Origin of the sequence: Demequina sp. NBRC 110056 (assembly GCF_002090155.1) — a bacterium.
Taxonomy (GTDB): domain Bacteria; phylum Actinomycetota; class Actinomycetes; order Actinomycetales; family Demequinaceae; genus Demequina.
Window position 1 is genome coordinate 225,916 of sequence record NZ_BBRM01000006.1, and the last position, 57,671, is coordinate 283,586.

Below are 57,671 nucleotides of genomic sequence, written 5' to 3' on the forward strand. Positions count from 1 at the left end.
GACTGGCTCTCGGGCGCTGGCGTCACGGTCACCGCGACCGGGAGCGCCCGCGCGAGCTGAGCGGCGCACACCTCTCCGCCTCGTCGCCGCGCTGCCTGCGGGGACCCTCACTGCCAGACCTCCGACACTGCCGAACATGCGCGCTGACGCCACCCCGCGCATCGGCGCTGCTGGAGCCGCGGACGCGGCGTGTCGCCCGCAGGCTGTTCGGAACTGTCGGCGGGAGGAATGCCCGAGCCCGTACCGGTCAACACACGGGCGGTGCCCAAGGGGCTGGTGGTGCGCGGGCGGATGCGCAGCAGCCTCACCCGTCTCTCGCGTCCCAGGTGTGTGTTGAGCGGTACGCACACGCAGCTTCCGCGCCGGCGCGCGCCCCTCCTCCTGACAGTGCGAACCAGAAAGCTGCGCGACACGCCGGCGAGCGCACGCCAGGGGCTGAGCGACCGGCGCGTCGCCCACGATTCTGGTTCGTACTGTCAGCGGGAATCGGCGGCGGGAGCGCTGCGGCGTGCGAGCGTCGCCCCCAGAGACGACCACGGCCGGCCCACCCGTAGGTGGACCGGCCGCGCCTGTCGAACGTGGACTCGATCAGGTCTTGACTGCGCCCTCCATGATGCCGCGCACGATCTGGCGGCCGGCGACGGCCAGCAGCGCGATGAGCGGCAGGGTGGCGAGGAAGGATCCCGTCAGAACGATGGAGTTCTTGGGGGTGTTGCCCACGCGGAGGTTGTGGAGCGCGGGGCCGATGGTCTGGGCGTCGGAGCCGCCGACCGCGACCAGCGCCCACTGGTACTCGTTCCACGCGCCCACGGCGGTGATGAGGCCGAGGACGCCCATGGCGGGTCGGATGGTCGGCACCACGATCTCCCAGAACACGCGGAACGTGGTGGCGCCGTCGACGCGGGCGGACTCGATGATCTCGTCGGGGATCGCGTCCTCGATGAACTGCCGCATGTAGAACACGCCGAACGCTGACACCAGCGCCGGGACCGTCACCGCGAGCAGGGTGTCCACCCAGCCCAGGTTGTCCATGATCTGGTAGAGCCCGACGATGCCCAGCTGGGCGGGGATCGTGAGGGTCAGGACCACGAAGTAGAACAACGGGTCGCGGCCCTTGAACCGCAGCTTCGCGAAGGCGAACCCGGCGAGCGAGCAGAAGAACAGCGTCGCCGCCACGACCACCGCGACCACGATGAGCGAGTTGATGAACGAGTTGACGAACTGGACGTTGTCGTAGGCCGGGTAGCCGCGCTCGCGGATCGCGACCGTCATGATGTCCCAGTTGAACCGGAAGAACGGTCCCGGGGTCACCTGGGGGGCGCCCGCCTGGAAGATCTTGTCGTCCTTCCAGGAGGACATGATGCCCGCCCAGTAGATGGGCCATGCGCCCACCAGCAGGATGAAGATCAGCAGCAGGTAGTTGAACCAGCCGGCAGGGGTGTCCTGCGGGCTGCGGCCCAGGAGGGCCGCCTTCTGGCGCTTGGGACGCTTCTCCGGCACGGGTGCCTGGTCGGGCGTGGACTCAGCGGTCGCGGTCACTTGCGGCCTCCGATCTTGTTCGACAGGAACGCGTTGATCCCGGCGATCACGACCACGACGACGAACAGCACCCACGACATGGCGCCGGCGTAGCCGAAGTCCTTCGGGTCGCCCCAGCCCGTGTACCAGATGAGCTGCGCGACGGTGCGCCACAGGTGGCGCAGGCCGCCGCCGTCACCGGAGCTGGGATCCTCGTCGAGCAGCACCGGCTCGGCGAACAGCTGGAGGGAGCCGATGGTCGACAGCACCACCGTGAAGATCACCATGGGGCGGATCATCGGCACGGTGATCGACCACAGCTGGCGCCACGCGCCGGCGCCGTCGAGCGCGGCCGCCTCGTAGACGTCCTTGGGGATCGACTGCATGGCCGCCAAGTAGAGGAGGGCGTTGTAGCCGGTCCACTTCCAGTTGACCATGATGATGATCGCGAGCCACGAGGACCAGCGCTGCTGGCGCCAGTCGATGCCCGGCAGCGTCTGGGCGGCGTCGCCCACGCCGGTGGTGAACTCGAAGCCCAGCATGCCCATGAGCCAGTTGGCCTGGCCGTACTGCTCCGAGAAGAACGTCACGAACACGAGCGAGGACGCGACGATGGGCGTGATGTACGGCACCAGGATGCCGATGCGGAACAGCGACTGCGCGCGCAGGCGGCGGTTGAGCAGCGACGCCAGGATGAGCGCGAAGAGCAGCTGCGGCACCGCGGAGAAGACGAAGAGGCCGAGGGTGTTGATCAGGGCCTGGGGGAACTCCCAGTTGGTCAGCACCTTCTCGTAGTTCTGGAGGCCGATCCACCGCTCGGTGTACAGGTTGATCGAGCTGCCGCTCGGGTACACCGGCTGCTCGGCGCGGTACGTCTGGAAGGACACCAGCGCCGAGTACACGATCGGGAAGATCCCGAACGCGACGAACAGGATGAAGAACGGCGAGACGAGGATGTAGGGGACCACGACGTGGTCGAAGCGCGCCCAGATGGAGCTCTTGGGTCCCTTGCGCTTCACGCGCTCGGTGCCGGTTGCGCCGGCTGGTTCAGCCGTCACGCTGCTGGCGGGCATTGGTACCTCCGTTGGTCGAACAACGCTCGTGGGGTGAGTGTAGGTCCGGGCGGTGCGACGGGGGCGAGCATGAGCCCGCCCCCGTCACACCGGTTCACCGGGTGGTGCTTTACGCGGCGTCGGCAGCCTCAGCGGCGGCCACGGCCTCGTCCCACGCGTCCTCGATCGCGATGTTGCCGGCCTGAACCTCGTTCAGGACCGTCTCCACCGCGGTGCGGATGGCGGCGTTGTTCGGCGCGTAGTAGATGGCGCCGGGGATGTCCATCGCGGTCTGCGAGAAGATCTGACCGGTCGGAGCGTCGTTGAAGAACGGGTTGGTCTGGGCCTGGATGCCCTCGTTCTCGTACAGCGAGCTCTGCGACGGCAGGTTGCCCGTCTCGTCGAAGATCGCGATCTGCTGGTCAGGCTGGACCAGCCACTCGATGAAGTTGTAGGCCTCCTGAGTGGTGTACTCGTCGAACTGCGCGGGGATCGTGTAGAACGAGCCGCCCCAGTTGCCGCCGGGTCCAGGGATGTCAGCGATGTCCCACGAGCCCTCAGGCGCGCCGGAGTCGATGATGTTGGCCTGCATCCACGCGGGGCAGGGCAGGGTCGCGAAGTCACCGTTCGAGAAGCCCGTGTTCCACTCGGGGCCCCACGGGGTGATGTTGGCCGACAGGCCCTCCTCGATGACCTTGAGCGCGACGTCGAACGCGGGCTTGCTGGCGTCCATGTCGAGCTCGTTGTTGCGGTTGTAGTAGGCGTAGCCCGTGCCGAGCTGCGTCTGCGCACCGTTGAGGATCTGGGTCACGTTGTCGACGAACGGCTTGCCGGTCGCGTCCTTGTACTCGATGCCCATGTCGATGAAGGACTGCCAGTCCTCGCCCCATGCGCCCGAGACTGCCTCGCGCTCGGAGTCGAGGCCGGCGTCGGCGAACAGGTCGTGGCGGTAGCACATCGCGAGGCCACCGACGTCGGAGCCGAGGCCGATGAGGTACGAGCCGTCGGCGGAGGAGGCCTGGCCCCACTTCCAGTCGAGGTAGTTCTCCTCGTACTTGCCCGCACCGAGGTCGAGCAGGTTGGTGAAGTTCTCCTGCTGCGCGAGGAAGCCAGCCATGTAGCCCTCGTCGATCGCGGAGACCTCCGAGGCGCCGGAGCCGGCGATGAGGGCCTGGGTGAGCTTGTCGTGCTGGGCGCCGTACTCGCCGGAGTCGAGGACGATGTCGACGTGCGGGTTCTCCGACTCGTACTGCGTCTCGAGAGCCTCAAGGCCGAAGGTGCCCCAGTAGGACACGTTGAGGGTGACGGGCTCCTTCTCCTCGGGAGCCTCCGACTCCTCAGCGGTGGGAGCGTCCGTGGGCTCCTCGGTCTCGCCGTCGCCGCTCGAGCACGCGGTCAGCAGCATGGCCGAGGCCGCGCCGATGGCGAGCGCACTCGCCGTCCGGGATCGAGTCCACTTCATGTTGAATTCCCCTTTGAATCTGGCGCCCCGTCGTTGGGACGCAGTTGTCACCATAGACTGGTACGAAACCTTTCGACAGAGCCTCTGGTTACGATTTGGTGACGATCCCGAATCGTTTCGAGCGCGGCGAGCGTGGATCGTTTCGACCGGACGTGCGAAAACGGGCCCGCCGGGCGCGCCGTGAGGCGCATCCGACGGGCCCGTCGCGGCGGTGCGAGCGGTGCGGCGGTCAGCCCACCAGGGAGTTCACGGACACCAGGACGCGCTCGCCGAGGAACGCCTCCGGGTCGACCTCGGCGGCGCACGCGATGCGGAACACGTGGGACTCGCCCGCGAGCAGCGTCACCAGGGCGTCGTCCGCCTCGGCGTCGGGGTGGACCTTGTCCGCGAGCACCGTGAGGTCCCTCACCAGGGCCGATGCGGTCACGGACACCTCGTACCCGTCGCCGGTGCGCACGGCCGATGCGGTCAGGGGGGAGCGCTCGTAGGTCACGTCCTTGTCCTCGGCGAAGGCGTGCAGGGCACGCACGTGGTCGTCGTCGCCGGGGTAGCCGGCGTCGGCCACGAGGATCTCCGCGGCGGCGTCCGCCGCCTCGAGGACGTGGCCGGGCACCTCCAGCACCGCCTGACCGCGCGCTGCGACGCTCAGGTGGGCGGTCGCGACCGCGAGCTCGGTGCCGTCGAGCGCCATGCGCGTGAACGTCAGCGTCTCCGACCAGTCGGCGTCGGTGTCGTTGACGGCGATCAGGCGCAGGGTCCCGTCGGGGTCGAGGCCGCCGTCCGCGCCGCGCGGCTGGAACGTCAGGAGGCGGTCGGCGTAGGCGTGCTTGAGGGCGTACCAGAGCGGCTTGAGGCGCTCGTCGCCGTCGACGGCGGCCCACGAGGTCACCGGCCAGCAGTCGTTGAGCTGCCAGACGATGGTGCCGGCCGTGTGTGGCCACCATGACCGGTAGTGCTCGACGCCGTACTGGATGGCGCGCGCCTGGTTGAGCGATGTCACCCAGTGCCACTCCTCGAAGTCCGCGCCGTCGGGCAGGTGCGGGGCGAAGCCGCGGTTGAGCTTGCCGTTGCCGTCGTGCGCCTTCTGATGCAGCAGCCAGCCCTCGGAGTCCTGGCGGCGCTGGTCCTCGGGGATCGAGCGGGTGAGCGTCGCCCACGTCGCCGGACCCTGGAAGCCGAACTCCGACATGAACGGCGGCGCGGTGTCGCGGTAGTGGGAGTAGTCCTTGCGGTTCCACACCTCCCACTCGTGGACGGTGCCCACGGTCGGATCGTTCGGGTGGACGTCGTCCTCGTAGGGGTGGGTCGAGTACGGGCTCGACGGCGTGTACGGGCGGGAAGGGTCGAGCTCGGCGAGCACGCGCGGGAAGACCTCCTCGTAGTACATCTGACCCCAGTCGGTGATGCCGGCGGCCTGCATCGCGGGCTGCCAGCCCCACGCCCACCAGCCCCACACGTTCTCGTTGGACCCGTTCCACACGACGAGGGACGGGTGCGGGGAGAGGCGGGTGACGTTCTCGCGCGCCTCCGCCTCGATCTCCGCGGCCGTCTCGTCGTCCTCGGCGTACGCGGCGCAGGCCATGAGGAAGTCCTGCCACACCATGATCCCGAGCTCGTCGCACAGCTCGTAGAAGTCCTCGGTCTCGTAGATGCCGCCGCCCCAGATGCGCAGCAGGTTCATGTTCGCGTCGAGCGCCTGGCCCAGGCGGGTGCGCAGCCGGTCGCGGGTGATGCGGGTCATGAGGTGGTCGTCGGGGATCCAGTTCGCGCCCTTGACGAGCACGCGGGTGCCGTTGATGACGAGGGCGAAGCCGCGGCCGTCCGCGCCGCGGTCGACGTCGATGGAGCGGAACCCGATGCGCCGGGCGAAGGAGTCGAGGTGCTCGTCGCCCGCGAGCAGGTCGACGGCGAGGTCGTGGAGGGCCGCCTCGCCGTACCCCGCGGGCCACCACAGGGCGGCGTCCGGAACCTCGAGGCGGAGGGTCGCGTGCGTCTCGCCAGAGGGCACCTCAGCGGTCGCCTCGGCGCCGGCGACGCTCGCGCGCACCGTGAGCGGGGCGTCGGTGTCCCGCTCGACCTCGACGTGCACGGTGGCGACGCCCGTGGAGCCGTCGACGTCGACCAGGGGGCGCACGCTCGCGAGGCGCGCGATGCGCCACCGCTCGAGGCGCACGGCCTTCCAGATGCCGGCGGTCTGCAGGTCGGGCCCCCAGTCCCAGCCGAACGAGCACGCCATCTTGCGGATCGCGTTGAACGGGTGAGGGTAGTTGCGGGTGCCGGCGAGGATCTCGTCGGGGTCGCCCTCGGCGAGGCCTTGGCGCGCGGCCTCCGCGACGAGCTCGAGGCTCGGCTGGGGGCGCGGGCGGTCGCCGAGGACGGCCTCGCGGCCGTACGCGTAGTCGAGCGCGGAGCCGAAGTCGACGGTGAGCTCGTCCTCCCCGGTGAGGGCCTCGCGGACGTCGAAGCGGTAGGAGCGGTGCATGTTGAAGGTGCGGCCGAGCTCGGTGCCGCCCAGCGCGACGGTGGCGACGGTGTCGAGGCCGTCGAACACCAGGTCCACGCGCTCGCCCTCGGCGGCGGCGGGGGCGCGCAGCGTGGTGGCGTAGCGCCACGTGCAGCGCCACATCCATTCGAGCGCCTTCTCGTTGCGGTCGAGGTAGGGGTCCGGGATGAGGCCGGCGCGCAGCAGGTCGACGTGGGTCGACCCGGGGACCTCGGCGGGCACGGAGGCGCCCGCGACCTCGTCCGGAGCGTCGCCTCCCGTGTGCGTGAGGGTCCAGCCGTCGTGGACGGCGGTCGCGGTGAGCGTCGTTGCGGTCATGCGCACTCCAGTGTGAGGTCGAAACGTTCCGTGTTGCCCAGTCTGCCATGCCCCGCCCGACCTTTTCTACCGGATGGTAAGTGCGAGGCGGTCGGGCGCATCGGCGCTGTTCCAGGGCCGAAGGTCCCATCGGCCGCGCCCGGCGCGGGCGTACGTTCGAGAGGAACGCCGATGGTCGCCCAACCCGGGCCCCACGGCATCGTGTCCCAACCCGGGAGGAGCCCGACATGACCGCCACCGAGATTCCCGCATCGGCCGCCGACCAGGCCGCGAACGCGACCGAGTGGAGGACCTTCGAGCGCGGCCCGTGGGCCGACGCGATCGACGTCCGCGGATTCATCCAGCTCAACTACGCGCCCTACGAGGGCGACGCCGCGTTCCTCGAGGGCCCCACCGAGCGCACCACCCGCGCCTGGGAGTCCATCACCGCCAAGTTCCCGGCTGAGCGCGAGAAGGGCGTCTACGACGTCGACCCCGCCACCCCGAGCTCGATCACCTCGCACGCCCCGGGCTACGTGCTCGAGGGCGAGGACGTGGTCGTGGGCCTGCAGACGGACGCGCCGCTGAAGCGCGCCATCATGCCCAACGGCGGCTGGCGCATGGTCGCGAAGTCGCTCGAGACCTACGGCTACGACGTCGACCCGCAGCTCGAGAAGATCTTCACCGACTACCGCAAGACCCACAACGCCGGCGTCTTCGACGTCTACCCGCCCAACGTCCGTGCCGCCCGCTCGAGCCACATCGTCACCGGCCTGCCGGACGCCTACGGCCGCGGCCGCATCATCGGCGACTACCGCCGCGTCGCGCTCTACGGCGTGGACGCGCTGATCGCCGCCAAGAAGGCCGAGCGCGGCTCGCTCGACATGGACCGCTCGACCGAGGACATCATCCGCGACCGCGAGGAGAACTCGGAGCAGATCCGCTCGCTCCTCGAGCTCAAGCAGATGGCGGCGAGCTACGGCTACGACATCTCCGGTCCCGCGAAGGACTTCCGCGAGGCCGTGCAGTGGCTCTACTTCGCGTACCTGGGCGCGGTCAAGGAGCAGAACGGCGCCGCGATGTCGCTGGGTCGCACCTCGACCTTCCTCGACATCTACGCCGCCCGCGACCTCGCCGAGGGCGCGGTCACCGAGGCCGAGGTCCAGGAGATCGTCGACGACTTCGTCATCAAGCTGCGCATCGTGCGCTTCCTGCGCACCCCGGAGTACGACGCGCTGTTCTCGGGCGACCCGACGTGGGTCACCGAGTCCATCGGCGGCCTGGGCGACGACGGCCGCCCGCTCGTCACCAAGACCTCCTTCCGCTTCCTGCAGACGCTCTACAACCTCGGCCCCGCCCCCGAGCCGAACCTCACCGTGTTCTGGTCGGAGAAGCTGCCCGCCGGGTTCAAGGAGTTCTGCGCGCAGGTGTCGATCGACACCTCGTCGATCCAGTACGAGTCCGACGACCTGATCCGCTCGCAGTGCGGTGACGACGCCGCGATCGCCTGCTGCGTGTCCGCCATGGAGGTGGGCAAGCAGATGCAGTTCTTCGGCGCTCGCGTCAACCTCGCCAAGGCGCTGCTGTACGCGATCAACGGCGGCCGCGACGAGAACTCCGGCAAGCAGGTCGCCCCGGTGACCGCGCCGCTGACGGGCGAGGTGCTCGACTTCGAGGAGACCCTGGCGTCGTACGACGTGCTGCTCGACTGGCTCGCCGAGACCTACGTCGACGCGCTCAACTGCATCCACTTCATGCACGACAAGTACGCCTACGAGCGCCTCGAGATGGCCCTGCACGACAAGGACATCCTGCGCACCATGGCGTGCGGCATCGCCGGCCTCTCGGTCGCGGCGGACTCGCTGTCCGCGATCAAGTACGCCGAGGTCCGCCCGGTGCGCGACGAGACCGGCCTCGCGGTCGACTACGAGGTGACCGGCGAGTACCCGACCTACGGCAACGACGACGACCGCGTCGACGACATCGCCGTCGAGCTCGTGCGCCGCTTCATGGTCAAGGTGCGCCGCCAGCCCACCTACCGGAACGCGAAGCACACGCAGTCGGTGCTGACCATCACGTCCAACGTCGTCTACGGCAAGCACACGGGCAACACCCCCGACGGCCGCCGCTCCGGCGAGCCCTTCGCTCCCGGCGCCAACCCGATGAACGGACGCGACACCCACGGCATCGTCGCCTCGGCGCTGTCGGTCGCGAAGCTGCCCTACGACGAGGCCCAGGACGGCATCTCGCTCACCACCACCGTGGTGCCCGCGGGACTCGGCCGCGACAAGGCCGAGCAGATCCGCAACCTCGTGGGCGTGCTCGACGCGTACGACGTGTCCCACGGCTTCCACATGAACGTCAACGTGCTCAACCGCGAGACGCTCGAGGACGCCATGGAGCACCCGGAGAACTACCCGCAGCTCACCATCCGCGTCTCCGGCTACGCCGTGAACTTCGTGCGGCTCACCCGCGAGCAGCAGCTCGACGTCCTGTCCCGCACCTTCCACGGTTCGCTCTAGGAGCCCATCATGTCGGTCCCCACCGTCTCCACCTCCTCCCCGACCAGCAGCGCCGATGCGCTCGCCCAGGACGCCGCCGACGTCCCGGGCGGCGCGTGCATCGGAGAGGGTGCTGGGTCTCCCGCGCCCGTCGCCTCGGCGGCGCCCAGCGTGGCGGCGCCCTCGCTCGATCGCGCCGACGCCGACCTCCGGGAGAGCCTGCGCTCGCCCGGTGAGTCCGCATCGGTCCACTCGTGGGAGCTGGTCACGGCGGTCGACGGACCCGGCACGCGCCTGACGTTCTTCCTCGCGGGCTGCCCGCTGCGGTGCCTGTACTGCCACAACCCCGACACCTGGCAGATGCGCCGGGGCGAGCGTCAGAGCCTCGACGAGGTCGTGAGCCGCATCCGCAGGTACGCGCAGGTGCTGCGCACCACGGGCGGCGGCGTGACGATCTCCGGCGGCGAGCCGCTGCTCCAGCCGCAGTTCGTGGAGAACGTCTTCGCGGCCTGCCAGGAGATGGGCGTCCACACGGCGCTCGACACCTCGGGATTCCTCGGGGCGCGCGCCACCAACCGGCTGCTGTCGAACACGAACCTCGTGCTCCTCGACGTGAAGAGCGGCGACCCCGACACCTACAAGACGGTCACCGGTCGCTCCCTCGCCCCGACGCTCGACTTCGGGCGGCGGCTCGCGGCACAGGACATCCCGATCTGGGTGCGCTTCGTCGTGGTGCCGGACCTCACGGACGACGAGGACAACGTCGAGAAGGCCGCGGAGTACATCGCGTCGCTGCGCTCCGTGCAGCGCGTGGAGGTGCTGCCGTTCCACCAGATGGGTCGCGACAAGTGGCGCGCCCTCGGCGAGGACTACGCGCTCGAGAACACCGAGCCGCCGAGCGCCGAGCTGGTCGCCCGCGTGCGGCGTCAGTTCGCCCGCAGGGGCCTCATCGCCTTCTAGCGGCCCTGCGCGGTCCCAGTGTGGGTCTGCCCCCTCCACGGGCCGCTGCCACGGGTGATGACACGGGTGCTGCCACGTGCGCTGCCATGCCAGCCCGCGCATCGGCCCTCACGGCGCCGGGCGCGCACCGCGGGGGCCGTCGCCACGCAGACCCCTCGCCGCGCACACCCCTCGCTCAAGGTGCCCGGCCGCTGCGTGGGCCCTAGGTCCCCGGGACCTCGGCCTCAGGAACGGTGCCGCCGCCAGGCATACGGTCGAATCAGAGGCCACAGCAGTGGCCAGACCCAGAGGAGAGAACTGCCATGACCGCCACCGAGGCCGCCCCGGCCACCGTCACCGAGCCGTCCATCGCCGAGGAGATCGACCGCCTCGTCGCGAACGCGCAGAAGGCGCTCGACGCCTACTCGGCCTTCACGCAGGATGACGTCGACCTGCTCGTCAAGAAGGCCTCCGTCGCGGCCCTCAACCAGCACGGTGACCTCGCCGTCAAGGCGGTCGAGGAGACCGGCCGCGGCGTGTTCGAGGACAAGGCCGTGAAGAACATCTTCGCGTGCGAGCACGTCACCCACTCGATGGCCCCGATGAAGACCGTGGGCGTCATCAACGAGGACCCGATCCTCGGGATCACCGAGATCGCGGAGCCCGTCGGCGTCGTCTGCGGCGTCACCCCGGTCACCAACCCGACCTCGACCGCGATCTTCAAGTCGCTCGTCGCGCTCAAGACCCGCAACCCGATCATCTTCGCGTTCCACCCGAGCGCCCAGCAGTCGTCCGTCGCCGCCGCCCGCATCGTGCGCGACGCCGCGGTCGCCGCGGGCGCCCCCGAGAACTGCATCCAGTGGGTGGAGCACCCCTCGATCGAGGCGACCAACACCCTGATGAACCACGACGGCGTCGCGCTGATCCTCGCGACCGGCGGCAACGCGATGGTGAAGGCGGCCTACAGCTGCGGCAAGCCCGCGCTCGGCGTCGGCGCGGGCAACGTGCCCGCCTACGTCCACCAGTCGGCCAACCTCAAGCGCGCCGTCAACGACATCGTCATCTCGAAGGCGTTCGACAACGGCATGGTGTGCGCCTCCGAGCAGGCCGTGATCCTCGACGAGGTCATCTACGACGAGGCGCTCGCCGAGTTCGACCGCCTCCACGCCTACCGCGTGACCGCCGAGGAGAAGGCCAAGCTCGAGGAGTTCATCTTCGGCGTCACGGCCGACGGCGAGAACTGCGCCGGCGCCAAGCTCAACCCGAACGTCGTGGGCAAGTCCCCCCAGTGGATCGCCGAGCAGGCGGGCTTCGAGGTCCCCGAGGAGGTCTCGATCATCCTGGCCGAGGTCTCCGAGGTGGGCGAGTCCGAGCCGCTCACCCGCGAGAAGCTGTGCCCGGTGCTGGCCGTCCTCAAGGCCGAGTCCACCGAGCAGGGCCTGCTCATGGCCGAGCAGATGGTCGAGTTCCACGGCCTGGGCCACTCCGCCGCGATCCACGCGACCGACCAGGACCTCATCCAGGAGTTCGGCCGTCGCGTCAAGGCGATCCGCGTCATCACCAACTCGCCCTCGAGCCAGGGCGGGATCGGCGACATCTACAACGCCTTCCTGCCGTCGCTGACGCTCGGCTGCGGCTCCTACGGCCACAACTCGGTGAGCAACAACGTGACCGCAGTGAACCTCATCAACGTCAAGCGCATCGGCCGGAGGAACAACAACATGCAGTGGTTCAAGGTGCCGTCCAAGACGTACTTCGAGCCCAACGCGATCCAGTACCTGCGCGACATGGAGGGCGTCGAGCGCGTCACCATCATCACCGACGCGACCATGACCCGCATCGGCATCGTCGACAAGGTCCTCGACGTGCTGAACCGCCGCGGCAACAACGTGTCGGTGCAGATCATCGACAACGTCGAGCCCGAGCCGTCGGTCCAGACCGTCAAGAAGGGCGCCGAGGTGCTGCGCGCCTTCAAGCCCGACACCCTGATCGCGGTGGGCGGCGGCTCGCCGATGGACGCCGCGAAGGTGATGTGGCTGCTGTACGAGCACCCCGAGGTGGACTTCGCCGACCTCAAGGAGAAGTTCTTCGACGTCCGCAAGCGCGCCTTCCGCTTCCCGAAGCTGGGCGAGCTCGCCAAGTTGGTCTGCATCCCGACCACGTCGGGCACAGGCTCGGAGGTGACGCCGTTCGCGGTGATCTCCGACCCCGAGACCGGCCGCAAGTACCCGCTCGCCGACTACGCGCTCACGCCGACCGTCGCGATCACGGACCCCGTCCTGACCGCGCAGCTGCCGGCACGCGTCGCCGCCGACTCGGGCTTCGACGCCCTGACCCACGCCACCGAGGCCTACGTCTCCGTGTACGCGAACGACTTCACCGACGGCATGGCCCTGCAGGCCATCCGCCTGGTCTTCGAGAACATCGAGGAGTCGGTCACCGTGGGCGGCAAGGCGGAGAAGGCGCGCGAGAAGATGCACAACGCGGCGACCATCGCGGGCATGGCCTTCGGCAACGCCTTCCTGGGCCTGGTGCACGCGATGAGCCACGTCACCGGCTCGACGTTCCACGTCGCGCACGGTCGCACCAACGCCATCTACCTGCCGCACGTGATCCGCTACAACGGCAAGGTCCCGACCAAGCCCACCTCGTGGCCCAAGCAGGAGTCCTACGTGGCTCCCGAGCGCTACCAGGAGATCGCGAAGATGCTGGGCCTGCCCCACAGCACCCCGGACGAGGCGGTCGAGGCCTACGCGTCCGCCGTCGAGGAGCTGCGCGACAAGGTGGGCATCGAGCGGTCCTTCCAGCAGGTGGGCGTCGAGGAGGCGGACTTCATCGGCTCGCTCGACACCCTCGCCATGAACGCCTACGAGGACCAGTGCGCGCCCGCGAACCCGCGGCTGCCGATGCTGGCCGACATGAAGGTGATGATGGAGGCCGCGTACTACGGCGTCCGCTACGAGGACATCAGGAACCGTGCGGTGAAGGCGGAGGCCCCCGCGGCCAAGCCCGCCGCCAAGACCTCGCGCGCCAAGAAGGCCGCGAAGTAGGGCAGCGGCCCGGGCGACCCGCCCGGGCGCGCACCTCACCAGTCGTCGCCGGCCTTGGACACACCCGGCGCGAACGGGGCCCCGGTACTTCGGTGCCGGGGCTTTCCCGTGTCTGGTGGTCTGGCCCCTGTGCGGGACGTGGCTCGCGGTGCGCTCACGCGGGCACCGCGCTCAGCCGGGAACCGTCCTCAGGTGGTGCCGCGTGCGGCTGCGGTGCTGTCGCGCACGACGAGCTCCACCGGCACCGCGATGCGATGCTCACCGTCGGCCGCGGGGACGGGCCCGTCGTCCGACTCTCGCTGCGCGGCGATCGCGCTCACGAGCGCTTCGGCGGCGGCGCGGCCCTTCGCGCGGAAGTCCTGGCGGATGGTGGTCAGGCCGGGCGTGACGGCTCGCGCGATGGGGGCGTCGTCGAAGCCGACCACGGACAGTTCCGCGGGAACGGCGATCGACGCCTCCCGGGCGGCGCCGATGACGGCGGCGGCCATGTCGTCGGAGAAGCTCACGACACCGGTCGGCGCCGCGCCTCCGAGCAGCTCGCGTGCGCCGGGCAACGCGTGCGCCTCGTCGTTGTCTTCGATGGTCAACATGCGCGGCATGAGCCCGGCTGCGCTGATCGCCTCGACCGCGCCGGCTCGCCGCTCGTCGGCCACGGTGTTCACGAGACGAGCCGTCGGGTCATCCACCCACCCGGGTGCGCCGCTCGGGTCGATCGTGAAGATCGCGATGTCCGTGTGCCCGAGGTCGATGAGGTGCTGCGCCGCGAGGCGTCCACCCTCACGCTCATCGAGGCCGACGCGAGCGTAGCCGGGGAGCGCCTCGTTGTCGACGAATACGAGGGGCAGCCCGCGCCTGCGCAGCCACTCGACCGACTCCTGGCCCACGTCGCACGCGCACACCAGGGCACCGTCGATGGGCAGGTCGCGGGCGGCGAGGTGGTCGCCGGCGCGGGCGGCGGGGATGAGGGACACAGCGAGGCCGGTGGGGGCGAGCGTGTCGGCGACGGCGCCGAAGAAGGCCGCCGAGACGGGGTCGAGGAACGCCCCCTCGAGCGAGTCGGTGAGGACCACGCCGACGGCTCCGACGCTGCCACGGGCGAGGGCACGGGCGGCAGGATCCGGGCCGAGGTAGCCGAGCTCGGCCGCCGTCTCGAGGATCCGCTCGCGCAGGTCGGGGGAGAGCTGGTCGGGCTTGGAGAAGGCGTTGGAGACGGTCATGCGGCTCACGCCCACCGCCTCGGCGACGGTCTTGAGCGTCACGCGACCCATGCCCACGGCCTCCTCCGGCGCTCCGGCCGCGACGAGGTGCGTCACGGTCTCCATGTCGAGCCTCCTCAGGATAGGGGCGGCACGGGCGGCGACGCGCCGAGCCGCGAGCGGTGTCGCGTCGCTCGTCGCGGCGCCTGCCTCATGTCTGGAGCGCCGATGCGCACGGCGGTGGCGACGTCGGCCTCGGCGCCAGCCGTTCGAGCCGTTGGCACGAGCGCGCGGAGGGCGTCCTCGGTGCAGGGGGCAAGCCGCCAGGGTCGATCGGTGGAGTGTGATTCCGGGGTGTTGAGCCCGCTGCGCGCCAGCCTGCGGGTGGGGATGATGCCGGCGATGCCGAGCTGCACGGTGTCCATGGCGCCTCCTCGCGGCCGAGCCTGCGGCGGATCCGCGGGGCCCTCAACCGATCTATACCGGTACAGTAACTCCGCCATCTGTACCGGTCAAGAGGGGCGCCGTGGCGCCACGGGGTGGGATCGGTCGCCGCCGGTCAGCGCGCGCCCGTGCGTGCCCGCGCCTCAGCTCCCGCCGTCAGTGCCCGCCGGTGAGGGGAGCCATGGCGCGCGCGAGCAGCGAGGATCGCCGGGTGAGCCGCTCCTCGCCGTCGGCGAGCCGCATGGTCGTCAGCCCGGCGTTGACGCCGAGCCAGCGCAGCGGCTCGGGCTCCCAGGCGTGTGAGCGGTGACCGACCCACGGGAGCGCGGTGAGCTCGGTGTCCTGCCCCAGGATGAGGTCGCGCAGCGTCCGGCCGGCGAGGTTCGTGGTGGTGACGCCGTCGCCCACGTAGCCGCCCGCCCAGGCGAGGCCCGTGTCGCTGTCGAGGCCGACCGAGGCCTCCCAGTCCCGAGCGATCCCCAGGGCGCCGCCCCAGCGGTGGGTGATGCGCGCATCGGCGAGGCTGGGGAAGAGCTCGACGAGGGTGTCCTGGAGGAGCCGGAACACCGTGGCGTCGGAGTCGAACCGCGGGTGCGTCGCCGAGCCGAAGTGGTACGGCGCGCCGCGCCCGCCGAAGACCATGCGCCCGTCCGCGGTGCGCTGGCCGTAGATGATGAGGTGGCGGTAGTCGCTGAACGTCTCGCGTTCCGCGAGGCCGATGCGCTCCCAGACCTGGTCGGACAGTGGCTCGGTGGCGATCATCAGCGAGTACACCGGGGCGACGGCGCGCTCGTAGCCGGGCAGCCCGGCCGTGTAGCCCTCGGTCGCGCGCACGACGACGTCGGCGGTGACGGTTCCTCCCGGCGTCGTCACGCGGTGGGGCTCGAGGGCGGTGACCTCGGTGCCCTCGTACAGCGTGACTCCCGCGTCCTGGACGCCGCGGGCGAGGGCGCGCGCGAGGGCGGCGGGATGGATGGCGGCGCAGTCCGGCGTGTACGTGCCGCCGAGCACGTCGGTGGCGGCGAGCCGCGCCCGCGCCTGGTCGGCGTCGAGGAGCCTGACCTGCTCCTCGCCCAGCCCGAGCGCGTGCTCTCCCGCGACGTCGGCGCGTGCGCGCTCGAGCTGCACGGGCGTGCGCGCGAGCGTGACGGTCCCGCCCTTGGCGATGAGGTGGCCGACGCCCAGCTCGCGGCCGCGTGCGACCACCTCGTCGACGGAGGCCCGCATGGCGGCGTCTTGGGCGAGGGCCGCCTCGGGTCCGTGGTCGTGGGCGACGGACGCGAGCGACATGGGCAGCAGCGCGGAGGCCCAGCCGCCGTTGCGCCCCGAGGCGCCGAACCCCGCGAACTCCTTCTCGAGGACGACGATGCTCAGGTCAGGGCGTGCCTGGGCGAGATACCAGGCCGTCCACAGCCCGGTGTAGCCGGCGCCGACGATAGCGACGTCCGCGGTGACGTCCCGCGACAGGGGCGCGGCCGGCTCGAGGCCGGCGAGGGACTCGGGCAGCGTCGCGAGCCACAGTGACGGTGGCGGCGCCGTCACCTCACCCCCCACGAGTACGTCTGCTTGCGCAGCTCGAGGTAGACGAAGGTCTCGGTGGTCAGCACGCCGGGGATGGTGCGGATGGAGCCGCTGACGAGGTCGAGAAGATGGCGGTCGGACTCGCAGACGATCTCCACGAGGATGTCGAAGGTGCCGGCCGTGATGACGACGTAGTCGACAGCCTCGAGGGCCTCGAGGGCCGCCGCGACGGGCTCGGGCGGTCCGGTCACCTTGACCCCGACCATCGCCTGGCGTGCGAAACCCAGCTCCATGGGGTTGGTCACGCCGATGATCTGCAGCACCCCGGCGTCGAGGAGGCGCTGGACGCGGGCGCGCACGGCGGCCTCCGACAGGCCGACGACCTTGCCGATGGCCGCGTAGGACGTGCGGCCGTCCTGCTGCAGCTGCTCGACGATCACCTTGTTGACCTCGTCGAGGGGGACGATGCTCTTGGACGTCTCGGCGGAGCTCATGCGTGTGAGTGTGGTCTGCGAGCGCGGCCAGGTCAACTGCTGACGGGGCGGACACGCCACGGTTTCATTACGTAGATGTAACATTTCACGCTGGATTCGTGGTCTGGAGCAGGAATCACCACTCAAACCCTCGCGGCGCACACGATTTCGTGCCAGTATCACCAACACGTCCTGCAGCCGCAGGGTGACCTATCCGCGAGAGGTGGCGCGGGCCGCGAGGTTCGCCGTCGCCGACGAGAGCCACGAGGAAGCCGCCATGTCTGAGGTCACGCCGCCGGGAGAGAACACCAAGAAGGGCGTGTCGCGCCGCGGGTTCATCGTGGGAGGTGCCGCGGGACTCGCGGGCATCGCCGCCGCCTACTACCTCACGCGAGGCAACGGCGGTCCAGGCGGCACGCTCGAGGGCTGCGTCACGACGGACCTGTCCGACACCGAGGCCCGCCTTGCGGTCTCGAACTGGCCGGAGTACATCGACGAGGACGACGGCGACGTGCTGTCGACGCTCAGCCTGTTCATGCAGCAGAGCGGCATCGACGTCACGTACACGCCGGACGTCAACGACAACGTCGAGTTCTTCACGAAGGTGCGCAACCAGCTGGGAGCCTGCCAGCCCACCGGCCGCGACCTCTTCGTGCTCACCGACTGGATGGCGGCACGCATGATCGAGGCGGGCTGGATCCAGCAGCTCACCAAGGCCAACGTCCCCAACCTCGACGCGAACCTGATCTCGTCGCTCGAGGGCCCCGGCTGGGACCCGAACCGCGACTACTCGGCGCCGTGGCAGTCGGGCTTCACCGGCATCGCGTACAACAAGTCGCTCGTCGGCGAGGTGCGCACCATGGACGAGCTGCTCACCCGCGAGGACCTCAAGGGCCGCGTGACGATGCTCACCGAGATGCGCGACACCATGGGCCTGCTCATGCTCTCCAACGGCGCGGATCCGTCGAACTTCTCCGACTCCGACTGGTCGGCCGCGCTCGACAAGCTGTCGAAGGCGCGCACGGACGGCCAGATCCGCGCCTTCACGGGCAACGAGTACATCAACGATCTCGCCGCCGGCAACATCGCGGCGTGCGTCGCCTGGTCCGGGGACGTCGCCGCAGCCGAGGACGAGAACCTCGTGTTCCTCCCGCCGGAGGAGGGCATGATGATCTGGTCGGACAACATGCTCGTGCCGGTGCAGGGCACCCACAAGGCGAACGCCGAGAAGTGGATCAACCACTACTACGACCCCAAGATCGCCGCCCAGCTCGCCGCCTACGTCTGGTACGTCTGCCCCGTCGAGGGCGCGCGCGAGGAGATGGAGTCGATCGACCCGTCGCTCGTGGACAACCCGCTGATCTTCCCGACGGAGGAGTACCTCGCGTCGACCCACGGCTTCATGGCTCTCGACGAGTCCACCGCGCAGGGCTACGAGCAGGACTTCTCGGATGTCATTGGCTGACGGTCGCACTCGCGACCTCCGCCTGGCGGGGCTGCACAAGCAGTACCCGAACGGCTTCGCCGCGGTCCAGTCCCTCGACCTCGAGATTCCGCAGGGATCGTTCTTCGCGCTGCTGGGCCCCTCGGGCTGCGGCAAGACCACGACGCTGCGGATGGTCGCCGGGCTGGAGGTGCCGACCGCCGGCACGATCCACATCGGTGACCAGGACATCACCCACGAGAAGCCGTACAAGCGCCCCGTCAACACCGTGTTCCAGAACTACGCGCTGTTCCCGCACCTGACGATCGCGGAGAACGTCGAGTTCGGCCCGCGTCGTCGGGGCGAGAAGGACGTCTCCGCGCAGGCGAAGGAGATCCTCGAGCTCACCGAGCTGACCGAGCAGGCGTCCAAGAAGCCGGCGCAGCTGTCGGGTGGGCAGCAGCAGCGCGTCGCCCTCGCGCGCGCGCTCATCAACCGGCCCGAGGTGCTGCTCCTCGACGAGCCGCTGGGGGCGCTCGACCTCAAGCTCCGCCGCGCGATGCAGATCGAGCTCAAGCGCATCCAGGAGGAGGTGGGCCTCACCTTCGTGCACGTCACGCACGACCAGGAGGAGGCCATGACGATGGCGGACACCGTGGCCGTCATGAACCTCGGCGTCATCGAGCAGATGGGCACCCCCTACGAGCTCTACACGAACCCGCGCACCACCTTCGTCGCGAACTTCCTGGGCCGCTCGAACCTCATCAAGGGCACCGTGCTGGGCAGGGAAGGCTCGGGGGCCGATGCGGTCGTCAAGGTCGACATGCACGGCACCGTCGTCACGATCAGCGCGGCGCGCGTGCACACCGAGTCGTCCGAGGGCTGGGTGGGCATCCGTCCCGAGAAGGTGCTGATCCAGCCGGAGGGCACGCCCATTGACGCGCCCGGCGACCACTTCTCGGGCGCGGTCGTGACCGGCTCGAGCTACATCGGCGTCTCCACGGAGTACGAGCTGCTCATGCCGTGGGGCCAGGAGATCACCTGCTTCGAGCAGAACACCGGACGCCGCGGCGGCCTCGTGCCCGTCGGCACGCGCGTGGACGTGTCGTGGAGGCCCGAGTTCGCGTTCCTCCTCGACTCGTCGCAGGACGCCGAGGCCGGGATCCAGGAGACCTGAGGTGGCGGCCCTGCAGCGCGCCCTCGGCCGCAACTCCGCCTACCTCCTCGTAGGCCCGGCGGCACTGTGGCTCGGGATCTTCTTCGTGATCCCGATGATCTCGCTGCTCACGACGTCGCTGTCCGATCCCGCGGGATCGCCGATCTACGGCTACAGCATGACGTGGCGCTTCGAGAACTACGTCGACGTGGTCGCCGACTACTGGCCGTACCTGGTGCGCTCGTTCGTCTACGCGGGCATCGCGACGGTCCTGTGCCTCATCCTCGGCTACACCCTCGCCTACGCCATCGCCTTCAAGGCGGGGCGGTTCAAGACCCTCATGCTCGTGCTCGTGGTGGCGCCGTTCTTCACGTCGTTCCTGGTGCGCACCCTGTCCTGGAAGCTCATCCTCGCGGACAACGGGTGGCTCGTGGAGACCCTCAAGACGCTGCACCTCATGCCGGAGGACGGCCGCCTGCTGGCCACGCCTATCGCGGTCGTCGCGGGCCTCACCTACAACTTCCTGCCGTTCATGATCTTGCCGCTGTATGCGAGCCTCGAGAAGATCGACCCCAAGCTCAACGAGGCCGCTGCGGACCTGTACGCGAACCCCTTCAAGCGCTTCTGGAACGTCGTGTGGCCGTTGTCGCTGCCGGGCGTCGTGGGCGGCACGCTGCTGACCTTCATCCCGGCCTCTGGCGACTACATCAACGCCTCGCTCCTGGGCAACCCGAACACCCAGATGGTCGGCAACCGCATCCAGTCGCTGTTCACCACGGGCAGCGACTACCCGCACGCGGCGGCGCTGTCGGTCATCCTCATGGTGCTGATCGTGGTGATGGTGATGGTCTACGTGCGCCGCGCGGGGACGGAGGACCTGCTGTGATGACCCGCCTCGGCCACTGGATCGGCAAGCACCTGGTGCTCGCGCTCGGCGCGCTCGTGCTGCTGTACATGTACATCCCCAACTTCATCGTCGCGCTCATGTCGTTCAACGACGCGTCCGCGTCGCGCAACCTGTACTCGTTCCAGTCCTTCACGTGGGACAACTGGCTCAACCCGTGCGAGCCCCTCGGCATGTGCGAGTCGCTGCGCGTGAGCATCAGCATCGGCCTCATCGCGACGCTCGTCGCGACGGTGCTGGGTACGCTCGCGGCCTTCGCGCTCGTGCGTCACCGCTTCGAGGGTCGCAGCACGATGAACCTGCTGGTGTTCCTGCCGATGGCGACCCCCGAGATCGTCATGGGCTCGTCGCTCCTGGCGCTGTTCGTCGCCGCTGGGATGGGCGGCCGGCTCGGCTTCGGGACCATCCTCATCGCCCACATCCTGTTCTGCCTGTCGTTCGTGGTCGTCACGGTGCGGTCGCGCCTGTCGGGGCTCGACTCGAACCTCGAGAAGGCCGCGATGGACCTCTACGCCAACGAGTGGCAGACGTTCTGGCGGGTGACGTTCCCGCTGGTGTTCCCCGGCATCCTCGCCGCGGCGCTGCTGAGCTTCTCGCTGTCGTTCGACGACTTCATCATCACCAACCTCAACTCGGGTCAGACGGTGACGTTCCCCATGTTCGTGTGGGGTGCGGCGCAGCGCGGCGTGCCGATGCAGGTCAATGTCATCGGCACCGTGATGTTCCTCGCGGCGCTCGCGATCGTCATCATCGGCGAGGTGGGCGCGAGCCGGCGCCGCAAGCTCCTCGCCAGCCGCTGACTCCGCCCGCTTCCGCGAGCGAAGTGGGCCCTCCTGGTGCAGCGGCGCGCGTTGGTGTGCGAGTTGGGCCCTACTGATGCACGTGGGCGCCTTGGCGCGCGAGTGGGGCCCTACGGGTGCAGCGGCACGCCCTGGTGTGCGAAGTGGGCCCCACTGGTGCCTGGAGGCGTCTTGATGAGCGAGAAGGGCCCAACCCGCGTGAGAGGGGCCGGGGCGCCGATGCGCGCGCCGGGTCGGTCGGCGTCCTACAGCTTCGCGTAGGCCTCCGTGAGGACCGCGCGCAGGATCCGGGCGATCTCGTCGAAGTGCTCCTGTCCGAGGATCAGCGGCGGCGCCAGCTGGATGACGGGGTCGCCGCGGTCGTCGGCGCGGCAGTACAGGCCGGCCTCGAACAGCGCGGGGGACAGGAACCCGTACAGGACCCGCTCGCACTCCTCGGCGGAGAACGACTCCTTGGTCGCCTTGTCCTTGACCAGCTCGATCCCGTAGAAGTACCCGTCGCCGCGGACGTCACCCACGATGGGCAGGTCCGTCAGGGTGTCGAGCGCGGCACGGAAGTCGCCCTCGGTGTCCTTCACGTGGCCCAGCACGTCCTCCTCGTCGAACAGCGCGAGGTTGCGCAGCGCGACCGCCGTGGACACCGGGTGACCGCCGAAGGTGTAGCCGTGGGCGAATGCGACCTCCTGCTCGAGGAACGGCTCCATGAGGCGGTCATCGATCAGGACGGCGCCCAGCGGCGAGTAGCCGGAGGTGAGGCCCTTCGCGGAGGTGATCATGTCCGGCTGATAGCCGTACCGCTCGGCGCCGAACATCTCGCCGAGGCGCCCGTACGCGCAGATGACCTCGTCCGACACGAGCAGCACGTCGTACTGGTCGCAGATCTCCCGCACGCGCGGCCAGTAGCCCGGGGGAGGCGTGAAGCATCCTCCGGCGTTCTGCACGGGCTCGAGGAACACGGCCGCCACGGAGTCGGGCCCCTCGTTCTCGATCGCGACCGCGATCTGGTCCGCGGCCCATCGCCCGAACGCCTCGGGGTCGGAGCCGTCGAGCAGCCCGCCCGTGAGCTCAGAGGCGCGGTAGAGGTTCGTGTTGGGCACCCTGAAGGTGGACGGCACGAGCGGCTCGAACTGCTGCTTGAGCTCGGGGATTCCCGTGATCGACAGGGCTCCCTGGGTGGTGCCGTGGTACGCGACGGCGCGCGAGATCACCTTGTGCTTCATGGGCTTGCCGGTGAGCTTGAAGTAGTTCTTCGCGAGCTTCCACGCGGTCTCCACGGCCTCGCCGCCGCCCGATGTGAAGAACACACGGTTCAGCGATCCCGGGGCCAGGGTGGCGAGCCTGTCCGCGAGCTCGATCGCCGTGGGGTGCGCGTAGGACCAGAGGGGGTGGAAGGCGAGCGTCGACGCTTGGGCGGCCGCCGCCTCGGCGAGCTCGGTGCGGCCGTGCCCCAGCTGGTTGACGAACAGGCCCGCAAGGCCGTCCAGGTAGCGCTTGCCGTGAGCGTCGTAGATGTACGCGCCCTCGCCGCGCACGATCACCGGGACGTCGTGGTCACGGTAGCGGTGGTGCTGGGTGAAGTGCATCCACAGGTGGTCCTTGGCGGCACGCTGCGCGTCCTGATAGTCCATGTCGGCATTGTCGCGCATGGCCCCTCGCGCCGCAACTGATCCGTCTGTAGTATGGCTCCTAGACAACGAAAAACGCTGTTTCGGCCGTGTTTCTACAACAGAAACCGTGGCAGTATGGCGATGTTGGCGCTTGCACCAGAGAGGGGAGCCACGTGGTCGCGACGGTCTTCGAGCGGCTCGCGCCGCCCGAGGCGGACGTCCGCGCCGCGCTCGCCCCCGCAGTACCGGGCTCCGGGTGGATGGCCGGGGTCGAGGCGCCGTCGTTCCCACCGCTGACCGAGGACGTCTCGGCCGATCTCGTGATCGTCGGCGCGGGGTACAGCGGCCTGTGGACCGCGATCCTCGCGAAGGAGCGCGACCCCCACCGCAGCGTCGTCGTCCTCGAGGGGGCGCGGATCGGCTGGGCGGCGTCCGGCCGCAACGGCGGGTTCTGCGAGCCGAGCCTCACGCACGGTCACGAGAACGGGCTCGCGCGCTGGCCCGACGAGATCGCGACGCTGGAGGCCATGGGCCGCGCGAACCTCGACGAGATCGAGAGCACCGTCGAGCGCTACGGCATGGACGCGCACTTCGAGCGCACCGGCTCGCTGACGGTGGCCGTCGAGCCCCACCAGCTCGCCTGGCTCGGCGAGGGCGCGCTGGACGCGGCTCAGGTGCGAACGCGGGTTGACTCGCCCACCTACCTCGGGGGCGAGCTCGACCCCGACTCCGCGCTCGTCCATCCCTACCGGTTGGCCGTCGAGCTCGCGCGCGTGGCGACCGAGCTGGGGGTCGTGATCCACGAGCGCACACCGGTCGAGCGCATCGGCGCTCACGAGGTGATCGCGCGGCCGCGGCACGCCCCGGGCGGCGCCACACGGCGCGGCCGGCCGCGTCCCGTCGCGCCCGCGCCCGGCGCAGGCGGATCTCCCGCCGGGCAACCGCTCACCGAGCGCTCGGGCGCCGCGCGATCGAGCACCGCACGTTCAGAGACGTCACGGTCCGGCTCAGGGGCTGCCAGCACGGTCACCGTCCGTGCCGGACGCATCGCGCTCGCGACCAACGCCTTCCGCTCCCTGCTGCGGCGCAACGCCCTCATGACGGTGCCGGTCTACGACTACGTGCTGATGACCGAGCCGCTGACCGACGCGCAGCTGGCGAGCGTCGGCTGGGAGGGCCGCGAGGGCGTGGGCGACATGGCCAACCAGTTCCACTACTACCGGCTGACGCGCGACAACCGGATCCTGTTCGGCGGCTACGACGCGATCTACCACGCGGGTGGCCGGGTGCGGCGAGCGCACGAGGACCGGCCCGCGTCTTACGAGCGTCTCGCCGCGCACTTCCTCACCACGTTCCCGCAGCTGACCGGCATCCGCTTCGCGCACCGCTGGGCCGGAGCGATCGACACCTGCACGCGCTTCAGCGCCTTCTTCGGCACCGCGCATGGCGGCTCGGTCGCGTACGCGCTCGGCTACACGGGCCTGGGCGTGGGCGCTACGAGGTTCGGCGCGAACGTCATGCTGGACCTGCTCGACGGCGTCGACAGCCCGCGGACCCGGCTTGCCATGGTGCGCGAGCGCCCCACGCCGTTCCCGCCCGAGCCGCTCGCCTCCGCCGCGATCAACCTCACCCGCCGATCGCTGGACCGCGCCGACCACCGCGAGGGCCGCCGCGACCCGTTCCTGCGGACCTTGGACCGGTTCGGCCTGGGGTTCGACTCGTGAGCGGCCGCGACGTGCCGCACACTGGCCACGAGGGGCGCCGTCGCCCCGCACTCACCCGAGAGGACGCTGCATGAGGACCATCGAGCACCACGTCGGAGGCGCGGCCGTCGGCCCCGCCGCGCGCCACGGAGCAGTCCACAACCCCGCGACGGGCGAGCAGTCGGCCCAGGTCGCCTTCGCGAGCACCGCGGACGTGGACGCGGTGGTGTCCGCGGGGTCCGAGGCCCAGCGGGCATGGGCGGCGACGGGGCTCGTGAAGCGCGCCTCGGTGATGTTCCGCATGCGCGAGCTGCTGGTCGCGCACGCCGACGAGCTCGCCGCGATCATCACCTCCGAGCACGGCAAGGTGCTGTCCGACGCGCTCGGCGAGGTGTCGCGAGGCATCGAGAACGTCGAGTTCGCTGCGGGGCTCGTGCAGCACCTCAAGGGCGAGCACTCGACCGAGGTTGCGGGCGGGGTGGACGTCCACACGCTCAAGCAGCCGGTGGGCGTCGTCGCCGCCATCACCCCCTTCAACTTCCCGGCCATGGTGCCGCTGTGGATGAGCGCATCGGCGCTCGCGACGGGCAACGCGGTCGTGCTCAAGCCCAGCGAGAAGGATCCCTCCGCGTCGATGCTGCTCGCGCGGCTGTGGGAGGAGGCGGGCGTGCCGCCCGGCGTCCTCAACGTCGTGCACGGTGACAAGGAGGCGGTGGACGCGCTGCTCGAGCACCCCGGCATCGGCGCCGTGAGCTTCGTGGGCTCGACCCCGATCGCGCGGTCGATCTACACGCGGGCGGCGGCGGCCGGCAAGCGCGTGCAGGCGCTCGGCGGAGCGAAGAACCACATGATCGTCATGCCCGACGCCGACCTCGACGCGGCCGCCGACGCCGCGGTGAGCGCGGCGTACGGCTCGGCCGGCGAACGCTGCATGGCGATCTCGGTGCTCGTCGTCGTGGGCGACGCGACGGCCGATGCGCTGGTCGCCAAGGTCGCCGAGCGCGCCCGGGCGCTCGTCATCGGCGACGGCACGGACGAGTCCTCGCAGATGGGCCCCCTGATCACGGCGGAGCACCGGGAGAGGGTCGCGTCCTACGTCACGGGCGCTTCTTCAGAGGGCGGCGAGGTGGTGGTCGACGGCACGGCGACGTCCTTCGACGGCGGCGGCTACTTCCTGGGCGCGAGCCTGGTCGACCGCGTCGCGCCCACGATGAAGGTCTACACCGACGAGATCTTCGGCCCCGTGCTGTCCGTGGTGCGCGCGGAGACCTACGAGGAGGCCGTGCGCCTCGTCAACGCGAACGCGTACGCGAACGGCACGGCGATCTTCACGCGCGACGGCGGCACGGCCCGACGCTTCACCCACGACATCCAGGTGGGGATGGTCGGGATCAACGTGCCGCTGCCCGTGCCCATCGGCGCCTACTCCTTCGGCGGCTGGAAGGACTCGCTGTTCGGCGACAGCCACATCTACGGCCCCGAGTCCATCCACTTCTACACGCGGTCCAAGGTCGTGACCACGCGCTGGCCCGATCCTGAGGACTCGCAGATCGACCTCGGCTTCCCGTCGAACCACTAGGAGAGCAGCGATGACCATCGACGCGACGGACACCGCCGCCGGCGAGGCCCCCGAGGACGGGGTGAGCACGGCTGGCGGCCCCGGCCTCCCGCAGGAGCGGCGCCTCGTCACCGAGATCCCCGGGCCCCGGTCGCGCGAGCTGCTCGAGCGCAAGGCCGCGGCCGTCGCGCGCGGAGTCGGGCACACCGCGCCCATCGCCGCGGTCGCCGCGGGTGGCGGCGTGGTGGTCGACGCGGACGGCAACTCGCTCATCGACCTCGGCTCGGGCATCGCGGTCACGGGCGTGGGCAACGCCCATCCTGCGGTGGTCGCGGCCGTGAGCGCGCAGGCTGCCCAGTTCACCCACACGTGCTTCATGGTGTCCCCGTACGAGGGCTACGTGGCGGTCGCCGAGCGACTGAACGCGCTCACTCCCGGCGACCACGAGAAGCGCTCGGCGCTGTTCAACTCGGGTGCCGAGGCCGTCGAGAACGCGGTGAAGATCGCCCGCAAGCACACGGGCAGGCAGGCCGTCGTCGCCTTCGACCACGCCTATCACGGGCGCACGAGCCTCACGATGGCGCTCACCGCCAAGTCGATGCCGTACAAGAGCGGGTTCGGGCCGTTCTCTCCCGAGATCTACCGCGCACCGGTGTCGTACCCGCTGCGCGACGGCCTCGACGGGGCACAGGCCGCGGCCCGCGCGATCGGCGTGATCGAGAAGCAGGTGGGCGCGGACAACCTTGCGGCTGTGATCATCGAGCCGGTCCTCGGCGAGGGTGGGTTCATCGTCCCGGCCGAGGGCTTCCTCCCGGCGCTCGCCGCGTGGTGCGCGGAGCAGGGCGTGGTGTTCATCGCCGACGAGGTCCAGACGGGCTTCGCGCGCACCGGCGCGATGTTCGCGTGCGAGCACGAGGGCGTGGTGCCCGACCTCATCGTCACCGCCAAGGGCATCGCAGGCGGGCTGCCGCTGTCGGCCGTCACTGGCCGCGCCGAGGTCATGGACGCCGCCCACGTCGGTGGGCTCGGAGGCACGTACGGCGGGAACCCGCTCGCGTGCGCGGCGGCGCTCGCGGCCATGGACGTGTACGAGAGCGAGCGGCTGTCGGAGGCCGCCCAGAGCATCGGCGCCGTCATCACCGAACGGATGAGCGCACTGCAGGCGGCCGATGCGCGGGTGGGGGAGGTGCGCGGCCGCGGGGCCATGATGGCGGTCGAGCTGGTGGACGCGGCGACGGGCGAGCCCGACGCGGCACTTGCCGGAACGGTCGCCAGGGCCGCGATCGCCGCCGGCGTCATCGTGCTCACGTGCGGCACCTACGGCAACGTGCTGCGGTTCCTCCCGCCGCTGACCATCCCCGAGCACCTGCTGGTCGAGGGGCTCGACGTCGTCGCGGTAGCGCTGCGGGAGGCGCCGTGAGCGCCTCTGCCGCGACCGTGCGAATGATCGCCCCGCGGCCCTCGTCGGGGGCGTCCTGGGGTCATCGCGCATCGACCGTGCGTGCCGCCTCCGAGCACGGACTCGCGAGGGAGCTCGAGACCGCGACCAGCCACGTGCTAGCGACCGGGCAGGTCCATGCGGCCGTCCACCCGCCGACCGTTGAGCCGATCCCGTCGGCCAAGTCCGTACCTGTGACCACGCTCGTCCCACAGCCGTCATCGACTCACCACACGAGAACTCCCGCCGTCCGCGGCGGGGGAGAGGGAGCACCATGTACGCAGTGACCAACCCTTCGACGGGCGAGGTGCTCGCCGAGTACCCGACCGCGACCGACGAGCAGGTCGAGGCCGCCGTCGCGTCGGCCACGACGGCCTACCGCACGTGGGCGCGCACCTCCAGCCCCGCCGAGCGCGCCGAGCTCGTGCGACGCCTGGCCCAGCTCCACCGCGACCGCCAGGACGAGCTGGCCGCGATCATCGTGCGCGAGATGGGCAAGCCGTGGGAGCACGCGACCGGCGAGGTCGAGTTCGCGGCGGACATCATCGAGTTCTACGCGGACAACTGGGAGAAGATCACCGGCGACGCCCCGCTCGACATCCTGGGCGAGGGAAGCGCTGTGGTACGACGGACGCCCATCGGCCCGCTGCTGGGCATCATGCCGTGGAACTTCCCCTACTACCAGGTGGCTCGCTTCGCGGCGCCGAATCTGGTGGTCGGCAACACCATCATCCTCAAGCACGCGCCGCAGTGCCCGGAGTCGGCGGCGGCCATCCAGCAGATGTGCCTCGACGCGGGATTCCCCGAGGGCGCCTACGTCAACGTGTACGCCTCGAACGAGCAGGCGGCGACCATCATCGCCGACCCTCGCATCCAGGGCGTCTCCGTGACCGGATCGGAGCGCGCGGGCTCGGCAGTGGCCGCGCTCGCGGGCCAGCACCTCAAGAAGGTCGCGCTCGAGCTGGGCGGATCGGACCCGTTCATCCTGCTGTCGACCGACGACCTCGACGCGGTCGTGGAGCAGGCCGTCGAGGCGCGCCTCGACAACTCGGGCCAGTCCTGCAACGCGCCCAAGCGCTTCATCGTGGACGAGTCGCTGTTCGACGCGTTCGCGGAGAAGTTCACGGCCGCCATGACGGGCACGGTCATGGGTGACGGGTTCGACGAGTCGAGCGAGATCGGCCCGCTGTCGTCGCTTGCGGCCGCCGAGCGCCTCGAGGCGCAGGTGGCGACGGCCGTCGAGCAGGGCGCCACGCTCGTCACGGGCGGCACCCGTGATGGAGCGTTCTACTCGCCGACGGTGCTGACGGACGTGACTCCCGACATGGACGTGTACCGCCAGGAGCTCTTCGGCCCGGCCTCGGTGATCTACCGCGTCTCCGGCGAGGAGGAGGCCGTCGCGCTCGCGAACGACACCGCGTACGGACTGGGTTCGTACGTGTACACCACGGACGCCGAGCAGGCGGAGCGGGTCGCCGACGCCATCGACGCCGGCATGGTCTACGTCAACTGCGTGCTCGCCGACAGCCCCGAGCTGCCCTTCGGCGGCGTCAAGCGCTCGGGAACCTCGCGTGAGATGGGGCTGCTCGCCGCGGACGAATTCGTGAACAAGAAGCTGATCCGCATCGCGGGGTAACGGGCAGCAACCGCCCGCGGCGGGCCGTGATGGCCCGCCGTCTCCGCCTGCCACGCCACCGCGAGAGTGGGCCCACCTTCATCGCATCAGCGCTCCTGACGATGAAGGTGGGCGCGCTCGCGTGTGAGGTGAGCGGGTCGGTCGCTGGGGCCGATGCGCGCTCGAGTCGCGCCGCTGACGCGGCTACGTCGCGGTGACGTTGTGGGGGTCGACCTCGTCCTCGTCGTCGTGCACGATCATCTCGGGCGCGCCGGTCACGAGGAGCCACACGGGAAGCATCACGAGGCACAGGGCGGCCAGCAGGGCGATCTCGCCCGAGACTGCCACCGCGAGGAACAGTGCGAGCCAGCCGTCGCGGCCGATCGCGAGCACCGCGCCGAGCACGCCGCAGGCGAGCGCGATCTGCAGCGGCAGGTCGGGAACGAACGACTGGACGGCGAGCCCCGCCGCGGCGCCGATGAACACCGCCGGGAAGATGCGCCCGCCGCGGAAGCCTGCGGCCGCGGCCACGGTCAGCGCGATGGTCTTGATGACGGCCAGCCAGATCAGATCTGCCGTGCTGAACGTGTCCGACTGCTGGATCAGGTCCGCGGTCTGCGTCGCTCCCTTGAACAGGGTGATCGGGCCGCCGATGGCGCCGAGGATGCCCAGCACGAGACCGCCGAGCGTGGCGTACAGGACGGGGTTGCTGAGGCGCCGCAGCAGGCGCCACAACCGGGGCATGGCCCACGCTGCCCCGATGCCGAGCAGCGCGGCGGCCAGGGCCGCGACGATGCCCCACAGCAGCAGCTCGAGGGTCGGGCTCACCGGCCCGGGCGACTCGGGAGCGATGAGCGCGACGCCCAGCCAGTCGGCGGTGAGCGCGGCGGCCGCTGCTGCCGCGACGGGCGCGAAGAGGCGGTCCCACAGGAGGCCGCCGCGCTTCGCGGCGGCCACCATCTCGGTCAGCAGCAGCGCCGCCGCCACCGGCGAGCCGAACATCGCGCCGAGCATGCCGGCAGCGGCCATCATGAGCGCGAGCTCCACGGTGACGTGCTTGGCGAAGCGCTTGGTGAACCACACGGCTACCGCGATCGCGATGGCGATGATGGGGCTCTCGGGGCCGAGGCTCACGCCGCCGGCGAGGCCGAGGATGAGCGTGAGCGCGACACCCGGCAGCGCGATCAAGGGCAGGGGCGGGGCGACGAGCTCGACCTTCGCGGGGTCGTGGCCGCCGTGTCCAGGCGCGTACCGGATCGTGAGGCCCACGGCGGCTCCGGTCGCGGTGAGGATGCCGATGATCCACCACACGGAGTCCGGGGCGACGCCGATCCACTCGGGGAGGTGGTCCCAGAGGACGTGCTCGAGCACCTCGGCGATCTCGTCGATGCCCCACAAGAGCACGCCCGCCATGACGCCGATGAGGAGCGCGGGGCCCGTGAGCGAGATCAGCTGGCGCTGCGTCGAACGGGTGCGCCGGGCGTGCTCGTCGCCGATGGCCTCTGCCTGCTGACCGTTCTCGCTCTCGCCGCTCATGGGTCGAGCATAGAAGCCCGGGCGCCCGAACGTGCTGGCACGTGCGCGGAATGCCCCGCGGGCGCATCGGCCACTAGACTTGACCGCCGTGGCCACCGACTTCCCTGCAGAGATCTCCGCGCTGCGCGCGACCTTCACCCAGATCGAGGCCGTCAGCGACCCCGACAAGCTGCGCGCTCGGCTCGCCGACCTCGAACAGAAGGCCGCGGCGCCCGACCTGTGGGACGACCAGGAGAACGCGCAGAAGGTGACGAGCGCGCTGTCTGGCACCAAGGCCGAGCTCGACCGCCTCACCGCGATGGGCGGTCGGATCGACGACCTCGAGGTGCTCGTGGAGCTCGGAGTCGAGGGCGACGACGAGGACACTCTCGCGGAGGCCGATGCGGAGCTCGTGAAGCTCACGGCTGACCTGTCCGCGATGGAGGTCCGCACCCTGATGACGGGGGAGTGGGACGAGCGCAACGCCGTCGTCACGATCCGCTCGGGCGCGGGCGGCGACGACGCCACTGACTTCGCCGAGATGCTGCTGCGCATGTACCTGCGCTGGGCGGAGCGGCACGGCCACGGCACCAAGGTGCTCGACACCTCCTACGCGGAGGGGGCCGGCATCAAGTCGGCGACGTTCGAGGTCAACGCGCCCTACGCGTTCGGCACCCTGTCGGTCGAGGCGGGCACGCATCGCCTCGCGCGGATCAGCCCGTTCGGCTCGGCCGACAAGCGCCAGACGAGCTTTGCGGCCGTCGAGGTGATCCCGCAGATCGAATCGACCGACCACATCGAAGTGGCCGAGGCCGACATCAAGGTCGACGTGTTCCGCTCCTCGGGCCCCGGCGGCCAGTCGGTCAACACCACCGACTCGGCGGTGCGCCTGACCCACCTGCCCACCGGCATCGTGGTGTCGATGCAGGACGAGAAGAGCCAGATTCAGAACCGCGCCGCGGCGATGCGCGTCCTGCAGTCCAGGCTGCTGCTCCTCAAGAAGGAGGAGGAGGCGGCCCAGAAGAAGGAGCTCGCGGGCGACATCAAGGCCTCGTGGGGTGACCAGATGCGCTCGTACTTCCTCTACGGCCAGCAGCTGGTCAAGGACCTGCGCACCGGTTACGAGGTGGGCAACCCGCAGGTGGTGTTCGACGGCGACCTCGACGGCTTCATCGACGCGGGGATCCGCTGGCGCCGCCAGCAGCAGGCCGAGCAGGCCTGACCGGCCCGCGCCGCTGAACTCGCGTTCGAGCGGTCCGGCTACCTTCCGCACGGTCGAGCCGTCCAGCTCGGTTCCGCACGATCGAGTGCGCGCCGCCGCGCCCGTCCGGACCGGACGCGCACGCGTCCTCCCTGGCACATCGACCACGGCGAGGTGCGGTGCCCACCCGGCGAGCGCATCGGCCCTCCTGGAGCCCCCCAAGACGTGTGATCCATGTCGCAGGCGTGGCCCGGCGCGCCTGCCGCCGATAACCGCGGCGCCTTCCTACTCTGCTGAGAGCACGGGTCCGTCCCCCCGTGCCCGAAAGCATGATTCGACTCGACAACGTCAGCAAGGTCTACACCCGCGGTGCACGGCCTGCGCTCGACAACGTCTCGGTGGAGATCGAGCGCGGTGACTTCGTGTTCCTCGTCGGCTCGTCCGGGTCCGGCAAGTCCACGTTCCTCAAGCTCATCCTGCGCGAGGAGCGCCCGACCGTGGGCGAGGTCTACGTCGCCGGCCGCCACCTCAACCGCCTGTCGAGCTGGCGGGTGCCGCACCTGCGACGCGAGATCGGCGCGGTGTTCCAGGACTTCCGGCTGCTGCCGAACAAGACCGTCTACCAGAACGTCGCCTTCGCGCTCCAGGTGATCGGCAAGAGCCGCCGCGAGATCGACCAGAACGTCCCGGAGATGCTCGAGCTCGTGGGTCTCGCGGGCAAGGAGCGTCGCCTCCCTCACGAGCTGTCCGGCGGAGAGCAGCAGCGCGTCGCGATCGCGCGCGCCTTCGTCAACCGCCCGCCGATCCTGCTGTGCGACGAGCCCACCGGAAACCTCGACCCGGGCACGTCGGTGGGCATCATGCGCCTGCTGGACCGCATCAACCGCACGGGCACCACGGTACTCATGGCGACCCACGACGACGAGATCGTGGACCAGATGCGCAAGCGCGTCATCGAGCTCAAGGGCGGGCACCTCGTGCGCGACCAGGACCGTGGCGTGTACGGGCTGGAGACGGTCTGATGCGGCTGCGGTTCATCATGGGAGAGGTCTTCAACGGCCTCCGACGCAACTCGACCATGGCGCTGTCCGTGGTGCTCGTGACCTTCGTGTCGCTCACCTTCGTGGGCGCAGCGGCCCTCACCCAGATGCAGGTGCAGCAGCTCAAGGACGCCTGGTACGGGCGCGTCGAGGTGTCGATCTTCCTGTGCCCGCAGAACTCGCTGTACGAGCAGTGTGCTGGCGGCGCCGTGACGGTCGCTCAGGAGGACGAGATCCGCGCGGTCCTCGAGGAGGGCTCCGTCGCCGACCTGGTCGACGAGGTCTACTACGAGACCCGCGAGGAGGTCTACGAGAACATCGTGGCCGCCGACGACACGGGCGTGTACTCGCAGCTCGAGGCCGAGGACCTGGGTCCGGTGTTCCGTGTGAAGCTCGCCGATCCCGAGCAGTTCCAGGTGGTGGCGGACGCGACCTCGGGGCTCTCGGGAGTCGAGGAGGTGCGCGACCAACGCGAGGTGTTCGACCAGCTGTTCGCCTTCCTCAACGCGGCGACCTTCGTCGCGGCGGGCCTCGCCGGCGTCATGATGATCGCGGCGGTGCTGCTCATCACCACGACCATCCGACTATCCGCGCTGAGCCGCCGCCGAGAGACGACGATCATGCGCATGGTCGGGTCCTCCAAGAGCCTCATCCAGATGCCGTTCGTGCTCGAGGGGGCGGTCGCCGCGACGGCGGGCGCGCTGCTCGCGATCACCGGGCTCTGGCTCGCCGCCCGCTACCTCATCGAGGACTGGCTGACGGGCTCGATCGCGTGGGTCGACTACGTGGGTCGTGAGGATGTGTGGACGGTGGCACCGTGGCTGATCGCCATCGCGGTGGGCCTCGCGGGCGTCGCGTCGTTCGCGACCCTCGGGAGGTACACGAAGGCATGATCGCCGGCACGCGTCGCCTGGGCCTCATCATCGCCGCGATCCTCGTGGTCGCGGTGATGTCCGGCTACGCCGTGGGCACGGCGACCGCGGTCGGCGGGTCCGAGGTCGCCGCGAAGGATCCGTCCTCGAGCGACTACCAGGACCAGATCGACGAGACCGAGAAGGACCGCGAGGCCGCGGAGCGCCGCTCGGAGCAGCTGCAGACGGCGCTCGAGGACACGGACGCCAAGATCGTCGAGGCGGACGCGAAGCTGCGCGAGCTCGAGGGTCGCCTCGAGACCGCCCGGCAGGAGCTCGAAGCAGCGAACCAGAAGGTCGAGGCGGCCGTGGTCCAGCAGGGCATCGTCGCCGACAAGCTCGCCGCCGCCAGCGCCCAGGACGCGGCGATCACGGCTCAGATCGAGGACGACGAGGCGCGCACCGAGGAGCTCGAGGCGCTCGTCGCGGCGATCGCTCGCGAGACCTACAAGGGAGTCGAGGGCAGCTCGAGCCTCGACATCGTCTTCGGCGCCTCGGACACGCGCGAGGTGGTCGACGAGTTCACCGCCCAGGACTCCGCGTCGCGCGTGCAGTCGCACACCCTCGCCGAGCTCGACGAGATCGCCGCCGTCAACCGCAACCGTGGCGCGCGTCAGGTCGCGGTGCGGGAGTACATCGCCGAGCTCAAGGCCGAGGCGGACGCGCTCGTCGTCGAGCTCGAGGGCCTGCGGGATGTCGCTCAGGAGAAGAAGACCGCCGTCGAGGGCCTGCTCGACGAGCAGGAGGACCTCCGGGCGTACCTCGAGTCGCAGCGGGCGTCGTTCATCCAGCAGCAGGAGGAGAACGAGCGGCTCCAGGAGCAGCTGCGCTCCAAGGTGCTCGACCTGTTCAAGAAGAAGTCGGCGGCGGAGGAGCGCGAGCGCCAGGCCGCCCTCGCCGCCCAGAACCGGCTCGGCAAGGGCACGCTCGCCTACCCAACCAAGAACGTCTACATCACGTCGAGCTTCGGCTACCGCGTGCACCCGATCTACGGGTACCGCAAGCTGCACGCCGGCACCGACTTCCGTGCGTACTGCGGCACGCCGATCTACGCGGCCGCCGCAGGCAAGGTCGAGTGGGCCACCTGGCAGCCGGGCTACGGCAACCAGGTGCTGATCGACCACGGCTACATCGGCGGCAAGTCGGTCATCACGAACTACAACCACCTGTCCCGGTACGCGGTGCGCTCCGGCCAGACGGTGGCGCGAGGTGACTTGCTGGGCTACTCGGGCAACACGGGCTCGTCCACGGCCTGCCACCTGCACTTCGAGGTGTACATCGACGGCGTGGTGAAGAACCCCATCGGCTACCTGCCGTAGGCACGTCCCGCGACGTTCGCACCGCGCCGATGCGCGCATCGCCTACACTCGTACCTCGCGTCTGTGCATGACGGCAAGGAACGGATCTCGAGGAGGTGAGTCATGGCTGAGGAGCTCAAGGTGGTCGCCACCAACCGCTCGGCGCGCCACGACTACCTCATCGACAAGACGTTCGAGGCGGGCATGGTGCTGCGCGGCACCGAGGTCAAGGCACTGCGCATGGGTCGCGCGTCGATCGTCGACGGCTACGTGTACGTCGACGCGGGCGAGGCGTGGCTGGAGAACATCCATATCCCCGAGTACGTGCAGGGGACCTGGACCAACCACACGCCCCGACGCAAGCGCAAGCTGCTGCTGCACCACGCCGAGATCGACGAGCTGCTGATCAAGACGCGCGAGAAGGGCTTCACGATCGTGCCGCTGCGGCTGTACTTCGTGAAGGGCCGCGCGAAGATCGAGATCGGCATCGGTCGAGGCAAGAAGCTCTACGACAAGCGCCAGGCGCTGCGTCAGAAGCAGGACGACCGCGAGGCTCAGCGGGCGATGAGCCTGCGCCGCCACGACTGACGCGGCCGGCCTAGCCGTCTCAGGCGACCTGCTCGGCTCGCCATGGGCCAGTCTCTCTCCCGGCGGGGAGCAGTTGTGCCCTCACACCGTCGCGCGACGACGCCGTGACGCCGCCGCTCTGGACGTGGACCGCGGCGGGCGGTGGCCCCACGGGCCCTCGACGCGGCACGTGCCGCGCAGGCGAAGCGCGAGCTCGACGGGCGACGTGACGCAGCGCGCTGTCACGGCGGTACCTGAGCGCGCTCCTGCGGGCTCGGCCTCGCCCTCAACCCACGCCGCGACGCTCTGAGCACTGGGGGAGCAGGAGGCCGAGTGGTGGTTCGACGGGCGCTCGGCGCTCGGCGCGGCAGCGAGGGCGTCGAGGTCGAAGCCGTCCTGTGCCGGGCTCGGCCTGGAGGTCGCGTCGTGGCTGGGCTGCGCGGAGCCCTCCTGCCCGTTGTGACCGGAGTTCTCCTGCTGAGCGTGGGCGGAGTTCTCCTGCTGGGCCGGGGCGGAGTTCTCCTGCCGGTTCTGGGCGGAGCTGTCTTGTGGTGTGGGGTTGGTGTCGGTGATGGGTGTGGTGGTGTGGCGTCGGCTGGTGGCGGCACCAACACTGTCGGTGCCGGCTTGTTCGAGTTCTTCGAGTGCTTCGGGGGTCAGCGGGATGTGGTCGTGGAGCATGCGTCCGCCGGGGCGGCGTCGTTGCTCGGGGTCGATTGTTTTCGGTGGGGTGAACCACACTTCGGTGGGCGTGGCGTGCACTGTCCAGCCTTGCCGGTGCAGGTCGTGGTGACACCTCGAACACAGCAGGAGCCCGTTGTCGAGGTTGGTCGGGCCTTTGTCTTTGACCCATTCGCGGATGTGGTGGGCTTCGCACCAGCTCGGCGGTGCACCGCACATCGCGCATCCTCCGTCGCGTTCGACCAGGGCGAGGCGTTGTGCCCGGTTGAACGGCCGCTTGGACCTGCCCAGGTTCAACACCGCACCGTCCGCAGTCAGCGACACGGGGATCAGTTCGCTGTCGCCGGTCAGGCGGCGTGCGGTGGCGGCGGTGATGGGCTGTCCGAACCCATCCACCGACGCCACACCATCGGATGCTTCTCCGCGTCCTGCAGCATCGATCGCGTCTTGAACGTCGTTGGCGGTGGTGCGGACCACGAGCGTCGCGGCGCCGCGGGGAACGACGGTGTCGTCGGCGGCGAGCATGTGGCGGGCAACCAGTGCGAGGGCGTCGGCACGCATCTGCGGCACCGTGCGCTCATCCGGCGTGAGCGCGGCCTTGTCACGCTTGGCCTGCAACGACTTCCCGACGATCGCATCGAGGACGGCTTTGATGGGGGCGGCGGTCTCGACGTCGAGAAGTCCGATGATCTTGACCATGCCGGAGGCTTCCTCGATGACATGCAGATACCTGTCGGCGTGCTGGATCATCTCCCGCTGAGCCAGGCTCTTACGGTCCAGATCGGCTTCGACCTGACGGACCACCCGGGACAGCTGCTTGAGGTTCAGCAGCTTCGCCTTGGCCACCAGCTCACGCTCGGCGGCCACCCACGCGACCGGATCAGCAGTCTCGAACACGTTCTTCAGCATCCGGGAGATCGTGGAGGCGGCCTCGATGGACACCTCGGCTGCCTCCACCGCCGCAGGCAACACCACAAACCTCGGACCCACAGGCGGCTCCTCGCCCTCAGGCGCGGGACCAGCACCATCGCCAGACCGGTCTTGGCTCGCCGGCGCGGGCTTGGCGGCGTCGTCGAGGATCTCGCCCACATCGATCAACCTGCCCGCATCGGCCTCCGACCCACCTGTCTGGCCCGACACCAACCCCTTCGGGCTGGGCTTGCCATTCCTACGCGCCATCCCCGCCGCACCGTCCTCAGATGTTGAGCGGCGTGCCTGCGCGGCAGCGACCTTCGCCACCATCACATCGAGCTCGCGTCGGGCACGACCCAACGCCTCACCCAACGCCCGCAAATCCGACTGCGCCAGACCGTCCAGATCCACATCAGACAGCCCCGTGCCCGACCCCAAAGCAGCCCGCACCCAGCCCAGCACATCCGTGCCAGCCAGGACGGTCGAAGGGGACGACGAACTCATACCCTCATCACACCACCAGGGTCTGACATCGACAGAAACCCCTGCTAGATCGCCGCTATCAGCGAAGGAGAGCGAGGGGCGACGGGCGCATTCTCAGACGCACAGCCCCCTGAACCCGCATCGGCCCTCCCCGGACCAAAGCCCCCCGGAACGAGCGCATCGGCCCTCTACCGTCGAAGCATGCTCTCGATCCCCGACGCCGTCGCGCTGCAGGCAGACGCCGCCGCGACCAAGGTGCGGGCTACGCGCACGCCGTGGCGCTTCCTGGTCTCGGCGATGCTCGCGGGCCTGTGGGTGGGCGTCGGCGTGTTCGTGATGTTCTCGGCGGCGGGCCCGTTCTACGTCGCGGACGACCCCGCGACCCGGCTCGTGTCAGGCGCCGTCTTCGCGATCGCGCTGACCCTCGTGGTCTTCGCCGGCGCGGAGCTCGCGACCTCCGCGATGATGATCCTCCCCATGGGAGTGATGCGCCGCACCATCACCTGGTTCCAGGGCGTGCGCACCCTCGCATTCGTGCTGGTGGGCAACTTCCTGGGCTCCCTCCTGCTCGCGTGGGTCCTCATCCAGTCCGGCATCTTCCACGACGGCGCGACGGGCGGCATGCTCGACGGCATCCTCACCTCGAAGATGAGCCACACGGCCTCCGAGACCTTCTTCCTGGGCATCCTCTGCAACGTCCTCGTGTGCGTCGCCATCTGGGCGGCGAGCCGCGTGCGGTCGGAGGCGGCGAAGGCGATCCTGATCTTCTGGGGCGTCTTCGGCTTCATCGCGTCGGGCTTCGAGCACGTGGTGGCGAACATGACGATCTTCGGCATCGGCGTCCTGGGCGGCGCGAGCGTCGACGTCACCTGGCTCGACCTCGGGCACAACCTGCTGTGGGCGGGACTGGGCAACCTCGTGGGCGGCATGGTGGTGATGGCCATGGGCTACACCTTCATCGCGGGACGCCGCGACAGGGACGGCAGCAGCGCCGATGCGCTCGTCGCCGACTCCTTGGATGGCGCCGATGCGTCGGTCGAGTCGGGCTCGCCCGTCACCGTGGCGGCAGACGCGGCAGACGCCGCGGGTGAGCTGGCAGGGGAGCGCGCGGCGCGCCCTGCGGGCGCGCGCGAGCCCCAGCCGGCCGTGTAGTGGCGCCTAGCTCCCTGAGCGCAGCGAAGCGAGCGCCTTGATCCCGGCGGAGTCCAGCCGCTGGGCGGTCGCGGACACGATCGCCACTCCCACGCCGGCCTCACGGTCGACGCCGACGAACGACGCGAAGCCGCCCGTCATGCCGTTGTGCCACGTGACCACCCGGCCGTGGAAGTCCATCGTGATCCAGGCGGCGCCGATGCGCGACGCGCCTTGGGCGTCAGCGACGGGGTCGAGGGCGGACAGCCCCGGGGCCGTGCCGTCGAGCAGCCCGTCGAGCAGCGCGGCGAGGTCCGCCGCCGTGCACCGCACCCCGCCGGCGGGGCCGATCGCCTCGCCCACCCAGGGCTCGTGCGGCCGCCCCGACCGTGAGCGGCCCAGTAGCGCGTGCGCCCCGAGATCGGTGGCGCGCGCCGGCACGGCCGCGCCCGTCATGCCGATCGGCTCGAGCACCCGCTCCCGCAGCAGCGCGGCGTAGGGCCGACCTGCGCGTCGGGCCAGGGCGGCGCCGAGCAGCTCGAAGCCGAGGTTCGAGTACGCGAAGCGTGGCCTGCCCACGGGCACGTCGGCCGCCAGGTCGAGCAGCTCCTCGACCGTGTCTCCGTAGGGGTTCTCGCCCCGGCGCCACATGCGCCACGTGCGCGTCCACTGCGAGCGCGAGCCGCCGTTCGACTGCAGTCTTGGAAGGCCTGAGCGGTGCGAGGCGACCGCCTCGAGAGTCAGGGGCGCGTACGTCGCCTCGGGGCGGCCGAGCAGCTCTCCGAGCGTCGAGGTCGGACTCACCTCTCCGCGGTCCACGGCGTCCCGGTAGAGCAGCCCGGTGAGGCCCTTCGAGACCGACCCAACCTCCGCATCGGCGCCGTCGGGAACGCCGAACGCCCGCCACGTGGCCTCGCCGCCGCTCGAGGCGGCGATGAGGACCCGGTCGTGGCGGGCGCTCAGCAGTCCGTGCAGGGCAGCGAGGTCGGCGTTCATGCGACCACGCTAGGCACCCGCGTCAGGCCTTGGCGTCCTCCTCGCGGACGGTCTCGGCCTCGGGGGCATCCTCCTCGGAGGCGTCCTCCGCGTCCGGCACCGGGTGCTCACGCTCGAGCGCGGAGCCCTCGACGTCGACGTTCGGCAGGATGCGGTCGAGCCACTTGGGCAGCCACCAGGCGCCCTCGCCGAGCAGGTGCATGATCGACGGGATGATCACCATACGCACCACGAAGGCGTCGAGCAGCACGCCCGCGGCCAGGCCGAAGCCCATGGGCCGGATCATCGAGATGTGCGAGAACACGAAGCCGCCGAAGACGGAGGCCATGATGATCGCCGCCGCGGTGACGACGGCGCGGCCGTGGCGCAGGCCGATGGTGACCGATGCGCGTGCCGAGTTGCCGTGGACGTACGCCTCCCGCATGCCCGTCGTGATGAACAGCTGGTAGTCCATCGCGAGGCCGAACAGGATGCCGGTGAGCATGATCGGCAGGAAGCTGAGGATCGGCCCGGGGCTGTGCACCCCGAAGATCGAGCCGAGCCAGCCCCACTGGTACACCGCGGTCACGGCGCCGAAGGCGGCGAACAGCGACAGCACGAAGCCGGCGGTCGCGACGAGCGGCACCAGGATCGAGCGGAACACGATGATGAGGATGATGACGGACAGGCCCACGACCACCGCGAGGTAGAGCGGCAGGGTCTCGTCGAGCTTCTCCGACAGGTCGATGTTGCCGCTGGCCTCGCCGGCGACGCCGATGGTCGTGCCCTCGATGGTGATGCCGTCGACGCTCGAGGCCTCGTCGAGGGGTGACAGGTCGCGCAGGTCGTGGACGAGCTGCTCCGTCGACTCGGACGACGGACCCTCGGTGGGGATCACCTGGAAGGCGAAGTAGTCGCGATCCTCGGAGACGCCCGCGGGCGCCACGCCGGCGACCGACTCGGTCTCCATGATGACGTTCTCGAGCGCGACCTGGGCGGCGAGCACGTCCTCCTCGGCGACCGCCTCGGGCAGGCGCGCGGTGACGAGCAGGGTGCCGTTGAGGCCCTCGCCGAACTCCTCGTCGATGGTCGTGTACGCGATGTACTGCGTCGAGTCCTCGGGCTCCTGGGTGCCATCGGGCAGGCCCAGACGCATCGAGAACGACGGGATCGCGATGACGGCGAGCGCGGCGGCGGCGACGAGCGCCGAGAGGACCGCGCGGCCCGTGCGCATGGGCTTGGCCTCGGGCTCGTGGTGCTCGGCCGCGCCCTTGTTGGCGCGGGCCTTCTTCGACAGCGCGCGGTCGCCCATCCAGCCCAGCAGCGCCGGGGTGAGGGTGACGGCGGCCGCGACGGCGACGAGCACGCAGAACGCCGCGACGGTGCCCATGACGCCCAGGAACGGGATGCCCGTGACGTTGAGGGCGAGCAGTGCGACGATGACGGTCGCGCCGGCGAACACGACGGCGTTGCCGGACGTGCCGTTCGCGAGGCCGATCGACTCGTTGAGGTTCATGCCGCGCGCGAGCTGCGTGCGGTGGCGGTTGACGATGAACAGCGAGTAGTCGATGCCGACGGCGAGCGCGAGCATCACGCCGAGCACGGGCGTGACCGACTGCATGTCCACCGTGCCGGAGAACGCCAGGGCCGTGGCGACGCCCACACCGACGCCGATGACCGACGTGACGATGGGCTGCAGCGCGGGCAGGATCGCGCGCATCATGATGAGCAGCACGGCGAAGGCGAGCAGCACGCCCACGACCTCGCCGACGCCCAGGATGCCCTCGACGGTGGTGTTGAAGTCCGCAGAGAAGTTGACCTCGACCCCGTCCGGAACAGCCGCGCGCAGCTCCTCCATGATCGCGTCCTTGTCGGGCTGCGGGACCTCGAAGACCGGCAGGCCGAACTGCACGGCCGCGAGGGCGGTCGCGCCGTCGTCGGACACGGTGCGCAGGATGGACGCGTTCTCGGCGAGCTGGGCGCCGAGCTCGAGCTGCTCCTCCTGGGCGAGGAGCTCCTCGCTGCCGGCGTCGAGCTCGTCCTGGCCGGCCTCGATCTCCGCGAGCCCGGCGTCGATCTGCGCCTGCTGCTCGTCGAGCTGGGCAGCGGACGCGTCGAGCTCCGCCTGCTGCGCGTCGAACTGCGCCTGAGCGGCCTCGTACTGGCCCGCGTCCTGCGCCTGCCGGATCGCGGCGTCGAGCCGCGCCTGGCCCTCGTCGAGCTGGCCGCGCGCGGCGTCGAGCTGGTCCTGGCCGGCCTGGAGCTCCGCGAGCCCCGCGTCGAGCTCCGCCTGTCCGGCCTCGAGCTGGGCCTTGCCGTCCTCGATCTGCTGCGGAGCGGACTCCATCTGGGCCGCCTGCTCCTCCAGCTGGGCCTGCTGCTCGAACGGGTCGATGACGTTCTCGACCTCGTTGCTGCCAGGCAGCTCCGCCAGCGCGGCGCTGATCTCCGCCTGCTGGTCCTCGGTGAAGGCATCTCCGGACTCCGTGGTGAGCACCACGCGGCCGGTGCCGCCGTCGAGCCCGGGGATCTCCTCCGCGAGCTCGTCGGTGACGCGCTCGGTCTCGAGGCCGGGGATGGAGAAGCTGTCGGTCAGCTTGCCGCCGAAGGCGACGAAGGCCCCGCCAGCGGAGGCGAGGACGAGCGCCCAGATGAGGACGACGACGAGCGGGCGCAGGGACGACGCGCGCCCCAGCCGGTAGAGCAGGTGTGCCACGAGGACTGCCTTTCGGGCGTGGTGTGGTGGGAGGGGCGACGGTGCCTGCGGTCAGTGTAACCGGCGTCCTGCACTTATCCAACACGTGTCGGTTAAAAGTTGGAGAAGCGCCGATGCGGTGGCAGACTGGGCGGCATGGACGCCAGGATCGTGCGGACTCGCCGCCGGCTGCAGGAGGCGCTCTTCGCGCTCGCGCGCGAGCGCGGGATCGACGAGGTGTCCATCGCGGACATCGCCGAGCGCGCCGGCGTCAACCGCTCGACGTTCTACCAGCACTACTCCGACAAGGAGACGCTGCTCGCGGACGCTCTCGACATCGTCGCGACCGAGGCGGGTGCCAACCTCGAGTGCATCGACCACTGGTCGGAGGAGCCGCCGCAGGTTCTGCTCGACTTCCTCGCCCACGTGGACGCGCACGCCGACCTGTACGCGCGGGTCTTCCTCGAGCCGGGCTACGGCGTGGTGCTGGCGCGCCTGCGCGAGCACGTGTTCGCCGCAGTGCGCACCGTCGTGGAGGCGTCGCCGGCGCCGCGCGTGGCGGTGCCGTCGGACATCATCGCCGCTGGCGTGGCTGGCTCCGTGGTCGGGATCCTCGGCGCGTGGCTCGCGCGCGAGCCGCGCGAGCGGCCCGAGGAGGTCGCGACGTGGGTGATGGCCGTCGTGCTCGGCCCCCCGGTGCCGCTCGAGCCCGCCACGGCCTGACGCCATCCGGCCGTTGTCCCGTGTCGGCCACCCCGCGTACACTGGAGGCACAACTGCACAGGGGATGATCGGTTTCGACGTGTGTGCTTTCCTCAGGGGAAGCGGGCCGAGGACGTCACGTTATCTCGTTAACGCTCGTGGCAAACCTATAGGTGCCGATTCCAAGCGCACCGACTTCGCCCTCGCTGCCTAAGCGAGCCCCGAAGTCCGTCAGCCCAGGCTAGTTCCCGTCCTGGTTCCTGGCGTCATCTAGGGAACTTGCTCCACCGTCACGTCGTCGGGCGGTGGGGGACTCTTAGACGACTGGGGCTATCGCACAGCTCGTCTGAAGGTCGTGCGGGTCCGAGACACTGAGCATTCAGACTGCGCCCGGAGAAGACCTGTCGTCGTGCATGCGGACGGGGGTTCGATTCCCCCCATCTCCACGCTTTCATCCCTGTCTGGTGACCGAGAGGCCGCCGTCGTTCACGTCAACGACGGCGGCCTTCTCTGTCCGCCCGCCCGCTCGCCCCTACTCGCTCGCGTCCTCGGCGTCGGTGTCGTCGGCCACGGACGCGACGCCCTTGCGCATCTCGAGCCCGTGCGCACGGGCGAGCTCGGCGACCTGGGCGACGTCCTCGCGCCGCACCCGCGCCGGCCGCCCCAGCCACAGCCAGTCCTGGCGCGGCTCGCCGGGAGAGATGTCCGTCGCGACCGGCATGAGGACGCGCACCTCGACGGCCGGGTTGTCGGCGCTCACCGGCGCGAGATCGAGCTCGCCGAGCTCCTGGACGAAGGCGACCAGCCCGTCCCGCTCGGGCTCCTCGCCGAACACCACGAGCACGGGGTCGTGCGCGAAGCACCGCTCCTTGACCTCGGCGAGCACGCGGTCGCGGCCGGCGACGTTCTTGCGGCTGGCCGCGCCCCAGTAGGAGCTGTGGGGGTAGGCCGCGATGAACTGCCCGAGAGTCGCTGGCCGGGCGCCGACGGGGACGTCGCGGACGCCCGCGCCGAAGCGCGACGCGAGCTCCCCGCCCACGAGGTCGTGGGTGAAGAACATGTTGGTCCACGTGGTCGAGGCGAATTGCGCGGACTGGTGCAGTCGCGACGTGTCCTCGCCCCGCACCCCGGTCCACACCTTGTAGCGCAGCGCGTGGCTGTCGTGTGCCGACGCGGTGCGCTGGGCCTGCGGCGGCGCGGTCGACAGGAAGCGGTCCTGCTTCGCCTCAGCGAACGCGTCCGCGCCGGACGTCACGAGGATCTCCGCGTGGGTGAGCGGGCACGCAAGCGTCACGAGGTCGGTGACGATCCATCGACCTGACGCGACCACCTCCTCGCCCTCGAGCCGGTGAGGCGCCCGCAGGGCCTCGCTCAGCGCCGCGCGGTCGAGCTCGGCCTCGCCGCCCACCTCTCCCGCGAGCGCGTGCCGCTCGACCCGGCGCACGGCACGCTCGTAGCGGGTCACCGCATCGGCGTCGTCGCCGTCGGCGAGGGGCACCCGCGACAGCGGGATCTCGACCTCCGGCGCCACCGTGTTCCAGTAGGCGTGCAGCGCGTCGCACGCGATCACCGTGCCCAGGCTGTGGCCCACGAGCACGATGCGGTCGTACCGATAGCGCTGCGTCACCTCGTCGCGGTCCTCCGCGATCTGACGCAGCCTCTCGACGAGCCCCGCCCGAATCGACTCCCTCTCGGAGATGTTGTCCGGCTTGCTCGACAGGTACCGGGCCGCGTCGCCGAGCCCGCTGAGCGCGAACCCGCCCACCGCGAGCGTGACCACGGGGATGACCGCGCCGAGGAACGTCTGCGCTCCGGCGAGCGCGCCCCACATCTCGCCGCGCTCGGGGTCGCCGAGGTTGGTCGCCACGATCGCGAGAACCACGGCGAGCACGACCAGCGACAGGGTGACCGCGAGCCGCATACGCCACGCGACCGCGCCGGCGACGGCGGCGACCACGAGCACCCCAGCGGCCGCGCCGGTGAGGATCGAGGGCCAGGTCTGCGCGGCGAAGACCGCGCCCACCACGTACCCGACCGCCGCCGACAGCCCCGCGAGCAGCAGGGTCCTGATCGTCGTGAGCACCCCCGCGAACTGGGAGATGGTGACCGCGAGGACGGCGAACAGCGCGGCGAGCAGGCCACCACCGCCGAGCAGCAGCGGATGCCCCGCCTGCACCGCGGCCGCGGCCACGAGCGCCGTGACGACCCCGGTCGCCAAGGCGAGCACGATCGCCGCGATGCGGGCGAGCCGATCCGCGCCCGCGGACACCGCGTGATCGGGAGAGGGGCCGTAGGCCTTCATGAACCCGTCCTCGAGACCCGAACGATCCGCCTCGACGAGCTTGCGCACGAACGACGGCAGGTGCCGCCAGGCCGTGTCCCGGAAGCGATACGCCCAGTAGTACTCGTAGAAGTGCGTGGTGCGGGACCAGCTGCGGGCCTCGGCGTCGTCGACGCCGGGGACGGTCCGGATGCGGTGGCGCATGTCGACGCTCACGATCCGCCCGAACGACGTCCCGGCGAGGCGGTCGGGCAGGACGAAGCGGCGGTCGCCCGCCGTCGCGTCGACCACCCCGTCGCCGCTGTCGATGATGCCCGCGACGGGCGCCATGTCCTCGCGCAGCGGCTCGGGCGCCGCGGTGCGGGCGACCGCAGGGTCGGAGCCCCGCCCGACGAACGACAGCAGCGTGTCGAGCGGCTCCTGCTCGCCGATGCCGTGGACCACGATCACCGCAGTGCGCGGAAGCATCGCCATGGTTCCTCCCCCGGAAGCGATTGAGCACCATTCGAGCACACCTCGCGCCGCCGTGCTGGAAGTCGTGCACTCGGTCGCGTGGACGCGACACGTCGCCCGCGGCCGGTAGCGTGGCGGGCATGGAGCAGCGCGCAGTCGGAACCGCCCCCTTCACCGTCTCCGCGATGGGTCTGGGGTGCAACAACTTCGGCCGCATGGGCACCGCCTCGCAGACGCAGGAAGGCACCGACGCGGTCATCGCCGCTGCCCTCGACGCGGGCGTGACGTTCTTCGACACCGCCGACCTCTACGGCGGCCAGTGGGGGCTGTCAGAGACGCTCATGGGTCACGCGTGGAAGGGCCGCCGCGACGAGGCGGTCCTCGCCACCAAGTTCGGCTTCACCGAGGTCGCCACGCCCCTCGACCAGCTCGGCGCCAAGGGCTCGCGCGCCTACCTGCGTGCGGCGTGCGAGGCGTCCCTCGAGCGCCTGCAGACGGACCGCATCGACCTCTTCCAGCAGCATCAGCCGGACCCGTCGACGCCCCTCGAGGAGACCCTCGGCGCGCTCGCGGAGCTGGTCGACGAGGGCAAGATCCTCGCCTACGGCGTCTCGCAGTTCACCGCGGAGCAGCTCCGCAGCGCCGATGCGGTGGTCACCGGCCTCGGCGCCCCCGGGGTGGCGTCGAGCCAGGACGAGCTGAGCCTCGTCGCCCGCGGCGTCGAGACGGATGGCCGCCTCGCGGCGGCGGAGGAGATCGGCGCGGGCTTCCTGCCCTTCTTCCCCCTGGCGAACGGGCTGTTCACCGGCAAGTTCTCCCGTACGGAGATCCCCGCCGACTCCCGCATCGGCCGTCAGCGCCCCCATATCGCTCAGAACGCGGACTGGGACGCGATGGAGGCATACCAGGCCCTGTGCGAGGAGTGGGGCGTCACCATGCTCGAGGCGACGCTCGGATGGTTCCTCACGCGCCCCGTGGTGTCGTCCGTGATCGCCGGCGCGACGCGGCCCGAGCAGGTCACGCAGAACGCGGCGAGCGCGCAGTGGCGGCCGTCGCCCGAGCAGGCCGCCCAGATCGACGCGCTGTTCCCGGCGTAGGGGGCGGCTAGCGCCCCATCGCGACGCGCTCGGGGCAGTCGAACGGGTCGCGGGCCGCCAGCCCGACGCGGTTGAGGTACGCGATCACGATCCCGTACGACTCGATGAGGCTGGTCTCGGTGTACGGGACGTCGTGGGCGGCGCAGTACTCGCGCACGATCTCGCGGGCACGGCCCAGGTGCGGTCGCGCCATGTTCGGGAACAGGTGGTGCTCGATCTGGTAGTTGAGGCCGCCCGTGAGGATGCTCATCGCCCAGCCGCCACGGATGTTGCGGCTGGTGAGCACCTGCTTGGACAGGAAGTCCATGCGCACGTCGGCGTCGACCACGAGCATGCCCTTGTGGTTGGGCGCGAAGGACGCCCCCATGTACACGCCGAACACCGCCATCTGCACGCCCACGAAGGCGAATGCCATCCCGAGCGGCAGCACCCAGAACACCGCGCCGAGGTAGACGGCGAAGTGAGCTGCGATCATCGGCAGCTCGGTCCACCGCTGGCGACGCGTCCCGCCCGACACGAGCGACACGACGGAGCGGTAGTGGAGGTTCAGGCCCTCGAGCGTGAGGAGGGGGAAGAACAGCCAGCCCTGTCGCTGCGTGATCCAGCGAATGAGGCCGCGGGACTCGCGGGCGTCCTCCTCGAGGAAGGAGATCGTGTCCTTCTCGATGTCGGGGTCGGCGCCGCGCTTGTTGGGGTTGGCGTGGTGGCGGGAGTGCTTGGTCATCCACCACTGGTGGCTGATGCCGACCACCGCGGCGCTGAGGATGCGTCCCAGGCGGTCGTTCGCCGGGCCCGAGACGAAGACGGTGCGGTGCGAGGCCTCGTGGCCCAGGAACGCGACCTGGGTCAGCACGATGCCGAGCGCTGCCGCCATGAGCAGCTGGAACCACGAGTCGCCCAGCAGCACGAAGCCTGTGACGACGCCTCCGAAGGCGAGAGCGAGCGCCGCGCCGTAGCCGGAGTAGAAGCCGTACGAGCGGCGCAGCAGGCCCGTGTCGCGCACGGTCGCGGCGAGCTCCGTGAAGCGGTGGGTGATCGGGTTGGACGGGTAGCGGGGGGCCGTGGCCGGCGTCGGGGTCATGCGTCTCCAGGTTGGGGGCGTGTGACGAACGCAGCCGAGGGGCCGGGCTCAATCAGGAGCGGTTGCGCCCACCCTACGCGACCGTAGGTTAGATGCAACACCCCCGCGCGGGGGAAGTGACGAAGACGACGCGGGCCGCCCAGCCGCGCCGATGCGCCCGCCGGGTTCGCGCCTCCGCCCGCCTTCCCCGCTGGGGGCGCCCCGCCCCAGTACGCTCGTGCCCATGCTGGTCCCCATCCTCGCGACGCTCGGAGGGCTCGCGGCCCTCGCCTGGAGCGCCGACAAGTTCGTCGCCGGCGCCTCGGCGGTCGCCCGCTACCTCGGCATGGCGCCGCTGCTCATCGGCATGATCGTCATCGGCTTCGGCACGTCGGCACCCGAGCTCGTCGTGTCGACCTTCGCCGCGGCGGGGGGCGACCCTGAGATCGCGCTCGGCAACGCCTTCGGCTCGAACATCGCGAACATCGGCCTGATCCTGGGCATCACCGCGATCGTGCTGCCGATCATCGTCAAGCGCGGCATCCTGCGCAAGGAGCTGCCGCTCCTGCTGGTGGTGACCGCGGTCGCGTGGCTCGTCATGAGCGACGGGGAGCTGTCGCGAGGCGACGCGGGCGTCCTCGTGCTGCTGCTCGTGGTCCTGCTCACGTGGCAGATCCTGTCCGCGCGCCAGCACCAGGGCGACGCGCTCGAGAAGGACGTCGAGGAGGCGGCGGCGTCGCGCGCGATGTCGCGCAAGGCGGCGTGGGTATGGCTCCTCGTCGGCCTCGTCCTGCTCGTCGTGTCCTCGAGGATCCTGGTGTGGGGAGCGGTCGAGATCGCCGAGTCGCTCGGCTGGTCGGACCTCGTGATCGGCCTGACGGTGGTCGCCATCGGCACGTCGGCGCCCGAGCTCGCCTCGGCGCTCGCCGCAGCGCGCCACGGGCAGAACGACCTGGCGCTCGGCAACGTCATCGGCTCGAACCTCTTCAACACCCTCGGCGTCGTGGGCCTGGCGGGCCTCATCGCCCCGGCGACGGTCAGCCCCGAGCTCCTCAACCGCGACCTGCCCATGGTCGCGTTCATGACGGTTCTCGTGCTGATCTTCGGCTTCCGGTGGAAGCGCGACGGACGCATCAACCGGCTCGAGGGTGGCGTGCTGCTCGCGCTGTGGCTCGCGTACACGGCGTTCCTCGTGCTCAACCCGACGTAGCGGGGCCGTTCACCGGTCGTGTGCGGCGCGGCGTGTGGCCTTGGTCGCCCGCGTCTCCCGCGCCGGCGCTCCCAGCCGTAGCCTGGCCTCATGCCCCCCTCCGACCCGGCGAGCGCATCGGCCCTGTCCCTGCGAGGACTCACCAAGCGCTTCGGTCCGACCATCGCCGTCGCCGGGATCGATCTCGACATCCCCACGGGCTCGTTCTACGGCGTCGTGGGACCCAACGGCGCCGGCAAGACCACCGCGCTGTCGATGGCGACCGGGCTCCTCGAGCCCGACACCGGCACGGTCCTTGTCCACGGCGTCGACCTGTGGGCCGATCCGGCGAGCGCCAAGCCGATGCTCGGCGTCCTTCCCGACAGCCTGCACACGTTCGACCGGCTCACCGGGGCAGAGCTCATCACCTATGCAGGGCTCCTGCGCGGCCTCGACCGGGAGGTGGTGCGCGAGCGCCGCGACGACCTCCTCGCGGCGCTGGACCTGCGCCAGGCGGGCTCGACGCTGGTGACGGACTACTCCGCGGGCATGACCAAGAAGATCGGCCTCGCCTGCGCGCTCGTGCACGCCCCGCGCGTGCTCGTCCTCGACGAGCCCTTCGAGGCCGTCGACCCGGTGAGCGCGGGAGCGATCCGCCGCATTCTCATCTCGTTCGTCGGCTCGGGCGGCACGGTGGTCCTGTCGTCGCACGTCATGGCGCTCGTGGAGCGGCTGTGCGACCACGTGGCCGTCGTCGGGTCGGGCAGGATCCTCGCCGCGGGCTCCCTCGACGAGGTACGCGGCGGCCAGGACCTCGAGGACCGCTTCGTGGGCCTCGTCGGCGATGTCGAGGACGGTCGGGACCTGGCGTGGTTGCGACAGTCCTGAGCCTCAAGTACCGGGTGGTGCGCCATCAGCTCCAGCGCGAGTGGTGGAGGGCGCTGCTGCTGATCGGCGGCGGAGTATGGTCGCTGTCGCTCGTGCCGGCTGTCCTGTGGGCGCAGCACGCGCTCGCGCTCCAGCCCATCGACGTGCGCGCGGACATCCTGGTCGGCGCCGGCGCGCTGTGCGTCCTCGGATGGGTGGTCGCGCCGCTGCTCGTGACCGGGCTCGACGACACGCTCGACCCGGGCCGCTTCGCCGTGCTCGGGCCGTCGGCCCGGACGCTGATGCCCGGGCTCACGGTCGCGGCGACGCTCACCATCCCGGCGGTGTTCTTCGGCGTGATGTTCCTGGTGCTCACCCGCGCCTGGCGCTTCGACGGCGCGGGGACCATGGCCGTCGCCGTGCTCGGCGCGGTGCTCACCGTCGCCTCCATGGTGCTCGGCGCGCGCGTGGCGGTGGCGTGGGCGGCGCGCGCGGTGTCCTCCCGACGCGCGCGCACCGTGTCGCTCATCGGGCTGGTCGCGGCGCTTGGCGCCATCGGGCCAGCGATCTGGCTGACCGTGCGCGACGGGCTCGAGTCGGCCGCCGAGCACGAGCTGCCCATCATCCTCGAGTGGCTCGGCCGCACGCCGCTGGGCGCGGGCATGGCGGCGCCGGGAGCCCTCGCCGAGGGCGAGCTGTGGAGTGCAGCGTGGCGGCTGCTGCTCATGGCGGGCACGGTCGCCGCGCTGTGGGGCGCCTGGGGCGTCAACGTCTCCCGCGCGCTCGTCCACCCCGTGCACCGCGGCGGCGGAGCCCAGCGTCGCACCGACGCGATCCTCGCCGGCGCCGCCGACCGCTGGTGGGGCTCTCGCGGGGGCGCGGCCATTGTCACCCGCACGGTGCGCTCGCGGGCCCTCGTGTACTGGGCGACCGACGTGCGCTACCTCGTCAACGCGATGGGCGTGGTCGCGCTGCCCTTCGTCATCTTCGTCATCGTGGTGCCGGTCATGGGGCTCGACGCGCGCTGGGCGCTTGCGGCGCCCATCGTGCTCGCCGCGTCGATCGGGTGGGGCCGCCACAACGACCTCGCGTACGACTCGACCGCGCTGTGGATGGACGTCGTGGCCGGGCGCATCGGCCGTCAGGTGATGGCCGGGCGCGCCCAGGCGGTTCTCGTCTGGGGCGTGCCCGCGGTGCTGGTGTCAGCCGTTGCGATCGTGGCATGGGGGCGCTTCTGGGTGGCGATCCCGGGTCTCATCGGGGCGTGCGTCGGCGCGCTCGGCTCGACGCTCGGGGTGTCGGCGCTGTCCTCCGTGGTGCTGCCCTACCGCGCGCCGGCCCCGGGGGAGAATCCGTTCGGCGCCGAGGTCGGCTCTCTCGGCGCGAGCCTCGTCGCGCAGCTCATCTCGGGCGCCGCGATGCTCGCGGTGCTGCCTCTCGTCACGGTGCCGTTCATCCTGTCCCTCACGCTGGACGGGCGCTGGGGATGGCTCGCGCTCGTGACGGGCGTCGGGCTGGGGATCGGCGCGTGCATCGCGGGCGTGCGCGCCGCCGGGGCGATGTACGACCGGCGCTCGGGCCAGCTCCTCGCCGCGGTGGTCTGACCCCGGCGGCTCCGCCAGCGCCACTCCGCCACAGCCACCGCAGGTCACGCAACGAAGGTGGGCCCACCTTCATCGCGAACGCGTCCCGGGCGACGAAAGTGGGACCATTTTCGTCAGGAGACGGTCGGCAGAGGTCTGCTCGACGCCGTGCGAGTCTTGCGCGCGGTCGTAGACTGGCCGGCATGAGCGAGACCCTCGACCCGCAGCCCGACACCGGCGCCCCTCAGGGTGGCACCGCCACCATCGAGCGCGTCGAGCAGCGCGAGCTCGTCGAGCCCGGCGACGCCGAGCGCTTCGCGCACTACGTGCGCAAGGAGAAGATCATGGAGTCGGCGATGTCCGGCGAGCCCGTGATCGCGCTGTGCGGCAAGGTGTGGATCCCCGGCCGTGACCCCAAGCGCTTCCCCGTGTGCCCCGCGTGCAAGGAGATCCTCGACGCGGCGTTCGGCAAGGACGACGGCGAGGACTGACGCCCGGCCTCCCCGCCCAGCCAGCGCATCGGCCCTACGCTAGAGGCGTGTCCACCCAGGAGGAGCTCGAGCGCGAGGGTGCCGTCGCACTGCAGACGGCCGATGCGTGGGTCACCATCGTCTGGAACGACCCCATCAACCTCATGAGCTACGTGACGCACGTCTTCCAGACCTACTTCGGCTTCACCCGCCACGAGGCCGAGGCGCGCATGCGCGAGGTCCACGAGCACGGCCGGTCCGTGGTCAGCACGGGCGGGCGCGAGAAGATGGAGGTCGACGTGCAGGCGATGCACGGCTACGGGCTCTGGGCGACCCTGCAGCGGAGCGGCGAGTGAAGGGCTTCACCGCGCGCGAGGGCTCCGCCGTCGCGGAGCTCGACGACGAGGAGCGCATGGTGATCGCGCGCATCGTCGCCGACGTCGGCCTGCTGCTCGGCGGCGAGCAGTTCGGCATGGACGCTCCCGTCGACCGCGACGCCGGCCTCGACGACGCCGACGAGATCCTGCGCCACCTGCGCGGCCTCGCGGAGGCCCTCGCCGAGCCGGACGACCCCGCTGTGCTCCGCCTGCTGCCGTCCGCGTCGCGCGAGGACCGGGAGATCGCGGACGAGTTCCGCCGCCTCACCGAGTCCGACCTGCGCGACCTCAAGGTCGAGCGGCTGCGCACCATGTGGGAGCAGCTGAGCGAGGACGGACCCGAGTGGGAGGTCGCGAGTGGTGACGCGATGTCGACCGCCGCGGCGCTGACGGACCTGCGCCTCGTGCTCGGCAGCCGGCTGCGACTCGACTCCGACGAGGACGCGGAGCGGCTCCACACGGAGATCGATCTGGCGACGCACGCGCTCGAGACCGACGACGACGAGACCCTGCCCGTCGACCCCGAGCGGGTCTGGCTCGGCATGCTCTACCAGGCGCTCACGTGGCTGCAGGAGTCGCTCGTGCAGTACGCGATCGGCGCAGGGGATGGTGCCGACGACGGGCCGGAGGGCGCCGATGTCTGATGCACCGATCGGCGTCTTCGACTCGGGCGTGGGCGGCCTGACCGTGGCGCGCGCGATCATGGACCAGCTCCCGCACGAGTCCATCCACTACGTGGGCGACACCAAGTTCGGGCCGTACGGGCCGCTGCCCATCTCGGACGTGCGCCAGCACGCGCTGGACATCATGGACGCGCTCGTCGCGGATGGTGTGAAGATGCTCGTCATCGCGTGCAACACCGCCTCCGCCGCGGTGCTCCGCGACGCCCGCGAGCGCTTCTCGCGCGAGCGCGGGGTCCCCGTCGTCGAGGTGATCGTGCCGGCCGTGCGCCGCGCCGCCGCGCTGACCAAGTCCGGGCGGGTGGGCGTCATCGGCACGTCCGCCACCATCACCTCGGGAGCGTACGACGACGCGCTCGCGGCCGCGCCCGACATCACCGTCCACTCGCAGGCCTGCCCGCGCTTCGTCGAGCTGGTCGAGGCCGGGATCACGTCCGGCCCGGAGGTCATCGACGTCGCACGCGAGTACCTCGCCCCGCTGCAGGAGGCGCAGGTCGACACCCTCATCCTGGGATGCACCCACTATCCGATGCTGCAGGGCGCGATCGGCTACGTCATGGGGCCCGACGTCACGCTCGTCGACTCGGCGACCGAGACCGCGATCGACGTCTACCGCTCGCTCACCGCGGCGGGTCTCGAGCGCCCGACGGAGCGCCAGGCGGAGCACCGCTTCTTCGCGACGGGGGAGCGCGACCGCTTCGAGGCCCTCGCGCAGCGGTTCCTCGGTCCGGTGGTGACGGAGGTCGCCGCGCTGTCATGACGATGGCGCTGACCATCGTCGGGTGCGCGGGATCCACCGCGGGCCCCGACTCGGCAGCCTCGTGCTACCTGCTGTCCCACACCGACGACGCCGGCCAGACCTGGCGGTTGGTGCTCGACCTCGGCTCCGGGGCGATCGGCCCCCTGCAGCGCCACTGCGATCCCGTGCGCGTCGATGGCGTCCTCGTGTCCCACGGCCACCCCGACCATTGCGCGGACCTGGGCGCGCTCGACGTGCTGCGCCGCTACGGCCCCTCGCGCGACGAGCACGTGCCGTTGATCCCTCTGCTCGGGCCTGAGGGGATCGACCGGCGCATCGGTGATGTGAGCGGCGACCCCACCGACCGCGGGGCGGGCACCTACGACTTCCGCGCGCTCGCCCCTGGGGACACGGTACGCATCGGGCCGTTCGAGATCGAGGCCGCCCGTGCCCTCCACCCCGTGTCGGCGCTCGCCTACCTGGTGACGGCCGGCGACACACGCGTGCTGTTCACCGGCGACACGGACCGCTGCGCGGAGGTCGACGCGTTCGCGGCCCGTGCGACCGCGATCCTGGGCGAGGCCGGCTGGGCGCACCGCGAGGTCAACCCGCCCGGCGTGCACATGAGCGGCGACCAGCTCGGGCGCATGGCGTCCGAGGCCGGGGTGGAGCGGCTCATCGTCACCCACATCGCCTCGTGGCTGGACCCGGAGCCCACGCTGCTCGCCGTGCGGGCGCACGCGCCCCACGCGGTGCTCGCCCGCCCGGGCGACGTCCACGAGCTCTGAGCGAGCGCATCGGCGCACCCGGTCGCGAACCGTCGCGACTGATCGATCGGGAGGTGATCAGTCGCGACGTCTCCCCGGTGAGCTCGCCACCGACGTCCGGCCACGCGTCAGTCCGGAGCGCACGCGCCTGCCCGGCCCCGCGCGCGCCGTTAGGCTCGAGGCATGACGATCACCCGCGCCGATGGCCGCACTCCCGACCAGCTCCGCCCCGTGTCCTTCGAGCGCTCCTGGCTCGACTCCGCCGAGGGCTCGTGCCTCGTGACGTTCGGCGGCACGCGCGTGCTGTGCGCCGCGTCGTTCACCGAGGGTGTGCCGCGCTGGAAGAAGGGGTCCGGCGAGGGCTGGGTCACCGCCGAGTACGCGATGCTGCCGCGCAGCACCAACACCCGCAACGATCGCGAGTCCGTGCGCGGCAAGATCGGCGGCCGCACGCACGAGATCAGCCGCCTCATCGGCCGGTCCCTGCGCGCCATCATCGACGTGAAGGCGCTGGGCGAGAACACCATCGTGCTCGACTGCGACGTGCTCCAGGCGGACGGTGGCACCCGCACCGCCGCGATCACCGGCGCCTACGTCGCCCTCGCGGACGCGATCGCGTGGGGCAAGGCGAACGGCGCGATCAAGGCCACCGCGCAGCCGCTGACCGGCTCGGTGTCCGCGATCTCGGTGGGCATCATCGACGGCACCCCGATGCTCGACCTTCCGTACGTCGAGGACGTGCGCGCGGAGACCGACATGAACGTGGTGATGACCGGGGACGGCGGCTTCGTCGAGGTGCAGGGCACCGCCGAGGGGGCGCCGTTCTCCAAGGCCGAGCTCGACGAGCTGCTCGCCCTCGCGACCGCGGGCAACGCGGAGCTCGCCCAGCTGCAGGCTGCGGCGCTGGAGGCATAGGACCATGCCTCGCCTCGCGATCGCCACCCGCAACGCCCACAAGGTCGACGAGATCTGGGCGATCCTTAGCCCCCTGCTGCCGCACGTGCACCGCGAGGACGTCGCGTCCGCCCTGGACCTGGGCGCACCGTCGCCCGTCGAGGACGGCGTGACGTTCGAGGCGAACGCGCTCATCAAGGCCAGGGCTCTGGCCGCGTCCACCGGCGTGCCAGCGCTCGCGGACGACTCGGGAATCGCGGTCGACGTCCTGGGTGGGTCGCCCGGCGTGTTCTCCGCGATGTGGGCGGGGGCGCACGGCGACGACGCCGCCAACCTGCAGCTGCTGCTCGGCCAGATCGCCGACGTGCCGGACGAGCACCGCGGCGCGGCGTTCGTGTGCGCGGCGGCGCTCGTGACGCCCGACGGCCGCGAGTTCGTGGAGGTGGGCCGCATGCCCGGCCGCGTGATTCGCGAGGCCCGCGGCGAGGGCGGGTTCGGCTACGACCCGATCTTCATCGCCGACGGGCAGGACGTGACCAACGGCGAGCTCGACGCCGAGGCGAAGAACGCGATCTCGCACCGCGGCATGGCCTTCCGGGCGATGGCGCCGCACCTCGTGGCGGTGCTCGGCTGAGCGACGGCCCGCACCGCACCGACGGCCCCGTCCGCAGCATCCTCCCCGACTACCTCGCCCCGGGGCTGCGGGTGGTCTTCTGCGGCACCGCCCCTGGACTGAAGTCGGCTGCGGCCGGTCACTACTACGCGGGTCCCGGCAACCAGTTCTGGACATTCCTCCACGAGGCCGGCTTCGTCCCCGAGCCACTCTCCCCAGGTGACGATGTGCGGGTCCTGAACCACGGTCTCGGCCTCACTGACCTCGTCGAGACCATGGCCCAGTCCCATGACCGCGGCCTTCCCTACGACGGTGCCGCGCTCGAGACCAAGGTGCGCGCGCATCGGCCCTCCTGGGTGGCCTTCACGTCCAAGGAGGCCGGGAAGGCGGCGGCGCGGCACTCGGGCCAGCGGTCGCCGGGACTCGGCCACCAAGCCTGGCCGTTCGGCGGCGCGCGCGTGTTCGTCCTGCCCAGTCCGTCGGGCCGCAACCAGGGGCGACGCGACTACGACGGCTGCGCGACGCGGCTCGAGTGGTGGGCCGAGCTCGCCCGCCTCGTGCGAGACGGCTCAGGCGATCAGGGCAGCACGCCGCAGTAGGCGAGCGCGCGGCGCAGGATGACGTCCTGTCCGCCGGTCATCTCCCGTGCGACGTCCTCGCTCGCGGCCTCCTCGGGCGTGAGCCACACGATGTCGAGCGCGTTCTGGCTGGGCTCGCAGTCGCCGTCGACGGGCACCACGTATGCCAGGGCGACCGCGTGCTGGCGGGAGTCGTGCAGCGGCGAGAAGCCCTCGGTGGGGAAGTACTCGGCGACGGCGAACGGCGTCGGGTCCACGGGGATCCGCGGCAGTGCCACGGTGCCGAGGTCCTTCTCGAGGTTGCGGATCAGCGCGTCGCGGATCCGCTCGTGATAGAGCACACGCCCCGCGACGAGGGCGCGCGAGATGGCGTCGTCGTCGGCCCTGAGCAGCAGGCCGATCTCCGTGATGTCGCCCGCGGCGTCCGTGCGCACCGGCACCGCGTTGATGTAGAGGATGGGCAGCTCGCCGCGCACGTGCTGCAGCTCGCGATCGCTCAGCCAGCCGGACGGCTCGGGGGGCAGCTCCGCCATGTCAGTCATGCCTCCTTTGTACCCTGGCTCGGCGCGGTGGTCAGGACGCGCGCCGTGGCATGGCACCCTGGTCGGAATACGTCTGCGACCGACTGCGTTACGCGGGCACGGGGAAGCGATCAGGAAGGAATCCCCATGAGCACTGTTGACCTGACCACTGACAGCTTCGAGCAGACTGTGACCAAGGACGGCATCGTCCTGGTTGACTTCTGGGCGGAG

At 70.7% G+C, this 57,671-nt stretch carries 48 protein-coding genes and 1 other RNA gene (2 of these 49 only partly in view); 33 read left to right on the plus strand and 16 right to left on the minus strand.

What is annotated here, in order from left to right:
* Positions 1-60 carry the 3' portion of a pilus assembly protein TadG-related protein gene (locus B7K25_RS10985; RefSeq protein ID WP_144018982.1) on the plus strand. Its footprint begins 399 nt before the window's first position, so only the last 60 of its 459 coding nucleotides appear in the window; its start codon lies off the left edge, out of view; its stop codon occupies positions 58-60.
* A gap of 528 nt (positions 61-588) precedes the next feature.
* Here B7K25_RS10985 and B7K25_RS10990 read toward each other — a convergent pair.
* The 4 genes from B7K25_RS10990 to B7K25_RS11005 all read right to left on the minus strand — a co-directional run bounded on the left by B7K25_RS10990 (position 589) and on the right by B7K25_RS11005 (position 6,853).
* Positions 589-1,539, minus strand: coding sequence for a carbohydrate ABC transporter permease (locus B7K25_RS10990; RefSeq protein ID WP_200807944.1), 951 nt, complete (start codon positions 1,537-1,539; stop codon positions 589-591).
* Positions 1,536-2,591: a carbohydrate ABC transporter permease gene (locus tag B7K25_RS10995; RefSeq protein WP_084106098.1), complete on the minus strand. Its 1,056-nt coding sequence runs from the start codon at positions 2,589-2,591 to the stop codon at positions 1,536-1,538. The genes B7K25_RS10990 and B7K25_RS10995 overlap by 4 nt, the downstream gene beginning before the upstream one ends.
* A gap of 109 nt (positions 2,592-2,700) precedes the next feature.
* The gene (locus tag B7K25_RS11000) at positions 2,701-4,032 is read right to left on the minus strand and encodes an ABC transporter substrate-binding protein (RefSeq protein WP_159450193.1); all 1,332 of its coding nucleotides are present in this window, start codon (positions 4,030-4,032) and stop codon (positions 2,701-2,703) included.
* Between the two features lie 229 nt (positions 4,033-4,261).
* The gene (locus B7K25_RS11005) at positions 4,262-6,853 is read right to left on the minus strand and encodes a glycoside hydrolase family 2 protein (protein WP_084106100.1); all 2,592 of its coding nucleotides are present in this window, start codon (positions 6,851-6,853) and stop codon (positions 4,262-4,264) included.
* A gap of 227 nt (positions 6,854-7,080) precedes the next feature.
* Between B7K25_RS11005 and pflB the strand changes: the two genes are divergently transcribed.
* The 3 genes from pflB (at position 7,081) to adhE (ending at position 13,322) form a co-directional block, all read left to right on the plus strand.
* Positions 7,081-9,354 (plus strand): formate C-acetyltransferase, encoded by a 2,274-nt coding sequence (pflB, locus tag B7K25_RS11010; protein WP_084106101.1) that lies wholly within the window; start codon positions 7,081-7,083, stop codon positions 9,352-9,354.
* Between the two features lie 9 nt (positions 9,355-9,363).
* Positions 9,364-10,293 carry a pyruvate formate-lyase-activating protein gene (gene pflA / locus B7K25_RS11015; protein WP_084106102.1) on the plus strand — a complete coding sequence of 310 codons (930 nt, stop codon included), beginning with the start codon at positions 9,364-9,366 and terminating at the stop codon, positions 10,291-10,293.
* A 302-nt stretch (positions 10,294-10,595) separates the two neighbouring features.
* Positions 10,596-13,322 carry a bifunctional acetaldehyde-CoA/alcohol dehydrogenase gene (gene adhE, locus B7K25_RS11020; protein ID WP_200807945.1) on the plus strand — a complete coding sequence of 909 codons (2,727 nt, stop codon included), beginning with the start codon at positions 10,596-10,598 and terminating at the stop codon, positions 13,320-13,322.
* Between the two features lie 188 nt (positions 13,323-13,510).
* On the opposite strand, the gene B7K25_RS11025 is transcribed toward adhE, so the two are convergent.
* From B7K25_RS11025 to B7K25_RS11040, 4 genes are all read right to left on the minus strand, one after another.
* Positions 13,511-14,644, minus strand: coding sequence for a LacI family DNA-binding transcriptional regulator (locus B7K25_RS11025; protein WP_234988200.1), 1,134 nt, complete (start codon positions 14,642-14,644; stop codon positions 13,511-13,513).
* Between the two features lie 11 nt (positions 14,645-14,655).
* The gene (locus B7K25_RS11030; protein ID WP_084106103.1) at positions 14,656-14,943 is read right to left on the minus strand and encodes a hypothetical protein; all 288 of its coding nucleotides are present in this window, start codon (positions 14,941-14,943) and stop codon (positions 14,656-14,658) included.
* A 175-nt stretch (positions 14,944-15,118) separates the two neighbouring features.
* On the minus strand, positions 15,119-16,504 hold the full coding sequence (locus tag B7K25_RS11035) for an FAD-binding oxidoreductase (RefSeq protein ID WP_200807946.1): 1,386 nt from the start codon (positions 16,502-16,504) through the stop codon (positions 15,119-15,121).
* Positions 16,501-16,977 carry an Lrp/AsnC family transcriptional regulator gene (locus B7K25_RS11040; protein WP_084106105.1) on the minus strand — a complete coding sequence of 159 codons (477 nt, stop codon included), beginning with the start codon at positions 16,975-16,977 and terminating at the stop codon, positions 16,501-16,503. The genes B7K25_RS11035 and B7K25_RS11040 overlap by 4 nt, the downstream gene beginning before the upstream one ends.
* A gap of 256 nt (positions 16,978-17,233) precedes the next feature.
* Between B7K25_RS11040 and B7K25_RS11045 the strand changes: the two genes are divergently transcribed.
* From B7K25_RS11045 to B7K25_RS11060, 4 genes are read left to right on the plus strand one after another with little or no spacing between them, the layout of a single operon-like run.
* Positions 17,234-18,421 (plus strand): spermidine/putrescine ABC transporter substrate-binding protein, encoded by a 1,188-nt coding sequence (locus B7K25_RS11045; RefSeq protein WP_084106220.1) that lies wholly within the window; start codon positions 17,234-17,236, stop codon positions 18,419-18,421.
* The gene (locus B7K25_RS11050; RefSeq protein ID WP_084106106.1) at positions 18,408-19,556 is read left to right on the plus strand and encodes an ABC transporter ATP-binding protein; all 1,149 of its coding nucleotides are present in this window, start codon (positions 18,408-18,410) and stop codon (positions 19,554-19,556) included. Before B7K25_RS11045 ends, B7K25_RS11050 begins: the two co-directional genes overlap by 14 nt.
* Before the next feature lies 1 nt (position 19,557).
* A complete protein-coding gene (locus tag B7K25_RS11055) occupies positions 19,558-20,421 on the plus strand; it encodes an ABC transporter permease (protein WP_234988204.1) in 864 nt (287 codons plus the stop codon).
* A complete protein-coding gene (locus B7K25_RS11060) occupies positions 20,421-21,239 on the plus strand; it encodes an ABC transporter permease (RefSeq protein ID WP_084106107.1) in 819 nt (272 codons plus the stop codon). Before B7K25_RS11055 ends, B7K25_RS11060 begins: the two co-directional genes overlap by 1 nt.
* Positions 21,240-21,484: 245 nt before the next feature.
* Here the strand turns inward: B7K25_RS11060 and B7K25_RS11065 are convergent, their stop codons facing one another.
* On the minus strand, positions 21,485-22,885 hold the full coding sequence (locus B7K25_RS11065) for an aspartate aminotransferase family protein (RefSeq protein WP_234988206.1): 1,401 nt from the start codon (positions 22,883-22,885) through the stop codon (positions 21,485-21,487).
* Positions 22,886-23,019: 134 nt separating this feature from the next.
* On the opposite strand from B7K25_RS11065, the gene B7K25_RS11070 reads away from it, so the two are divergent.
* The 4 genes from B7K25_RS11070 to B7K25_RS11085 all read left to right on the plus strand — a co-directional run bounded on the left by B7K25_RS11070 (position 23,020) and on the right by B7K25_RS11085 (position 29,181).
* A complete protein-coding gene (locus tag B7K25_RS11070; RefSeq protein WP_084106108.1) occupies positions 23,020-24,570 on the plus strand; it encodes an FAD-dependent oxidoreductase in 1,551 nt (516 codons plus the stop codon).
* 70 nt (positions 24,571-24,640) lie between these two features.
* The gene (locus tag B7K25_RS11075) at positions 24,641-26,128 is read left to right on the plus strand and encodes a CoA-acylating methylmalonate-semialdehyde dehydrogenase (protein ID WP_084106109.1); all 1,488 of its coding nucleotides are present in this window, start codon (positions 24,641-24,643) and stop codon (positions 26,126-26,128) included.
* A 10-nt stretch (positions 26,129-26,138) separates the two neighbouring features.
* Positions 26,139-27,527 carry a 4-aminobutyrate--2-oxoglutarate transaminase gene (gene gabT, locus B7K25_RS11080; protein ID WP_084106110.1) on the plus strand — a complete coding sequence of 463 codons (1,389 nt, stop codon included), beginning with the start codon at positions 26,139-26,141 and terminating at the stop codon, positions 27,525-27,527.
* A gap of 292 nt (positions 27,528-27,819) precedes the next feature.
* On the plus strand, positions 27,820-29,181 hold the full coding sequence (locus tag B7K25_RS11085; protein ID WP_084106111.1) for an NAD-dependent succinate-semialdehyde dehydrogenase: 1,362 nt from the start codon (positions 27,820-27,822) through the stop codon (positions 29,179-29,181).
* A 183-nt stretch (positions 29,182-29,364) separates the two neighbouring features.
* On the opposite strand, the gene B7K25_RS11090 is transcribed toward B7K25_RS11085, so the two are convergent.
* Entirely contained in the window at positions 29,365-30,696 is a 1,332-nt protein-coding gene (locus tag B7K25_RS11090) for an ion channel protein (protein WP_084106112.1), read from the minus strand.
* Between the two features lie 88 nt (positions 30,697-30,784).
* Between B7K25_RS11090 and prfB the strand changes: the two genes are divergently transcribed.
* The 5 genes from prfB to smpB all read left to right on the plus strand — a co-directional run bounded on the left by prfB (position 30,785) and on the right by smpB (position 35,713).
* Positions 30,785-31,897: a peptide chain release factor 2 gene (gene prfB, locus B7K25_RS11095; RefSeq protein WP_084106113.1), complete on the plus strand. Its 1,113-nt coding sequence runs from the start codon at positions 30,785-30,787 to the stop codon at positions 31,895-31,897.
* Between the two features lie 308 nt (positions 31,898-32,205).
* A complete protein-coding gene (gene ftsE, locus B7K25_RS11100; protein WP_084106114.1) occupies positions 32,206-32,898 on the plus strand; it encodes a cell division ATP-binding protein FtsE in 693 nt (230 codons plus the stop codon).
* On the plus strand, positions 32,898-33,809 hold the full coding sequence (gene ftsX, locus B7K25_RS11105) for a permease-like cell division protein FtsX (protein WP_084106115.1): 912 nt from the start codon (positions 32,898-32,900) through the stop codon (positions 33,807-33,809). Before ftsE ends, ftsX begins: the two co-directional genes overlap by 1 nt.
* A complete protein-coding gene (locus tag B7K25_RS11110; protein ID WP_084106116.1) occupies positions 33,806-35,146 on the plus strand; it encodes a M23 family metallopeptidase in 1,341 nt (446 codons plus the stop codon). Before ftsX ends, B7K25_RS11110 begins: the two co-directional genes overlap by 4 nt.
* 102 nt (positions 35,147-35,248) lie before the next feature.
* Positions 35,249-35,713 (plus strand): SsrA-binding protein SmpB, encoded by a 465-nt coding sequence (gene smpB, locus B7K25_RS11115; RefSeq protein WP_084106117.1) that lies wholly within the window; start codon positions 35,249-35,251, stop codon positions 35,711-35,713.
* 81 nt (positions 35,714-35,794) lie between these two features.
* Here smpB and B7K25_RS11120 read toward each other — a convergent pair whose 3' ends face one another.
* A complete protein-coding gene (locus B7K25_RS11120) occupies positions 35,795-37,747 on the minus strand; it encodes an HNH endonuclease signature motif containing protein (protein WP_159450194.1) in 1,953 nt (650 codons plus the stop codon).
* Positions 37,748-37,969: 222 nt separating this feature from the next.
* Between B7K25_RS11120 and B7K25_RS11125 the strand changes: the two genes are divergently transcribed.
* The gene (locus B7K25_RS11125; RefSeq protein ID WP_084106119.1) at positions 37,970-38,920 is read left to right on the plus strand and encodes a formate/nitrite transporter family protein; all 951 of its coding nucleotides are present in this window, start codon (positions 37,970-37,972) and stop codon (positions 38,918-38,920) included.
* Positions 38,921-38,926: 6 nt separating this feature from the next.
* On the opposite strand, the gene B7K25_RS11130 is transcribed toward B7K25_RS11125, so the two are convergent.
* Entirely contained in the window at positions 38,927-39,895 is a 969-nt protein-coding gene (locus tag B7K25_RS11130) for a serine hydrolase (RefSeq protein ID WP_084106120.1), read from the minus strand.
* 22 nt (positions 39,896-39,917) lie between these two features.
* Entirely contained in the window at positions 39,918-42,590 is a 2,673-nt protein-coding gene (locus B7K25_RS11135) for an MMPL family transporter (RefSeq protein WP_084106121.1), read from the minus strand.
* 135 nt (positions 42,591-42,725) lie between these two features.
* Here B7K25_RS11135 and B7K25_RS11140 point away from each other — a divergent pair, with 135 nt between their 5' ends.
* Both B7K25_RS11140 and ssrA read left to right on the plus strand, forming a co-directional pair.
* Positions 42,726-43,292 carry a TetR/AcrR family transcriptional regulator gene (locus B7K25_RS11140; protein ID WP_084106122.1) on the plus strand — a complete coding sequence of 189 codons (567 nt, stop codon included), beginning with the start codon at positions 42,726-42,728 and terminating at the stop codon, positions 43,290-43,292.
* A gap of 60 nt (positions 43,293-43,352) precedes the next feature.
* Positions 43,353-43,720, plus strand: a transfer-messenger RNA (tmRNA) gene (ssrA, locus tag B7K25_RS11145).
* A gap of 83 nt (positions 43,721-43,803) precedes the next feature.
* On the opposite strand, the gene B7K25_RS11150 is transcribed toward ssrA, so the two are convergent.
* Positions 43,804-46,026 (minus strand): hypothetical protein, encoded by a 2,223-nt coding sequence (locus B7K25_RS11150; protein WP_084106123.1) that lies wholly within the window; start codon positions 46,024-46,026, stop codon positions 43,804-43,806.
* Positions 46,027-46,145: 119 nt separating this feature from the next.
* Here B7K25_RS11150 and B7K25_RS11155 point away from each other — a divergent pair, with 119 nt between their 5' ends.
* On the plus strand, positions 46,146-47,102 hold the full coding sequence (locus B7K25_RS11155) for an aldo/keto reductase (RefSeq protein WP_200807947.1): 957 nt from the start codon (positions 46,146-46,148) through the stop codon (positions 47,100-47,102).
* Positions 47,103-47,109: 7 nt separating this feature from the next.
* On the opposite strand, the gene B7K25_RS11160 is transcribed toward B7K25_RS11155, so the two are convergent.
* On the minus strand, positions 47,110-48,183 hold the full coding sequence (locus B7K25_RS11160; RefSeq protein ID WP_084106125.1) for an acyl-CoA desaturase: 1,074 nt from the start codon (positions 48,181-48,183) through the stop codon (positions 47,110-47,112).
* 223 nt (positions 48,184-48,406) lie between these two features.
* On the opposite strand from B7K25_RS11160, the gene B7K25_RS11165 reads away from it, so the two are divergent.
* The 11 genes from B7K25_RS11165 (at position 48,407) to B7K25_RS11215 (ending at position 56,940) form a co-directional block, all read left to right on the plus strand.
* The gene (locus tag B7K25_RS11165) at positions 48,407-49,372 is read left to right on the plus strand and encodes a calcium/sodium antiporter (RefSeq protein WP_084106126.1); all 966 of its coding nucleotides are present in this window, start codon (positions 48,407-48,409) and stop codon (positions 49,370-49,372) included.
* 90 nt (positions 49,373-49,462) lie between these two features.
* Positions 49,463-50,239 (plus strand): ABC transporter ATP-binding protein, encoded by a 777-nt coding sequence (locus B7K25_RS11170; protein WP_084106127.1) that lies wholly within the window; start codon positions 49,463-49,465, stop codon positions 50,237-50,239.
* Positions 50,221-51,822 carry a hypothetical protein gene (locus B7K25_RS11175; RefSeq protein WP_084106128.1) on the plus strand — a complete coding sequence of 534 codons (1,602 nt, stop codon included), beginning with the start codon at positions 50,221-50,223 and terminating at the stop codon, positions 51,820-51,822. The genes B7K25_RS11170 and B7K25_RS11175 overlap by 19 nt, the downstream gene beginning before the upstream one ends.
* 182 nt (positions 51,823-52,004) lie before the next feature.
* Positions 52,005-52,292 (plus strand): DUF3039 domain-containing protein, encoded by a 288-nt coding sequence (locus B7K25_RS11180; protein ID WP_084106129.1) that lies wholly within the window; start codon positions 52,005-52,007, stop codon positions 52,290-52,292.
* A gap of 47 nt (positions 52,293-52,339) precedes the next feature.
* On the plus strand, positions 52,340-52,627 hold the full coding sequence (gene clpS / locus B7K25_RS11185; RefSeq protein WP_084106130.1) for an ATP-dependent Clp protease adapter ClpS: 288 nt from the start codon (positions 52,340-52,342) through the stop codon (positions 52,625-52,627).
* Entirely contained in the window at positions 52,624-53,292 is a 669-nt protein-coding gene (locus B7K25_RS11190; protein ID WP_084106131.1) for a DUF2017 family protein, read from the plus strand. Before clpS ends, B7K25_RS11190 begins: the two co-directional genes overlap by 4 nt.
* The gene (murI, locus tag B7K25_RS11195) at positions 53,285-54,088 is read left to right on the plus strand and encodes a glutamate racemase (protein WP_084106223.1); all 804 of its coding nucleotides are present in this window, start codon (positions 53,285-53,287) and stop codon (positions 54,086-54,088) included. The genes B7K25_RS11190 and murI overlap by 8 nt, the downstream gene beginning before the upstream one ends.
* The gene (locus B7K25_RS11200; RefSeq protein WP_084106132.1) at positions 54,085-54,855 is read left to right on the plus strand and encodes an MBL fold metallo-hydrolase; all 771 of its coding nucleotides are present in this window, start codon (positions 54,085-54,087) and stop codon (positions 54,853-54,855) included. The genes murI and B7K25_RS11200 overlap by 4 nt, the downstream gene beginning before the upstream one ends.
* A gap of 162 nt (positions 54,856-55,017) precedes the next feature.
* Complete coding sequence (gene rph, locus B7K25_RS11205) at positions 55,018-55,749, plus strand: ribonuclease PH (RefSeq protein WP_200807948.1); 732 nt, start codon at positions 55,018-55,020, stop codon at positions 55,747-55,749.
* Between the two features lie 4 nt (positions 55,750-55,753).
* Positions 55,754-56,362, plus strand: coding sequence for an RdgB/HAM1 family non-canonical purine NTP pyrophosphatase (gene rdgB / locus B7K25_RS11210; protein ID WP_084106133.1), 609 nt, complete (start codon positions 55,754-55,756; stop codon positions 56,360-56,362).
* Positions 56,363-56,400: 38 nt separating this feature from the next.
* Positions 56,401-56,940 carry a mismatch-specific DNA-glycosylase gene (locus tag B7K25_RS11215; RefSeq protein WP_255376154.1) on the plus strand — a complete coding sequence of 180 codons (540 nt, stop codon included), beginning with the start codon at positions 56,401-56,403 and terminating at the stop codon, positions 56,938-56,940.
* On the opposite strand, the gene B7K25_RS11220 is transcribed toward B7K25_RS11215, so the two are convergent.
* Entirely contained in the window at positions 56,919-57,461 is a 543-nt protein-coding gene (locus tag B7K25_RS11220; protein WP_084106134.1) for a DUF4916 domain-containing protein, read from the minus strand. The two genes, B7K25_RS11215 and B7K25_RS11220, sit on opposite strands and share 22 nt — an antisense overlap.
* A 126-nt stretch (positions 57,462-57,587) precedes the next feature.
* On the opposite strand from B7K25_RS11220, the gene trxA reads away from it, so the two are divergent.
* A protein-coding gene (trxA, locus tag B7K25_RS11225) for a thioredoxin (protein WP_084106135.1) crosses the window boundary here: on the plus strand, positions 57,588-57,671 show its start. Its footprint extends 285 nt past the window's final position; 84 of the gene's 369 nt are visible here — the first part of the coding sequence; its start codon is at positions 57,588-57,590; its stop codon lies off the right edge, out of view.

Bases quoted from the DNA above. Each gene is read 5' to 3' on its own strand.
- B7K25_RS11165 (WP_084106126.1), top strand. From the start codon at position 48,407: ATGCTGGTCCCCATCCTCGCGACGCTCGGAGGGCTCGCGGCCCTCGCC.
- B7K25_RS11170 (WP_084106127.1), top strand. From the start codon at position 49,463: ATGCCCCCCTCCGACCCGGCGAGCGCATCGGCCCTGTCCCTGCGAGGA.
- B7K25_RS11140 (WP_084106122.1), top strand. From the start codon at position 42,726: ATGGACGCCAGGATCGTGCGGACTCGCCGCCGGCTGCAGGAGGCGCTC.
- pflB (WP_084106101.1), top strand. From the start codon at position 7,081: ATGACCGCCACCGAGATTCCCGCATCGGCCGCCGACCAGGCCGCGAAC.
- B7K25_RS11005 (WP_084106100.1), bottom strand. From the start codon at position 6,853: ATGACCGCAACGACGCTCACCGCGACCGCCGTCCACGACGGCTGGACC.
- B7K25_RS11150 (WP_084106123.1), bottom strand. From the start codon at position 46,026: ATGGCGATGCTTCCGCGCACTGCGGTGATCGTGGTCCACGGCATCGGC.
- B7K25_RS11000 (WP_159450193.1), bottom strand. From the start codon at position 4,032: ATGAAGTGGACTCGATCCCGGACGGCGAGTGCGCTCGCCATCGGCGCG.
- ftsX (WP_084106115.1), top strand. From the start codon at position 32,898: ATGCGGCTGCGGTTCATCATGGGAGAGGTCTTCAACGGCCTCCGACGC.
- B7K25_RS11200 (WP_084106132.1), top strand. From the start codon at position 54,085: ATGACGATGGCGCTGACCATCGTCGGGTGCGCGGGATCCACCGCGGGC.
- B7K25_RS11155 (WP_200807947.1), top strand. From the start codon at position 46,146: ATGGAGCAGCGCGCAGTCGGAACCGCCCCCTTCACCGTCTCCGCGATG.
- B7K25_RS11040 (WP_084106105.1), bottom strand. From the start codon at position 16,977: ATGAGCTCCGCCGAGACGTCCAAGAGCATCGTCCCCCTCGACGAGGTC.
- rph (WP_200807948.1), top strand. From the start codon at position 55,018: ATGACGATCACCCGCGCCGATGGCCGCACTCCCGACCAGCTCCGCCCC.
- B7K25_RS11125 (WP_084106119.1), top strand. From the start codon at position 37,970: ATGCTCTCGATCCCCGACGCCGTCGCGCTGCAGGCAGACGCCGCCGCG.
- B7K25_RS11180 (WP_084106129.1), top strand. From the start codon at position 52,005: ATGAGCGAGACCCTCGACCCGCAGCCCGACACCGGCGCCCCTCAGGGT.
- smpB (WP_084106117.1), top strand. From the start codon at position 35,249: ATGGCTGAGGAGCTCAAGGTGGTCGCCACCAACCGCTCGGCGCGCCAC.
- B7K25_RS11220 (WP_084106134.1), bottom strand. From the start codon at position 57,461: ATGACTGACATGGCGGAGCTGCCCCCCGAGCCGTCCGGCTGGCTGAGC.
- B7K25_RS11050 (WP_084106106.1), top strand. From the start codon at position 18,408: ATGTCATTGGCTGACGGTCGCACTCGCGACCTCCGCCTGGCGGGGCTG.
- B7K25_RS11110 (WP_084106116.1), top strand. From the start codon at position 33,806: ATGATCGCCGGCACGCGTCGCCTGGGCCTCATCATCGCCGCGATCCTC.
- B7K25_RS11060 (WP_084106107.1), top strand. From the start codon at position 20,421: ATGACCCGCCTCGGCCACTGGATCGGCAAGCACCTGGTGCTCGCGCTC.
- B7K25_RS11025 (WP_234988200.1), bottom strand. From the start codon at position 14,644: ATGGAGACCGTGACGCACCTCGTCGCGGCCGGAGCGCCGGAGGAGGCC.
- B7K25_RS11160 (WP_084106125.1), bottom strand. From the start codon at position 48,183: ATGACCCCGACGCCGGCCACGGCCCCCCGCTACCCGTCCAACCCGATC.
- B7K25_RS11085 (WP_084106111.1), top strand. From the start codon at position 27,820: ATGTACGCAGTGACCAACCCTTCGACGGGCGAGGTGCTCGCCGAGTAC.
- B7K25_RS11090 (WP_084106112.1), bottom strand. From the start codon at position 30,696: ATGAGCGGCGAGAGCGAGAACGGTCAGCAGGCAGAGGCCATCGGCGAC.
- adhE (WP_200807945.1), top strand. From the start codon at position 10,596: ATGACCGCCACCGAGGCCGCCCCGGCCACCGTCACCGAGCCGTCCATC.
- pflA (WP_084106102.1), top strand. From the start codon at position 9,364: ATGTCGGTCCCCACCGTCTCCACCTCCTCCCCGACCAGCAGCGCCGAT.
- ftsE (WP_084106114.1), top strand. From the start codon at position 32,206: ATGATTCGACTCGACAACGTCAGCAAGGTCTACACCCGCGGTGCACGG.
- B7K25_RS11130 (WP_084106120.1), bottom strand. From the start codon at position 39,895: ATGAACGCCGACCTCGCTGCCCTGCACGGACTGCTGAGCGCCCGCCAC.
- rdgB (WP_084106133.1), top strand. From the start codon at position 55,754: ATGCCTCGCCTCGCGATCGCCACCCGCAACGCCCACAAGGTCGACGAG.
- B7K25_RS11030 (WP_084106103.1), bottom strand. From the start codon at position 14,943: ATGGACACCGTGCAGCTCGGCATCGCCGGCATCATCCCCACCCGCAGG.
- B7K25_RS11045 (WP_084106220.1), top strand. From the start codon at position 17,234: ATGTCTGAGGTCACGCCGCCGGGAGAGAACACCAAGAAGGGCGTGTCG.
- gabT (WP_084106110.1), top strand. From the start codon at position 26,139: ATGACCATCGACGCGACGGACACCGCCGCCGGCGAGGCCCCCGAGGAC.
- murI (WP_084106223.1), top strand. From the start codon at position 53,285: ATGTCTGATGCACCGATCGGCGTCTTCGACTCGGGCGTGGGCGGCCTG.
- B7K25_RS11065 (WP_234988206.1), bottom strand. From the start codon at position 22,885: ATGCGCGACAATGCCGACATGGACTATCAGGACGCGCAGCGTGCCGCC.
- B7K25_RS11075 (WP_084106109.1), top strand. From the start codon at position 24,641: ATGAGGACCATCGAGCACCACGTCGGAGGCGCGGCCGTCGGCCCCGCC.
- B7K25_RS10995 (WP_084106098.1), bottom strand. From the start codon at position 2,591: ATGCCCGCCAGCAGCGTGACGGCTGAACCAGCCGGCGCAACCGGCACC.